The following is a 57,671-nucleotide window of genomic DNA, read 5'->3' on the forward strand; positions in this document are numbered from 1 at the left end:
GCCAATCCAGATAAGTCTTGTATTCAGGAGTCTGGAAATCCCGGACCGGAGTGCCGTTGTCCACCTTCCAGGTGAACGGAATGCCAAGTGCAAACTGGATCGGCATGACTCCGGCAAAAGGTCCCGGGGCATTGATACCATCTACCCCAAAGATCGAGAACGGAATTGTTTTTCCGCCGCCTGCCGGATCTTTTTCCTTGAACACTTTCATTGCATTTGTCAGCTCATCTAAAGTTTTCGGAACTTCAAGGTTGTATTTGTCCAGCCAGTCCTTGCGGATCAGCATGCTGGCTTCGCCTCCGCCATATAGGCCACGGGGACGCGGAACGCCGTATACCTTGCCGTCTACTCTTACATTCTTCCAGACCGCTTCATCAATCAGATTGATATTCTCGGTCTTTTCCAGATAAGGCGTCAAATCATGGAAGGCCCCCATCTTGACCAGATTGCTGAATTTGTCATCCTTCCCGCCGTCCATTAACAGCAGGTCGTAAGAATCTCCGGCAGATACTGCAACGGACAGTTTATCCGCGTACGCTTCGGAAGGAACAAAGGTGATATCCAGATCGACATTTCCGCGTTTTTCCAGATTCTCAAGCGCTTTATTATTTTCCGTGACCGGCGGATTGCCGAACAGAATCGTCATCGCCTTGATCTTCGCCGCCTTGGTGCTGCCCGCAGTCTGTGCTGTTCCTGCCGGCTGCCCCGAAGCCTCTCCCCCGTTATTCTCTGCCGCATTGTTATTGCCGCCGCAGCCGGCCAGCGCGGAAGCCATTAATACCGTAGATGCCAGAACAGGTACAAGCTTGTGTTTGAATTTCATTGTCATCCCCCGTTTTGTTTGATGTAATCCAGTGAGTCCCTGCTTACAATTTGGATTATAGAGAATCCGCTTACATGTGAACATGCCGATTTCGAGCCAAAGTGTATCCGTTTTTCAGATTTGCGCAAATCAGGGTATCCTTCACCGCAGCCTAGTACTATAATTTATTTAGACATCTCAAGAGACGGAAGTGAAGACATGTTATCTCCTTTTTTTTCATTTTTGACGCGAAGCTTCTATATCAAAATGATTCTGGTCATGCTTGCCATCTCCATCATTCCGCTGATTGTATTGTCGTATATTTCTGTAAGCGTCTCCAGCAGGACGGTTGAGGAGCAGGTGAACCGGCTGAATGCCCAGCTCGTAAATCAAGTTGTGGACCGGATTGAGCTGACCATGTCCAGATTCCGTGAGCTCAGCGAACAGTATTCGCGGATGTCCTCGATTCAAGGAGCACTGGTTTCGCCTTCCGATCAATATTTTGAAGAGGTTGTCCGCAAAAAAGATCTGATCTCCGTACTCAGCACCGCTTCGGCGATTATCGGCAATGTTGAAGGTCTGCAGGTGTATTCCGCTGTGACCGGCGAGATCCTGTCTTCCACCGAAGCCCCTTCGCCGATGGCAGCATCACCTTACAAACCTCTGATTGAGCATTATCTGGAGTCCGGTAAGCCGGGGCTTTTCTTGGATAAGCATTCATTGCCTGAGCTCGATATATTGAATAGTTCGACTTATTATATCTCCCGTATCCCGTTTTACCAATACGAGGATTTGCAAGGCATTTTGCTGATTTCGATGAAAAATGACGAATATCTGCGCCAGATCCAGAATATCCAGCTAGGCTCCACAGGCTCTATCGCTCTGGTAACCGATGACGGCAAATCCATCGCTACTACAAGCAAGCTGGGTGGAAATGCAGAGGAAGAACGTATCCACAGCATATTAAGCCATTGGAAGAATCTCCAGCAGCCAGGTCAGTTCCGCATGGACTCTTCAATTATTTCCGTCAAGCAGACGTCAACCTATGATAAATGGGTTGTCATTTCAGAGATTCCATCCAAGCAGCTCGGGGAGAGTACAGTGATTATCCGCAGAACCGTGATGTATTTCCTGATCCTGCTCGTTGGGCTTGGCGCACTTTCTGTTGTCGGCTTCGGTTATCATCTGTACCGCCCCTTGCAAGCCGTACGGCGACAGGTCGACGCCATCAAGAAAGGACGTTTCGATGCGCGGGTTACGCATTTTGCCAACAATGAAATCGGGGATCTCGGCCGGATGCTGAATACGATGGCTGTCCGCATTCAAGATCTGCTGGCAGATCTGCATGAATCGGAGGATTTGAAGCGCAGACTGGAAATCAGGGCGCTGCAGTCTCAGATTAACCCCCACTTCATGTATAACACGCTGAACACCATCCGGATGTTCGCGATCATGAAGGACTATGACGGGATAAATTCGCTGATGGGCCGTTTGGTCGCACTGCTCCGCTATTCGATGGAGAATTACGAGCAGACCGTTATGCTGCAGCAGGAGCTTGACTATCTTGAGGATTACGTAGGTCTGCTCAATATGCGTTATAAATGCCGGATCTTACTTGCGCTGGAGATTGAAGAACCGCTGCAGCGGCTGCAGATTCCTAAGCTGAGCCTGCAGCCGCTGATCGAAAACTCTGTCTTTCACGGTATTCTTCCCGCCAAGGTAAGCGAAGGCCATATTACTATTAAAGTCTTCTCTATTCCCGAATCGTCCGCAATCATGATCGAGATCAGGGATGATGGCATCGGTATGGAGGCTCAGGAGCTGGAGAAGCTGAAGCTTCATCTTCCCCGTGAAGAAATCAGCGACAATATCGGGCTGCAGAATGTCTGGATGAGAATGCGGCTGATGTTCGGCCGGGACACCCAGATTATGCTTGCCAGCAAACCCGGGGAAGGCCTGGCGATCACTTTCATACTTGAACAGGACTCGGTAAGAGTAAAGGGGGAACAGCATGAGTAACTACAAGGTCATCCTTGTTGAAGATGAATACCCGGCCAGAACGGTCTTCCGGCATATGATCGAGCAGCGCAGCGACCTGTTTACTTTTAGCGGGGAGGCAGAAGACGGCCAGGAAGGCCTGGAACTATTTCTGCAAAATAAACCCCAGCTGATAGTTACAGACATCACGATGCCGGGGATGAACGGACTCGATATGCTGCGGGAAATCGAGAGCAGCGGCCTGCCCCGGCCGCAGATTGTTATTCTGACCTGCCATCAGGATTTCCATTATGCCCAGCAGGCCATTCATCTGAAGGCGGATTCCTACCTGATAAAGGATGATTGTCTCTCCGACCCGGAGCTGCTGACCCGCACTCTGGAGGAGCTGACCCGCAAGGCTGTTTCGCTTGAAGAGACACGGGAAAAACAAATGCTGCTGGAGCAGAGGGTCCGCTCAAGTGAAATTGAGATTGAGCAGGGTTTGTTTCTGGAGATGCTCCGCAATCCCGCCAACGAATCGAGCTGGCTGCAGAGCCTTGAGCAGGCCGGTATTCCGGTTGGCCGGGGCCGATTTAGAGCCTTGGTGCTGGAGCTGGACAGAAGCTCCCTGCGTTTCTCCATGGACCAGCTTGAAGAACTTAAGCTCTGGCAGTTCGCCGGCGTCAACGTTCTGAAAGAGCTGCTGGACAACCAAGGCGTGGGCAAGGTAGTCACGCTGGACCAAGGGCGTTTCTTTGCAATCTATACGGACGAGCGCCGGCTGGAAGCATCCGGGCTGATGGAGCAGATCCTGGAGAGCTTTGCCTCTAATTTGAAGATAGGAGCCATAGCACTGGAATATGTCTTCGAAGCAGGGACAGGCAGTGATGCCGGCACGCTCAAAAAGCTGGCTTCCACTGCTTATCCCTTCTTCTACCAAGCCAATCAGACCTTAACCGGTGAAGAGTGGCAGCAATCCCTGAAATTCCAGCGCATTCCGGAGCCTAACAGCCGCTTCTGGATCAAGGTGCTGAAGACTGCCCTGCTGGAGTCCCACTTGAGTTCATCCGCGCTGGACCAGCAGCGCAGCGCCTTTTACCACCAGGCTGCAGAGCAACACTGGGAACCCGAGCAGATTAAATCCCTGTACCTGAGAGTATTTTTGGAGCTCAGTCAATTTATTGTCGACGCGGAGGGGGCAGCCGACCTGAAAGCTTCCTGCCGGAAGAAGCTGGAGGAATGCCAAACCTTCCATTCTGTTCATGACGCCATCTGCAGTTCCTTCCGCAAGCTGCAGCAGCTGCAGGGTGAGGGCACGAAGCTCGATGCCTCGATGTCGAGAATTATCCGGCGGATGCACGAGGATTTGGCTTATCCCTATAAGCTTGAAGAGCTGGCCGCCTCGATCAATTACAGCGTTCCTTATTTCAGCAGTATGTTCAAGAAAACCGTAGGCGAGAGTTTTATCCAGTATTTGACCCGATTGCGGATAGAAAGGGCCAAGCTGCTGCTCTTGACCTCCGATCAGAAAACCTTCGAAATCGCCGAAGCAATCGGGTTCGAGAACTACCGCTCCTTCAACCGCATCTTCAAAAAAGAAACCGGGTTCTCTCCCTCGGATTTCCGCAGGATCGGTGCGTCTGCCGAAGCCAGCGTCTAGAATCCGCTGGCTCCTAACGTCAAAAGGCGCCTTCAGCATTAAACTGAAGTCGCCTTTGATAAGTGGTGAAGCTATTCATTAGTCGCAGCACTCAAACCACTTTTTGCAGAATCAGAGGTTGCTTGCTCTATGCAGCCTGACCTACCTGTGATTCCCGACCGTTTTGCCGGCTGGATGGTTGACCTTGTTTCTGCGCATCAGGTTGTAGGCCAGATAGATTCCATAGATCAGGTATAAGATATTCAAGATGGAAACCAGCAGAACTTCCCGGTCCAGATTCTCATAGCTGACCAGCGCAAGTGCATCATAGGCAAAATGAAACACGATCAATGGAATAATGTGGTTTGTAGTTTCAATAAGCAGTGCAAATATGAAACCGAGCAGCAGCGCATTAATAACCTGCAAAAGAATATGTATTATATTACTTCCGTTTAATGCATTAGCCATATGTAGGACGCCAAAAAAGACGGAGGAGAACACGATGTAAAACACCGGCCCCTTGAATTTCAGTTTATCCCTGATGATCCCCCGGAAAACGGATTCTTCCGTAAAGCCCACCAGCATGGTGAAAATTACAATAACCAGAATGTCGACCGCAGAAATCTCAAAGTTGATGCCGCTCATAATAGGTTGTACAAGTGCGATAATAAGCAGCGGTACATAATAGAGAGCTTCTTTTGCCCTGGACACGCCAGTGCTTCTGAAGCCGAATTGGGCTAATGAGCGCTCTCCTTTTGTCATATACAGCGTTACAATAACAGCCATGACCAAAAATGCTACGGCTTGGGCAATCTTCAGCCCCGTATCGTCCAGTTCCATGATGGTTCCGGCTGCGGATGCAACTGAGATCAATACAATCAGCAGAACCCCCAGCATGAGTGAAAATAAAATCGGATGCCCTTTTGCAGTGTTTTTTACCATTACTCGTCTCCTCTGTTATACAATCTAGTGTTCATCGCCATACAAGGGCAATAATGGATTTATTGTAATCCTTTTCTGTGACTTGCGCCATATTTATCTACATAATTCCTCTATGATTCCTTTTTTTAAGCTTTAACTGTTCTCCCCAGTGGTCCATCATCCCAGACCTGCACTTCAATATATCTCTCCGGCCCATATGTGCCATCTCTGTTCCATTCCTGAGGCAAGCCATATTTCTGAATGAGCGCTAAGATTTCTTGGTAGGTGTAAACCTGCCTGCGATATTCCTTGCCGTCATTCACCCGCGGGCTAAAGGTGGGAAACAAATCGCCATAGGAGAATGAGAGGGTGTCCAGTTTAAACTGTGAAATAGGTATTTGTACAAAAGCACTTTCCTTATACCAGTCACTAAGCCAGTCGCATGGGCCAACTACCATATAATGCGGGGCTTTTCTTACAGGCTTCCCGCCTTTTGAGATGAACAGTTCTCTGGCTAATCCCTCTAACTCCCGTCTGCGCACTAAATACCCCTGATCTCGGCGGGAGGCCATCACATCGTTTTGTTTGCGGATTGATTCCAGAACTTCGTCTGCCTGCGCTTCGCTCAAATCGGATAAATTGGCAAATGGACCTCTGGACTGCTCATAATAATGATATAAATAGTCAGCGGAGCTCTCCATACTTACACCTTGCCTTTCTATAATGAATAGGATCAGAAGGAGGCTCCCGGCTTCATTTCATACAGTTGAAAGGTATCCTCATGAATTTCAATGGCGATCACTGTATCTTCTTTCTCAAAAAACTGCACATGTCCCATTCGGCGGTCTTCCAGTTCTGCCCATCCCGCATCATCTAATTTCTGAAAATAACTTTCGGGCGGGTATAGTCCCTGCTCTCCCCCGATATTATCCAACTCGTAGCTGACGCCTATTTTTATATTGGGGTTGGCGGAGTTTGTCGTTATTTCCCCTTGTTTTGCAGCCTCTGGAATTGGAAAGTCATCATGGATAGCGGACTCCGCATACCCTGTTTCTACATGCTTTGAGGTGGTGCAACCGTTCGCAAAGAGCAGTGAAGACAGTAAAATGACCGCAAAAAAGCATTTGTTCAAATCTGCCACTCCTTAATGTTCATTCATTCGATAGTTGTATATTTGATCTTCTCTGCCCAGCTTAAACTGCAAAGTATTGCCTTCACGTTTGATTAACTTCAATTCGTCTCCGTAATAAGGCACGTCGTTCGTTTCCGCATATTGCTGCTGTTCCTGATTCAACAGCTCCTTGTACAGCCTTCAAAGGTGGCATTGACTCAGAAAGGTCCCAAGCCCTTTGGCGGTATAGACAGCATGAGCCGCATCCCAGCTTACTGTCTGCCCTTCCAGTGCCTGCACCACAAAGCGGGCAGGAAGATATAATTGCTCTTTATACCGGAACGGCGCTCCTCCTAATTGAACTGTTTTCCCATCAAGCACAGCAGTCTTGCTGCCAACCGTGACAACCACTGTTTTTTCCCATCCAACGTATTTGGCCCGTAGATCTGCCTTATCCCAGGCAACCTGCAGACCCGCCTCTTCCAGCAGACTTGCCGGGACAAACGTAGTGCCGCTCTTAACCAGTGCCGGAACAGTACCCTTGCCGCCATTCGCCACGTAATAAATGAACGAAGCATGGGTAGCCGCTGACGATATTGCCGGGAACAGAAACAGCAAAAGCAGTATTGGAGTAAACATCCATATCTTTCTCATTACCTATCCATACCCTTTCTTCACTTTACTTTATTTTCAAATTCACAGATAATTATAAGACTCATGGTTTTCCAAAAAGTTGCAGCTGCGGATGAGGAGGCAGGATATTTATGTTGGAGGGATGCGGCCGTTTGCTGCTTAACTTCTATTTGGTTTGCTATAAAGTCATCCTTAATATACTGAGCCTCGTCCGGACGCCGCTGTTTACCGTTCTCTTCGACAACCACATATTCTGCGGTTTCATCTCTCTAAAAACAATATTGCACTTTGAAATGATCCTGCTGCTCTCCAATCATCTCGTACAGGGTTATGATCTGGTATGTATAGCAAGTGAACGAATTCTTATCCGGTTCCATACCTTCAAGGAGCCTGGCCTCATCCTGCTTACTAATAGATAACGCCCGCCGTTATTTCTATTAAAGGAGGATTATTTGCTATGGGTAACAATCTGTATAGCCGCATAGAGGCGAAGTTCCAGGAGCGTAAGCTCAAGCCTTATTATGAAAAAATTAAACTCATCCGCCAGCTTCCAATGAAGAACTGGAGCGACATCCAAATCAGGCGTTGTGCCAGGGAAATGAAGCTGAAAGCCCAAAGTGGTGCACCGCTTGAGGATTTAATGATCCAAGGGGCAGCACTTGTAGCTGAAGCCGTGTGGCGATTCTTGCAGATCCGTCTCTTTGACGTACAGCTCGCAGCAGGACTGGCTCTGTGTGATGGTTATCTGGTGGAAATGCAAACCGGGGAAGGGAAAACGCTGGCTGCCATCCTCCCCGCTTACTTACAGGCGCTGCAGAGAAAAGGCGCTCATATCTTTACCTTTAACGATTATCTGGCTCGGCGGGATGCCGAATGGATGGGCCCCGTCTACAGGGGGCTGGGTCTCTCCGTCGGTTATGTTGCAGAGGGGCAGCATGTCGAGGAAAGAAAAGCAGCATATGCTGCCGATATCACTTATTTGTCTTCGAAGCAGGCTTGCTTTGATTACTTGAAGGATTCGCTGGTATATACTCCGGCCCACAAAGTGCAGCGCCCCCTTCACTGCGTACTGGTTGACGAGGCGGATTCCATACTCATTGATGAAGCCCGGATTCCGCTTGTCATCGCAGGAGAAACGGACAAGAAACGTGCAGGTAACCGTGAAATGCCGTTGATCGTGAAGCAGCTCATTCAGGGGCCGGATTATGATACGGACGAGCATGGGCGGAATGTACACCTGACGGAAGCCGGAGCGCTTAAGGTTGAGGTCATGCTGAAATGCGGAAATTTATATGAGTCCCGCAACTCGGATACGCTCGCAGAGCTTCACTGTGCGCTGCATGCAGAAGCTTTATTAAAGAAAGATGTCGATTATATTGTAAGAGACGGCGCCGTGCTGCTTATTGATGAATTCACCGGGCGAATTGCCGAGAACCGGCATTGGCCAGACGGTCTGCAGACAGCAGTGGAAGCCAAAGAAGGGCTGAGCATTCAGTCCGGCGGCAAAATTCTTGGAACCATGACGCTGCAGCATTTTTTAAGCCTCTATGCCCGGCTCTGCGGGATGACAGCAACGGCGTTATCCTCCGCGGATGAGTTTAGAGCCTATTATGCCCTGGATGTGATGGTGATTCCACCGCATCATCCCTGCAGAAGAATTGATTATCCTCATGTAATATTCACGCACCGTGAAGCCCAGCGGCAGGCTATTCTTAGTGAAATTTCTGCCATTCATAAGACGAAGCAGCCCATCCTGATTGGTACAGCCAGTGTGCAGGCATCCTGTCAAATGGCAGCCGACTTGCAGAATGCTGGCATTCCATGTAACCTCCTGAACGCGCAAAATGATCAATGGGAAGCGGAGCTGATCGCCAGAGCAGGCCGGCTGAATATGGTCACCGTTTCAACTCATATGGCAGGCCGGGGTGTCGATATTATTCTGGGCGGAGGCGATGCAGAAGAATACTGGGCAGTAAAAAAACTAGGCGGATTGTATGTCATCGGTACAAATCTGCATGAAAGTGTACGTGTAGACCAACAATTGCGTGGCCGTGCAGGCCGGCAGGGAGATCCCGGCTCCTCCCGCTATATGATCAGCCTGGAAGATGATTTGCTCGTAAGGTTCGGCTTAAGAGAGTCGCTTCCAAAGGAATATCAGGACCTGCAACAGGATTCTCCGCTTAAGGGTTCCAGAATCTGCAACCTGATCAACCATATTCAGCTAGTCATGGATGGCCAGCATATTGAAATCAGAAAAACCTTAAATAAATATGCAGATTTGATCGAACAGCAGCGGCGTATTCTTTTCAAGAAACGGGAGGCCCTGCTTGGTGAGTTTTTGAGACCAACCCTCTTAATGACAAGAGTACCTGCAATTTACGAACAATTATGCCGCAGGTTCGGGAAAAAAAGGGTTGAGGACACCGAAAGATTCATCACACTGGTTCAAATTGATAACGGCTGGGCTAATTACCTGGCTTACGTTTCTTCTGTGAGGGAAGGCATTCATTTGGAAAGCCTAAGCCACAAAAATCCGCTGCATGAGTATCACCGGCTGATCATAAATGCCTATGCAACACTGGAAGAGAGGATCGAAACCGCTGTGGTGGAACTTTTTCTGACAACGGACTTTAGCTCACTGAAGATGGATTTCCAATTGGAAGCTTTGAGAGTCCCCTCAGCGACATGGACGTATATGATCAACGACAGCTTTTTTCAGAACAGAATCAATCTTTTATAAAAGGAACAAGCACTTTGATTGCGGGTCCGGTTTCCCCCATCGTCCGTCACGGTCTTTGAACTCCTTATTGACTGATGATTAATTTCATTTGTTCAACAACTCCGTCCACATCGTGGCTGCTTGTATCTATTTTAGTAGTCCCCATGTTCCGGTATAAGCTTAAACGTTCGATACTGCTGAGAATTTGCTCTTCCGGTCTATGGGCTTGCTCCATCCGCTGCCTTAGTGCAGTCTCCGAAGAGATCAAGGTAATCGTTTGTAGATCAAATTCCAGATCATCTAGCCGTTTCAGAAGACCTTGCAAGATCTCTACGCGATGAAGTACCCAACTGAAAATGACATATTCAAATGTAGAGTTCGTCAAGAAGCTTCTTAGCTGATATGTAATGTTATTCTCCACCATGGCTCTGTTTTCATCGTTTACGATCCAGGGATTCATCATCCAGCACCAATCGCCGTCCAGCCATACGGAATGATTTAGCACCCCGTTCAGACTTTTGCATACGGCGGATTTCCCGACACCCATTGGGCCGTTGACAACAATTAACTTTTTCATGACATCCTCCTGCAAAAGGTATTTACACATAGTTCCAATGAACTATTCTTTTTTATAAATTTCAGTAGGAAATGATCCCTTTGCATGATATAATCTCTTAGTCCATCATCGAGAATTTATCCCCATTGAAAGTATGGGTTTGCAGGAGGATCACTATCATCATGAACAATCAGATTAAAATAGTCAAAGTATCTGCAGAGATTGAAAAGGATGAATTTGATATTAAGGTGAGTCCTTGGCGATTGCTGCTTGAGACCAACCGTTATTACGAGATCAAACCTGAGCTTGGACCTGTAAAGAGAATCTATAAAGAGAAGCTTAATACCATTACCGATGAAACAAAGTCTTATGCCGATGGTTTTCTCTCCTGCTCCGCTTTTTGCATTGAAGACAGGGTTAACGAGATGCAGTTGGAAATCCTGCACAAACTGCAGTTGAAAATCAATGCCTTCAGAGATGAATTGCAGTTAAACCAAAAAGCAATCGAACAACAAAAATTCTTACCTATAATAGAGGGTTCAACGGAATAAATGAGAAGTGGATTTCCTCACAAAGTTAAAGAGCCGCAGGTGCGCAGTAGTCGCATCTTCGGCTCTTTGTCGTATTGTTCTATACCAGCTCTGCGTTTTTCAGGGCATGCTCCCAGCTTGGAAAATAATACAATGCGCTCCGCATCAGCTCCGGATCCTGCTGTTTTACCTGCTTTTTGTTGATTGTTCCGTTGGATTGAAGCTGCTTGATCCGGTTGATAACTTCATCAGATCCCAGTGTAATAACCACATCGCCACTCCTTTTCCTTAAGTCTTCTTCCATATTTTTCTCCATCCTGTAAAGTTCTATACAGATCTCTATTGAAAAAGAGTGCTCCATCAGCCATTCTCCCGGCTGATAAAGCACTCTTACATCATAAATTAATGGCTTACGAGGTAGGAAGCATCCAAGATGATAGCCACCCGTCCGTTCCCCAGAATGGTCGCTCCGGATAGATGGTTCAAGGTCCCGAGCATGGTGCCGAGCGTTTTGATGACCACTTCCTGATTGCCCAAGATTTCATCCACCGCAAAGGCAGAAATTTTGTCGACTGACCTGACAATGACAATCGAGATCGTTTTGGAACTGCGCTCAACACGCGGATAATGCAGCTTGTCCCGCAGCCAGGAGAACGGCACAATCCGTCCATGGTTAATTATCGCCTGCTCCCCTTGGATCGTCTGAATCTCTTCCGGGTGAATACGAACAATTTCAGCAATGTTGTACATGGGGAGAATCAATACCCGGCCTGACACCTTGACCAGCAACCCCTTGATGATCGCCAAGGTGAGCGGAAGCCTGATTGTGAATGTCGTCCCTTGACCCGGCTCTGTATCAATATCAATGATTCCGTTCAACCTTCCAATTTGGCTGCGGACAATATCCATTCCCACCCCACGTCCGGATACATCACTCACCTCGGATGCCGTCGAGAAGCCAGGCTCGAAAATGAGATGAAGCGCTTGAAGCGGCGTCAAATGTGCAGCCTGATCCTCTGTAATGATGCCTTTGCGAAGCGCGGAAGCCTTGATATTCCCGGCATCAATGCCCTGACCGTCGTCTGCCAGGGAAATCACTACATTATTCTCTTCATGGAAGGAGGACAAGGTAATGCGCCCCTTCGCCGGTTTGCCTTTTGACGCACGCACTTCGTGGCTTTCGATTCCGTGGTCTGCACTGTTGCGGATTAAGTGGATCAAGGGATCGCTCAATTCCTCGATAATCATCCGGTCCAGCTCAGTTTCGCCGCCCTGTACCACCAGCTCTATATCCTTTCCGAGCTTTTGCGCCAGGTCTCTGACCATACGCGGGAACCGGCTGAACAGCTGGTCTATAGGCAGCATGCGTGTCTTCATCACGCCTTCCTGCAATTCCTTAATGACACTGCCCATATGATCGGATACGCCACTGATGCTCTGCAGCGCTTTAGCAGGGTCATTGCGGATGCCGGCCGTCTTCAGATCCGCTAGTGAGGTCTGGTCTATCAGCAATTCACCGACCAGATTCATCAGATGATCGAGCCGTTCCACACTGACCCGGACCGTCGGCTGATTACCTTTGACCCGTTCTTCTGCCGGAGGCCCGGACTGTGGCATATTTGCCGGCACTTCTTTAGTTATTATCTCTCCGCCAGCAGCTTCTCCCGATTCGAATGGAGTAATCGCCAGAGTTTGCACATCTGAATCCCCCTCCAGCTGTGACTGGATCAGCTGCGGCTCTTTCGATGTTGCAACCACTACAGCGAATCTGCCGTAACGGCTGTCTTCATCTTTATTTACAACTTCACCTGGTGAAAGTGAAGCAGCAATAACCGATCCGCAGACATCTTCGATCCGCTGCAACAGGATGAAATGGCGTGCTGCCTTCATCTGGCAATCCTCTTTCAGCGAAACGCCGATCATCAGTATCTGTTCCCCGGCGGCAGTGGCTTCCTCTACTTTAAGACTCTCAGCGGCACTTAACACAGGCGGGCGGACCGGCTCTTGCTCTGCAGGTTTGTTAATCAGCGCTTTAATCTCCGAAACCACAGAACTGCAGTCATCATAAGCTTCCCCGCTGATATATTGGCTGCGCAGCTTCTTCATGGCATCCAGTGCGCTAAAGAGTGTATCAATCAGAATTGCGGTGATTTCCGGTTTTTTCTCACGTACCCATTCCAGCGCATACTCCACTTCATGGGTCAAATCACTCATTTCCCGGAAGGCCATCGTTGAAGAAGAGCCCTTGATCGTATGGGCGGCCCGGAACAGAACTTGGATCAGCTCGGACGAAGGAGATTGCTCAAGGGTCAACAGGGACTGGTCCATCCGCTCCAACTGGTCGTTCAGCTCTTCTATGAAAATATCTCGGTAGGCAGACAGCTCCATCATTATTTATATTCTCCTTTCTATCCGCCCAATATTTCCTCGAGCTTCAAGATTCCAATAAGCTGGTCTCCCTGTTGTCCAATGCCATGAAAAACACCTTCTCTACTTCGGCTATGCCCTCCAGTAGGCGGATGAATTTCTCCGTAGGTAGTCACTTTGTTCACTTTATCTACGATCAAGCCTACGAATTCATCCCGGCAACGGACTACGATAATCCGGGTTTCTCTTGTATAGGGCTCATCCGACATACCAAGCAGATTGCGCAGGCTCATGACACAGACTACTTTGCCCCGGAGGTTCACCACGCCCTTAACTTCATTCCTGGTGAACGGTATATCCGTGATGCTCAGCATCTTAATGATTTCATGAATCTCTTCGATACGGATCGCACAGGTCTCGGCACCCACGGCGAGTTCAATATATTGTTCCTTCTGCAGCGTGGACATATTGTCACCTTCAGTCTGTAAAATTAGTGGGTTTTGAATGCGGCAGCAGAAATGGCCAATTCTTCAGAGAGCTGAGCCAAAGACTGGCAGGTAGCTGCAGTCTCTTCAGAAGCAGCGGCGGACTCCTCACTAGAAGCCGAGATTGCTTCTACCGAACTCATAACCTCTGCAGCCTGTGCAGACTCTTCTTCGCAAGCCGCAGCAATTTCATTCACTTTAAGCGCGGAGTTATTCACCATCGCGATAATTTGCTCAAAAGCCTGGCTGGTCATCGAAGATTGCTCCACACTTTCGGACACGGCCCGGACACTTTGCTTCGTATTTTCCTGCATCGCTTTAATAATCTTCGTAATTTCCTTGGTCGCCTCGCTGCTTCGTTCCGCCAGCTTACGGACCTCATCGGCTACAACGGCAAAGCCGCGGCCCTGTTCTCCGGCACGGGCTGCTTCAATGGCTGCGTTCAACGCAAGCAGGTTCGTTTGCTCGGCGATATCGTCAATGACCTCAATAATATCGCCAATCTTACTGGAGTCATCTTCCAGCTGAGTCATCTTATGATTCACAGCCTGCATTCCCTGAAGGGATGTCTCAACCACATGTCCGCCTTCACGGGCAGTTCTGACCGTATCATTAGAGAGCTCTGCTGCTTCTTCTGCACTAACAGCCACAGAGTTAATGGCAAGCGACAGTTCTCTGAAGAGTTCAGTGATGTTGGCTGCCGCAGCCGACTGGCTGGTGCTGGTGCTGGAAATTTCCTGTGTGCTTGCTGAAATCTCCTCGGAGGAAGCGGCAACACTTTGCGAATTCATCACGATACTATTGATTAATTCCTTTAAGCTAGTCACCATCCGGTTGAGTGCAGATGCTAATTGACCCACTTCATCCTTGGAGGAAACCTCCGCTTGTTGCGTCAGATCTCCGTCAGCCACCGCGGAAGCGAGACTAAGCATCTGCCGTAAAGGTCTAGAAATTGAGCGTGCAATGAAAGTACCAATAATGATGCTGATAATGACCGCAGCGACTACCACGGCTATAGTAACAACCAGTGAGGTGTTATAGGTTTGTTCCGAACGATGGTTGGTGGCTTCTGCCAAGCTTGCATTGAAAGTAACCAGCTCCGTCAATGTTACTGCAACCTTTTCTGACTGCAGGCTCAGAACTGTTTTATTAAATTCGTTAAATGCTGTCATACCCTCATTCTCTGCGATGGACATGCCCTGCTCATAAAGCTTTAGATAGGATGGGTATTCGATATCGAACGTCCGCAGCAGTTCCTGCTCCTTCGTGGTATTGGCTACCGTACGGAAAGTATCGATTTTTTGTTCGATACTCTCACGGGCTGCAGCAATTTCGGTCTTGATCTTAGCCTTAGCTTCAGCTCCGCTCTCTGTACTCATATTCCGCAAATATAAACGTAAATTCATATAATTGATTTGTGCTGCAGATAGATCCCTTACGGAAATCAAATTGTTGTTGTACATTTCATTTGTGTTTTTATTCATCCCCCGCAGCGTCGATATCGAATAGATACCGAATCCCGCCAAAATCACAGCGACTAGCAGAAAAGCTGAGATGATTTTCTTTGCTGTTTTCATGTTACTGAACCACTTCATGAGTACTCCCCCTGGATACGATCTTTGTGTGTGCCCGGTATTTAGCTGTGCAATTACGCAATCTCCCAGCACGCCTCCCGGACAGCATAGATATATTTCGACAAATTTCGTCGATTTCTGAATAGTTTATTTTTGCATTGCCAAAAAAAAATCCCTTCAATTACGAAATATACGGAATCGTTATTTGCGCAAACATTATTACAATATACATATCCAACCAGATATACACTATAATCACCTTTAACTTCAGCGGAAATGAGGGAGCTCTCATGGGAAATAAAGTACCCGTCAAAGAAAAGATTTTTTTCTCCGGGGGATTGCTGGGCCAGAATATTCTATACAGCTTTATGTCGATGTACATTTTGTTCTTTTACACCGATTTATTGGGCATACCTGCTACCACAGCCAGTCTAATTCTGGTGGTAGCCAGCATAGTCGATGCCTGTCTTGATCCGGTAATGGGGATGATTACAGACAAGACCCGCACAAGATGGGGGAAATTCAGACCCTATCTGCTGTTCGCCCCGTTCCTTATCGCGGCTGCTACGATTCTATGTTTCTGGGATTTCGGAGGTTCCCCCACACTGACGTTAGTAATCGCCTCCATCTCCTATCTGTTATGGGGTATGTTGTATACCGTATGTGATACGCCGCTTTGGGCATTATCCTCTGTAATCTCCAAAAACCCGGATGAACGGACGCTGGTAGTTACCTTAGGGAAAATTGGCGGTACCCTCGGAGCCGTAGCCGTTACCATTGGTGGCATCCAGCTGCTGCTTGCTTTCGGCGGCGAGAGAAACACGAATGCTTACCTTTATTCCGCAATCCTCGTAGCTGCTGTTGCGGCGGTCTCTATTTTTCTCACTGGATTAACCTCCAAAGAAAGAGTAGCCCCTTCGCCCGACAAGATTTCCTTCAAGACAAATCTGCAGACGATTTACAAAAATAAGCCTTTGCTGGCCCTGCTCGCCTCACTGCTGATTATCAATTTGATTAACGGCATCAGGCAGAGCATTCAATTGTATTATGTGATTTATGTCTGGGGGGATGCGGTGTATGTCACTCAGGTGGGGATCAGTCTTGTTGTAGGGATGCTGCTGGGAATGATAGCCACTCCGAAATTGCTGAGGTTGTTTTCCAAGAAAAAGATGTTTATCGCCTCTTGCCTTCTGGGCAGCTTATCCTGTGTTATTCCCTATCTGTTTGGGGACGAGAATAGGATGTTTGCACTTGTCTTCTTCGGGATCAGCTTCTTTTTTTCAGGGATGACCATTATTGTGAGCACATCCATGCTGCTGGATACGATTGACTATTCCGAATGGAAGCTGGGCTTCCGGGGGGAGGGTATTGTTTTTTCAACGAATACATTCATCACTAAATTTAGCGGAGCTGTCTCCAGAATCATCATCGGTACAAGCCTTGGCTTCATGAACTATGTTGAGAACCAGCCGGTAACCCCGGGTCTCCAGCATGGGCTCAGCTTTGTGATGTTCATCCTGCCGGCGCTTTGTTTTGTCGCTGCCATTATCCCTATCCTGTTCTATAATATTAGCGACAAGCAAAGAGATCGTATATTGTCCGATTTGGAATTTTCCCGAGCTTTATAATCGTCTGAATCTCATACAATATGAATAAGGAGTGAATGGATATGGATTCATCTGCATTGCATACCCTTATGGCCCCTCCCGAACTCACGGGATGCCGCAAAATATTATGTATTCAACCCCATCCGGACGACAATGAAGTCGGAATGGGCGGCATTATTGCCAGCTTCGCGGAAAAAGGCTGTGAAATCCACTACCTGACCGTAACGAATGGTGACCTCGGGGCAGAAGATGAGCAGCTGTCGCATGAAGAGATTGCCAAGATCCGGCGAGTTGAGCTGGAGGCAGCGGGGAGAATGCTGGGCGCTACGGAGTTTCATCAGCTGCAGCATGGAGATGGCACACTGGATCATGTGCCTTCATTAGCCGGGGAAATCGCCGAAATCATTCGAACCGTACAACCCGACGCCCTCTTCTGCCCCGATCCGTGGCTGGCCTATGAAGCGCATCACGATCATATCGTTGTTGGTAAGGCAACGGCACAGGCCTTTCTCCTAGCAGGACTTGCCCGTTATCCCAAAGGCACTTCAACCAAACCGTGGCAGCCGCAGGCCATCGGGTTTTATTTCTCGTCAGAGCCGAACACGGTCATTGACATCACCGGAACTTTCGAGCAGAAATTTGCTGCAATGGCCCGGCACCGCAGCCAGTTCAGTGATGAAATTCTGGCCCTATACCGGCTCTACTTTGCAGAGAAAGGCCGGCAGTTGGCCCGGGATAAAGATTTCGAAATGGGGGAAGGGCTGAAGGTGTTGTCTCCGCTGCACATGCATTGCTTCGTGGATGCGAAACGGATCTGAGGTCAGGAGGGTTCAGCGCGATAAATGTAAAAAGACACCAACGAAGCGTTGGTGTCTTTTTACATTCGGGCTCAGGACTATCACATGCCCCTTCGTCTCCAGCCAAACACTTGCACATGTACAATGGCTTTGGTCACCCAATGCGTCAGTACATACAATACAATAAACAGAAGCACGAACGGCCTGAACAAAATCCAAATGATGAACCAGGCCAGAATAATCTGCCAACGCTTCATTCTGCGCACCAGCCGGGTAGGCCATAAAAAAATCCGTAGCAGCTTGTGCTGCTGCTGGAGTGCCTCCAGAAATTCGCTCTGAATCTGCTTATCGTCAGGGCTTAGGCGTACCGCATTTTTCATGTATGTTTCTTTAAGCTTGTAATCCCCGCGGTCGCCCGCCGCCCATCCCAAATATAACATCACATATGGCATTTCGGCTCCATATTGAACCGCTTGACGGTCAAGCTCGGCTGACTCTTTCATATTGCCCAGCAGTGCCTCTGTATAGCTTAATGTAGCCAAATACAGCGGACTCTCCGGTCTTAGTTCCAATGCAAGCCGCAAAAGCTCCCTCGACTCTTTGTATTTCTGCTTCTTGTTTAGAAGATTAGCCTTCAGAAAAAAGTAATGAGCTTCATAAGGATCAATCCGCATCGCTTCCTGCAGATTCTCATTCAGCGCTTTCTCGTTGTCCGTTTCGTAGTAGACACTGACGCGCACATACCAGGCCAACGTCTGCTCCGGTTCCCGGATCAGTGCCTCGTTCGCCCAATACAGCGCCTTTTCATAATTATCCATGAGATTATAAATATGGGCAATCAGTGCAAAAACATCCGGATCCTCCGGCTCTTCCCGCAGTGCCTGCTCTGCTTCTGTCAGAGCTTCCTTGTAACGTTTCCACTCGATGAGCTGATGTACCGCTTGAAGGGTATTTTGCATAAATTGATTCTCCACTGTCAGCGCCTCCGTCACTCATCCCGCTATTTAATTCCGTGTTTCTTGGCATAGTCCAATACGATCTGGTAGTCCCGGTTGACATCGCTGAAGGTCGCATAATTCTTCGCGGTTGAGAACCATTCCAGTGTCGTAGCCTTCCGGGACTTCGCTGCTTTCTTCAGGTCATCATTTGTAATCGGCTGGATCTCTCCAGTCTCAAAGGTGCGCTCCATCGCAGATTCTATGGCATCGCTCACCACCTGCTCCAGATCGGCACCCGAGAAGAACTTTGTATCTGCTGCAATCTTGGGCAGATTCAAGGCTAGAGCAGGTTTTCCGGCCATCTTCAGGCCCAGAATAGTCTCACGTTCGGACTCCTCCGGCGGCGGGACAAACACCAGGTGGTTGAAGCGGCCCGGACGCCGCAGTGCGGAATCGAGATACCAGGGTGTATTGGTGGCACCGATGACAAACACATTCTCATTCTCGGCTTGCAGACCATCCAGCTCCAGCAGCAGCTGATTCACCAGCATCCGGTCATGATGCTGGCGCATCTGATGGCGGCTGCCGCCCATCGCGTCCAATTCGTCGATGAAGATGACGCACGGTTTGTTCTCTCTGGCTTTCTCAAAAATATTATGCAGGTTGTTCTCACTTTGGCCCACATACATCGCCAGGATGGCTTGCAGCTCGATATGCATAAAATTCGCTTCAATCTCACCGGCTACCGCCCGTGCCAGAAAGGTTTTGCCGCAGCCTGGAGGCCCGAACAGAAGCAGGCTGCCGCCCGCTTCTTTGCCGTAAGCTTTGAACAGCTCCGGCTGCTTCAGCGGCAGAATAAAGTTCATCCTGATCTTCTTCTTCACTTCTTCCAGACCGCCTACATCGGCGAAGGTTTCCTTAGGTTTCTCTGACTCGATAAGCGTTTGATCCTCTTTACTGAATTGAATGAGTTTCAGCCGCTTGCGCCTTTGTTCCAATAGCTCATCATGATCATCGGACATTCATCTCTCACCCCTATGGTTAATGAGATCAGTTTACCATATTTTAATAGGATTTGTTGTTACACCAGATGTGTTCTCCAGTGCTCCCAAGCGGTCAAATAGTCCTTCAAGTCCTGCGGATGGACTCTGGCACAGATGCCAATCCGGCAATACAGCTGGAAAACTACCTCTTCTATCAATCTGGAATGTCCTATTGCCTTCTGCTTGAGCTGGTCAAACGCCTTAAACAAGGTGACCCTATTCAAGTCATCCGGTGAGGAACAGAAAGCATAAGTGAAGTCATAGATGAGTGGTCCAACCATCGGCGAAGGGTCTATGACGCCCACCAGGCTGTGATCCTGAAATACAAAATTATGAACACCTGTATCGCCATGCAAAAGATACTTGTCCTCCGCGCCGGAGATTCTGCCGGACAAGGATTGTACTTTATCATAATCCTCCGCAGGCAATATATCCCCCACATTGGAGCGTGCCTCTTCTAAACTGATTCTATTGAACTCAGCCCATGAATCCCGCGGCATTTCCAGGCGTCCCCATTGTGGCGCAGATGAGGTTTCATAATGGTTCAGAAGACCGGTTACGATGCCTGTCAGCCAATCTATCTTGGCACCGCGGTTATAATGAGTTGTACCGGCAGTATAGGTATACAGAATGTAGTTCCCATGCGGATCGGTATACAGCAGTTTAGGCAGCAGTGAACTCCCGGGATACGCTGCCAGCAGCAGTTCGGCGCAGGAATTGCTCTGCGGCGTGTCTACCTTCAGCACATATTTCTTTTCCTTATTGACGGTCAGAATGTATACGAGACCTTCGGTCGTTCCTTTCATTTCCTCGTTGACTTGACTGTTCTGTTCAATCACTCCCAGGTCCTGAAGTGTATCAACTATCGCCTGGATATCAGGTCGCAATGTCATTCTAATCCGCCTCCAATTTTATACCTATTCTCTATTATAGGGACGGGTGATCCACAAGAGATAGGTATAGTTTGGATCTATTCAGACTTTGCACTTATTGGGCTTCTTATTGTAATTCCAGAGCGAATCTCAGCAGACGGCTGAGCGCTGCGGGCAGTACCGTAACATGGCCCTCTTGCGGGAATTTGACGAGGCTGACCTGCAAGCCTTCTGCAGCAAGCGGGGCGAGCAGAACCGGCAGCTTCTCGGCATCCTCAACCATATGATCCAGCTCTTCTGCGCCAATGGTGATCAGCAGTTTCCGCTGTAGTTTCAGCCCAGGGTACATGGCGGAGAACCGCTCCTGCTCAACCAGCAGGGAATAACCGCCCCACCAGACCGAAGGGCTGCCGGCAGCGTAATGGGTGAACAGTTGCGGCCGTGTGAACAGGGCATGCAGGACGAGCAGGCCGCCCAGCGAATGTCCGAACAGTGACTGGCGCAGGCTATCCACAGGAAACAGCCCGGAGATCAACGGCATGATCTCATTCTGCAGCAAATCGAGGAAGCTGTCCGCGCCTCCATGTTCAGGCCAATCACTGCCGTCTGGCCGCTTCGGCAGTGATTCTAACTCCGCAGGCATCGTGAAATCATAGCAACGGCGGGTCATGTCAAAGGGTTCGCTGGAGGGATAACCGATGGCTACAATCACAACAGGATCATAGCCATGCGGTTTGCGTGTCTGCAAGCGCGCGGACTCTGCCAGCGTATGAAATACGGCATTCCCGTCGAGTGCGTAGATGACCGGGTAGCCCTCCGGCGGCGCTTCCCCGGAAGGATGGGAGATAAGGATCCGGTACTCCAGATTCCGCTCACCTGCGTAGAGAACATGCTCTTCGCAACCACGGTGCGGATAACTCCGTTCAAGTTCTTTACTCATTACACTTCCTCCTAATGATAACCATTCTCATTATTGGAGATTATAAAGGATACACACCCGGGTATCCATGGACTCTATCCTGCTTCGGGCTTGGACAATGTGCTGAAAACATCAATAACCGCTCTTCCAGCATCCGGTCAATCGCTACGGCCGGATATTCAAAATGCGTTCAACAAAAAGAGACACTACAATGTGTCTCTTTAGGAAATGCTTGTCTAATACGCCTGCCCTTACAGGATTACACAGCCAGCCGGTAATATGGCAGAGTAACTGTCGGCCTAAAGCCCAGCTTTTGCGCCAAATAATATGAACCTTGATTTTCCAAACGACAAGCCCATACCGGCTCCAGATTATGCTCCAGACAATAATCGATCAGTGCTGAGCATACAGCAAGTGCGCAGCCTTTTCCGCGGTGATTCTCCGCCGTTTCGATTCCGATCTCCAGCTGGCCCGCAGTGCGGCAAGACGCAAAAGAGGTAGCGGCAGCTTCTCCGCCTGAAACTAAAGTGTAGCCCATCCCTTGGGCAGCAAAATGCTCCTCATCCCGCCAAAAAAAACGGGGAACGACCGCTCCGCTCTGAGCCAGGAACTGTTCTCTGGTCGTACGCATGATAATGCCGTCAGGTCGCGGAAGCAGCGCCTTAGCATCCAAGTAGGCTTCTCGGTTGAAGCAGAAGTTCACTCTTGTATTCCGCTCAATGGCCCTGGAATTATTCTCCAGGGATGACATACCGCTATTTATCAGAGAGCTGTTATGAATAGATAAAATAGAATCAAGGATAGGAGTCCACTCTCCTGCCGGATCACTTTGCAGCCACTCCGCACTCTGTCTCATTCCTGCTAGATTAGTCATATAATCATGAAGTCCCCGTGTAAACGCCTCGTTGCCGGCCTCTCCAAACAATAAAGACATACCATATGAATGCACCACATAGAAGGCACGGGGATTGTGCACAGCATCTACATAAACGCTGCCGGGAACAAGCTGCTCAAGCACTGCCCGTGCAAACATTGTGTTAATATTCACATGATCGAGCAGCGGCAAACCCTTGAAATAATCCTTGTTTTCAAGTTGTAACATGTTATCCTCTCCCTTCTGTAAGTAGTCGATTGAAAAGCCAGCGGAAATTCCATTCATATACATGGGACATCATCCAATGATCATAAGGTGCCGGTATCCCCTTCTCCAGCCAGCGATCTGCGGATTCTCCACTCTGGGCAGCGTTTTCCGCGTAAGCCTGGATATCAGTAAGGTAACTTATCATCTCTGCAAGGCTTTCCCTGCCGGTGACCCCGCCATGCCCGGGAATAACCAGATTGACATCAATCTCGCGATCAATCCGTTCCAGGATCTCAATCCAGGCAACCGGAAAGCCGCTCAACATCGCCGGGTGGGAGTGGCTTAAGATAAGATCACCGGCAATCAGCACCTTGGCGTCTTCGATATACACCATCGCATCGCTTTCCGTATGCCCGCCGCCATAGGTGAGCAGAGTAATCGAACGGGCCGAGCCGTGAATGATCAGTTGCTGCGAGAAAGTAACGGATGCTGTCACTCTATGGATCATAGGCGTTGCCGCCAGCAGCGCAGTCTTGTCGGCAATTTCATAACCGAGTGCGCCGCGGAGCCGGGGATCTGCCGCAGCCTTTTTCCCTTGTTCCAGCATTTCAATTTGATTTTGCAGACCGCTCTGCCAAATATTCAGTTCTGGAGCCCCGCCTTGAATCAGCACCTCCCGGGTGAGTGCTGTGGAGATAATGATGCTGCCGGCAAATACCTGATTGCCATAATGATGATCTCCATGATAATGCGTATTGACTATGTATTTCACTGGCTTACCCGTAAGCTGCTCTGCCGCAGAACGCAGGAACTCGGCTGCCTGCGGAAGACTGAAGGTGTCTACAACTACTGTTACATCGCCCAGATCTATGATCGACGCGTTCCCCAAAGCTCCACTTCCGGGAATAACAATAGCGGCCCAGACACCTTCCGCCACCTGCTGCAATGTAATATAAGGGTTCGTATGCTTGACCTCCTCTATATCTACCTATAATGGTGCGAATCTCTCATGCCTTTCTTCAGTGAGCGATCACAGATTTATCAGACATTATACTATATTATGGGAAGCTTGGAGTAATCATTTATTAGCACAAAAAGCAGCGGAGTGCCTCTTAGCACTCCGCCGCTTTTTTAACCAGTGAGTTCTGTCTTGAACTATGCTCTTTGCTTGCGTGTCATTACATCAAAGATTACAGCTGCGGCCAGCACGCCGCCACGGATCATGTACTGATAGGAAATACCAACGCCTAGCAGGTTCATGCCGCTGGAAAGTGAAGCCATAACGACCGCACCGATAATGGAACCGGTAACCTTACCTACCCCGCCGGCAGCGGATACACCGCCAACATAAGCAGCCGCAATAGCATCCAGTTCAAACAGCGTTCCTGCTGTGGTAGTCGCCGACTGCAGGCGGGAAGTGAACAGAATCCCCGACAGTGCAGACAAGAGTCCCATGGAGCAGAATACAATGTACGTAATTTTCTTAACGCTGATCCCGCTTAGATTTGCGGCTTCCGGGTTGCTTCCGACTGCGTAGATATGACGCCCGATTACAGTGGAGGTCGTCAGAATGTGATAGATGACAACGACGATCATTACGATGACTACTGTCCACGAGAAGCCGTTGTAACCTGCGAGAATCCAAGTGATGTAAGCAATGATCGCGGACACGAAGACCAGCTTAACGGTAAACATGCCGTTTGACAATACTTCGAAGTTGTATTTGAGCTTATTGTTCCGTTTGGAGAATTCAAAGTAAATGAACAGGACGATAATGAGTGCGCCGATAATCAGCGACAGCAGATTCAAATTGCCAACCTTGGCGATAGCCGGGATAAAGCCATTGCCAATTGCATTGAAATGCTCATCCTTCACGATAATGGTTCCTGTCTTCTCCGTTACGCGGAGCAGCGCACCTCTGAAAATCAGCATCGCTGCCAGAGAAGCCACAAAAGAAGGAATGCCCATCTGTGCAACCAGGAAACCGTTAAAGAGACCAACAATAATCCCCATGATCAAAATAAGCGGAATGGTGAAATAGACCGGAACTCCTGCCTGCGTTAAGAAGATGGCGGCAATTGCCCCCAGGAACCCGGCTGCAAAACCGACGGATAAATCGATATGCCGGATCACAATGACCAGTGTCATTCCGACAGCCAGAACAGCAATGTAGCCAGTGGCATCAATCAAGTTGCTTATATTCCGAGAAGACATAAACAGTCCATCCGTCATGATCGAAAAAGTCAGCATAATGACGAATAAAGCAATGTACATCCCATAATCCCGGATATTAACCTTGATCAATGATTTCGCTTCGTTAAATAATTTCACGGGTCTTCCTCCTATTGCGTAGCAAGTTTCATTATTTTTTCTTGATCTGCGTCCTTGGCGGACAGCTCGCCTTTGATTTTGCCCTCGGCCATGACATACACGCGGTCACTCATTCCAAGCACTTCAGGCAGCTCCGAGGAAATCATGATGATGCTCATACCCTCGCTGATCAGCTTGTTCATAATCGTATAAATTTCGAATTTCGCTCCGACGTCAATACCGCGTGTAGGTTCGTCCAGAATGAGCAGGGTCGGTCCTACAAACAGCCATTTGCCAAGGGAAACTTTCTGCTGATTGCCGCCGCTTAAATTACCGACCAGCTGTTCAACAGACGGGGCTTTGATATTCATTGATTTTTTATATTCGTTCGAAATCTTCACCTCTTCATTGGTATTGATCATCCCCTGCGAAGAAATGGCCTCAAGATTGGAGACTGAAATATTTTGCTTGATATCCTGAATCAAAAATAAGCCGTCGCCTTTCCGGTCTTCCGTCACATAGGCGATTCCCGCATTGATTGCGTCTTTGGTGTTCTTAAATATTTTTTTGGCGCCGTTCATATATAAGTCGCCATGTATTTTATAGGATTTCGGATTGCCGAAGATGCTTTGTGCCAATTCCGTCCGGCCTGAGCCCATCAGCCCGGCGATACCGACGATCTCGCCCTTTTTCACGTGGATGTTCACATCCTTGACCACATCCCGGCCCAGCTTGGGGTCAAATGCCGTCCAGTTCTTGACCTCCAGCACATCATTTCCGAAATGCTCAGTATTCCGTTTAGGATAGATATCATCGATGTCACGGCCGACCATGTTCTTGATAATTACACTTTCCGATATTTCATTCTTGGCAGCATCAAGCGTGCATATCGTCCGTCCATCGCGTAGCACGGTGACATGATCGGCTATAGCAATAACTTCCTTCAATTTATGGGAGATCATGATGCTGGTAATTCCTTGTTTCTTCAGTTCTCTCAACAGTTCCAGCAAGTTCTCACTGTCATCTTCATTAAGTGCGGCTGTTGGTTCATCGAGAATAAGCAGCTTCACATCCTTACTGAGCGCCTTGGCGATTTCGACCAGCTGCTGCTTGCCGACACCCAAATCCTTAATCAGTACTTCAGGATTGACGTTAAGATTCACTTTCTTCAGCATTTCCTTCGCTTTGACAATCGTCTGATTCCAATCAACGATTGCGCCTTTCTTCACTTCGTTCCCGGCAAAAATATTCTCATATACGGTCAGATCCGGAAACAGGGCTAACTCCTGATAAATAATTGCGATCCCGGTTCTGACGCTGTCGCTAATTCTGCCAAAGCTCTGCACGTTGCCTTCATAGACAATATCCCCTGAATATGTTCCATGCGGATACACCCCGCTAAGCACCTTCATGAGTGTGGACTTGCCGGCACCGTTCTCGCCGACCAGACAGTGAATCTCGCCTTTGCTAACTTTGAAATTGACATTCGAGAGTGCCTTTAAGCCGGTGAATTCCTTGGAAATATTATTCATTTCTAAAATATATGGATTCATAATTAGCTTGTGCTCCTTCACAAAACAAGTCTTAGAATAGAGGAATAGTGATAGATGTATCTATCACTATTCCGTCTAAACTATGTTCAGGTGCGTTTACAGTCCCGTGAACTCGCTTGCTTCGTAATATTTTGAATCAATGAGTGCTGCTTTGACATTGTCCTTGTCAACGACTTGAACATCGGTTTGCTTCGCTTGTACTTCAATCTTGCCGTTATCGTAGGAGCCGGTTGTTTCAGGCGTTTTGCCGTCGAGAATGGAAACCCCCATGTTGATTGCATCTTTAACGAGGTTGCGCACATCCTTGAACACAGTCATTGATTGTTTGCCGTCAATGACGTATTGGATAGAAGCCTTCTCAGCATCCTGGCCGGAAATGATGAAGCTGGTCACTGCGGAATCCGAAGCGAATACGTCAGCAATGGAACGGGCTGTGCCGTCATTTGGAGCAAGGATGGCCACATCACCCTTTTGATCAGCGCTTGCAGCGGTCAAGTGAGTTTGCGCTTTGTTCTTGGCTTCGTTGGCATCCCAGTTTGTTGTCACCTGGCTGATGATTTTGCTGCGTTCCTCACGGGTCAGCTCTGCTTTATCCTTCAGAGCAACAGCTTCACTGGAGTTGGCGATGGTGAATGTGCCGTCAGCAATCTTCGGCTGAAGCACAGACCAAGCGCCTTCAAAGAACAAAAATGCGTTGTTATCCGAAGCTGCACCCGCGTACAAATACAATGGCTGGCCTTTGCCTTTGGCATGATCCACCAGGTATTGGGCTTGTGCTTTACCTACTGCGATACTGTCAAAAGTTACATAGTAGTTAACGGCATCCGTGTTGTTAATCAGGCGGTCATAGGCAATAACCTTGATGCCTGCTTTTTGAGCGGCCTCAGCTGCTGCAGCGGCGGCATCACCGTCTTGCGGACAAATGATCAGGACTTTAATGTCTTTTGCAATCAAGGCTTCTACGTTTTCTTTTTCTTTAGCAGAAGAACCTTGGCTGAACAAAATCTCTGAAGTATATTTTGTGTCTTTTAATGCATCCTTAAATCTTTGCTCATCCTGCACCCATCTTGGCTCATCTTTAGTCGGCAGCACGATGCCTACATCCACCTTACCGCCTGCACCGTTACCGCAAGCGGATACCAGCACTGCAAGCATCATGGCTACAAGCAATAGTGGTATCGCTCTCAAAGACTTTTTCATTCTAAAAAACCCCTCCCTGTATTTGGCTGGTGCTGTTGTTTACAACATGATGTTATCATTGGTGGTATCCTCCCGGAATAGAAAATTCTCCTTTGTTTCTTGAATATCCTCACATCACGGTCCAGCACATTATTTTCATCATAAAATACTGCACATGGCTATTTATTATAGGAAAGGTTTGATACAATTCTATTGACTTGTTAATGGCATAACATTAGCTTTCTCACATAATAGATTGACCTGAAAGGAAACGAAGAGATGATTATTCCAATCCCTGAAGTGAATTTTGACACTTCCCCTTACTATAATCCCGTGCTTAAAAATGTGGTCATTCTGGCTACCGGCGGCACCATTGCCGGAAGTGGGGAAGCCCACAAAACATTGAATTACGAACCCGGCGCCCTGCCGATACAAGACCTGCTGGACAGTGTCCCCCATCTGGAGCGGATCGCAAATTGCGCCGGAGTACAGGTCAGCAACCTTTGCAGTGCCGACATTACCAGCGACCATTGGCTGACGTTGGCTACATTGATCAACACCCTTGCCCTCCGCGAGGATATTCACGGATTCGTCATTACCCACGGAACCGATACCCTTGATGAAACCTCTTATTTCCTGAACCTGGTCATCAAAACCGACAAGCCGGTGATTATTACCGGATCAATGCGGCCTGCAACTGCGATCAGCGCAGATGGCCCTCTGAACCTGTTCCAGTCGGTGGCGTTGGCAGCGAATCCGGACGCTTCCGGTCAAGGGGTTATGGTTGTTTTTGCAGAGGGGATCTACAGCGGCAGAGATGTGCAGAAGGTGAATACCTTTAAAGCCAACGCCTTTGACGAGCGGGATTTCGGCTGCCTGGGCTACATGCGCGACAGTCAGGCTTTCTTCTATACAAGATCCCTTAAAAGACATACCACTGCAGCACAGTTCGACGTATCGGCTCTGAGTGGATTGCCTGAAGTGTCAGTCGCTTATTTCCACGTCGATGCCGATCCGGGCATACTCGATTACCTGGCTACGATCTCCAAAGGAATTGTAATTGCGGGAGCGGGCGGAGGAATATACAGCAAACCGTGGATTGATAAAGTCGGGAAACTTAAGAACAACAACATTCCAGTCGTCCGCTGCTCGCGGATCTCCAGTGGAATTACGCTGAAGGACTCTTACATTGACCTTTCCGCCAATTCGATTCCCTGCAACAGCCTAGTGCCGCAGAAAGCGAGAATTCTGCTGTCGCTGGCACTGACGCAAACTGTACAGTACGATGAAATTGCCACAATGTTCAATGAGTACTGAGAGTTAAACAACAAACCGCCCGTGGATTGTCCACGGGCGGTTTGTTGTAGGACTTATTCTTCAATTTCAACGATAATGTTAACGATAGATGCATCGTGGTTTTTAATGCGAAGTGGAGCTGTGAAGGCAGAAATTAGCTTTTTGCCAACCAACGGCGCTGGATTAATGTCTTCATAAATGAGCATAGTCTTCTCTTTATACTTTTCATGATCTAAGAAGGCATGGTGGACAAAATAACCGTTTCTTTTGGCTTCACTCATATTTTCAATGCTCAAGGTATCAATAGCCACCGCTTTGCAGTTTGGCAGCTTCGTCCGGATGTATTCAGCGGCTTCAGTAGAGACGGCGGGGAAATTATTGGCGTATTTCCCGAAATCAGTATCCCGGTATTTCCAGTGACTCGTGTTGAAAATCAGAAGATCCGCTTCATTCAATTCTTCATATTCCTTTAGTTTTTCGACGGTGATAAAGCCGTTCGGGCCAAGCGGGCAATCAATTAGTAGCGGCTTCCGGTAGATGAAGTCTTCTATCGGAATAGCATCTATTCCCTTACCGTTATTCATGTGATGCCACGGGGCATCGACATGGGTACCGGCATGAAGATAAATACTTAACACACTTCCGTTCCAGTCATCCCCTTTGTCTAAGCGCTCTCTAGGCTCTAATTTCACTTCTGGCAATCCTGGAAAAACAGGCATTCCTTCATAAATTGGATAACCGATTTCGACGTATTTTGGCATATTAGCTGCTCCTGTAGTTTAGTTATGACTGATTGGATTTCAGAAATTGCTCCAGTACACTGTCAATCATCCCGTGGTCTTCTCCGCCAGACAGGCCGGAGACGGAAATCGTTCCGATCGGACCGACGCCCCGGATCAGCAAAGGGAGACATCCGCCTTCGGCGGCATACTCCAGCGGTTTTCGGCTTATATTTCTTTCATATCAAGCTTGGTGAGCGGGAGTCCCAGAAAAGCGGCATAACGTCCGGCAGCCTGTTCCAACTGTTCTTTAAGGACGCCGTCCAAGGATCTAAAGGGGTATACTATCAGCTCGGCACCTTTTTTCTTGAGGGTACGTTTCCATATCCCGATGACCTGTCCATCCCATACAATCGTCGGCATAAATACACCGTTGTTGCCGGGAACAATTAGCGGAGCGGTCTCCGGCTCAAGGACCGCACTGCGGTCCTTGTAGCCCAGAATATACTCATCGAAGCCCGGAAGCAGATAGACACCGGAAGATTTACCGGTCTCTGTTCCTTCAACCGGTGTATTCGGCATCCAGTACTCACCGGATTCTATAACTTCGCTTATAAGCTCGTTGCTCACCGCGTCCAGTCCTGCTCTGGCATCCGTAAGCGTCATGCCTGTCCACCAGGCAAAATCATGTACGGTTGCAGGCCCGTGGGTCGTAAAATACCGCAGGGCAAGCTCAGCGAGTGACTCATCGAAGGACAGCTCCCTGGACCCGGTCACCCATTCATCCAGCAGGACAAAGGTTTGCTGCTTGCCGTGCAGAGGCCCAAAACAAATTAATGCGTTATACGCGCAGTGCCACAGGATATGGTAGCCCCGTTGGCTGGCAGTGCTGATCCCCTCATCCTCCAGCAGCCGAAGCAGATCAGGGCGCGTAACACACCGCCCTCCTTTTAAGGCATGATAGATGATCCTTCTGGAGCGCTCCAAAGTCTTATCGTCCAGCTCCAATTGTTCCAGCCTGCGTTTTGCCGCCCGCAGCAGCCGTGGAGCGCATAGCTGAAGCATCCACTTCACATCTTGAGGTGGTACACAATGAATGGTCCCGCGAAGTGACCAGGTCAGAAGAATTTCCCGTTCCGTGACGGCCCGCTCCACATCGGCCAATCCCGCCGATGCTGTGCGCAAGCCGATAGCCCAGACCGCCTGCATATAGTCCTGTGCCTGCAGCGCACCTAGTGCCCTTACGACCTGTTCCGGCTGGTGGAACGCGGGACTGCTGATGTGCTGGTTCAAGAGCCGAAGGCCGGCAATCCGCTTGTTAGTCACTTCTATTCTCCTTTGCTAAAACCTTTTGAAACCCTTTCTCTCCCCTAGTATATTGAACGGGCCGGTTAATTGTCTATCCGAAATACTACGGCCCAGGCAGGAAATTGGAAGTTGTCCAGCGAAGTTAATACCAAAAAGTGACTTTAAAGCGAGGCGGTTACACTGCAGCAGTTTATGATTGGACAATATGGAGGGTTTGATTACGAGAAATACCATAAAGACTTTAGAAACGGATTCTATGGAATAGAGGCTTGTTCATTCACCACCGCAGAAGATATGCAGCATTTAATCGAAGAATCCCGCAGCAAAGGATTTCAGGTTGGCGTACATTTTCCGTTTCGGGCTGACACCACCAGGCTACGCGATCCCCTATTCCTCTCCACAGACGGGCAGGTGCGTGAGGATGCCTATCAGCATGTCCGGGAAGAGCTGGATGTTCTGACAGCCCTTCAGCCGGAATATATTCTATTTCATTATCCGAAACCTGTGATTCTGGATGAACGTGTGAATTGGACAGGATGGCGGTTTGGAGATTCCCGGGAGTTTATCTATGAATCTGAAATCACGCTGGAAGAGCTGATAATGCGCAGCGAGCAACTCTTTGAATGGCTGAATGCACAGAGCCTTCAGTATCAATTTGTCCCCGTATTGGAATTTGATACATTAAACAGATATATTTACGACCACGATTTTTTCGAGCAATTATTGATCCGGTACCCCCGGATTAAGCTCTGCCTGGATACTGCGAGGTTATTTCTGCAGGACCAGCTCGACCCGTATTTTGACGCCAGAGCCATCCTGAGAAAGTTTACCCGCTATGCAGGTCTGATCCACCTCTCCAATGTTCAGGTGAATGACAGCGTGCACAACAGCCACTATCCGGTTCTTCCGGAATTAAGCCCGCAAGACGGCTGGGCACCAATCGAGGATTATTTGCGGATTATCCGTGAGGAGAACAGTGACGTAAAAATCATGTTCGAGCACCGCTCCGACCTTATTTCAGAGGAACAATTGAAACGCTGTTATTTATGGGTTGACGGAATCCTGAACGGAGCAGCGCAGCCGGACAGCGGGAACATTTCATTCTGATGGTCAACTCTCCATGCGCAATATTACCTGAATTGACATAAATTTTAAGGTTTTCATTGTATTTGTTCATTGCAGCTTGTAATAGAGACCCGAAAGAATATTTTTCTATGGACAAGGCCATGATACAATATGGAAGTATGCGCTTGGCTTAATTTAACATTTGAGGAGTGAAGCATGTGTCTGTTGATGTGTATTTGAATTTCAATGGGAACTGCCGTGAAGCTGTAGAATATTATGCTGCGGTGTTTGGTACAGAGGCTCCACAGATCATGACCTTTGGAGATTCGCCGCCAAACCCCGAGTATCCGCTTCCTGAAGAAGCCAAATCCTTGGTCATGCACTCCAGATTAAACATTGACGGCAGCAATGTAATGTTCTCTGATGTGTTTCCGGGCATGCCTTTTACGGTGGGGAACAATATCAGCCTTGCTCTGGTATCCCCCGATGAAGAGCAGCTCAAATCCTGGTTCCATCAGTTGAAAGAAGGCGGAACGGTAGTCATGGAGCTGCAGGAGACCTTCTGGAGCAAATGTTACGGCAGCCTGAAAGATAAATTCGGCATTGAATGGCAGATCAGCCACGAGAATGGCGAAGCAGGTAAGTAAGAATAATGCATCTTGATATATAAAACAGAGAATATAGAATCCCGCTCGTTTTCCGCAGGGTTCTCTATTCTTTTTTTGTGGGCAAGAAATCTCATTTCTTGAAATAAAAAACAAGCTGAGACGGTTGTTACAGGTTCGAGAGAAGTTAAAAATCTTTTTATTAATGCGTTTACATACTAAACTATGGTTTAATTAAACTACCGCTACGCATTTATTCCACTGTAAAGGAGTCGAACCTATGGAAATATCCTCTTTTTTGCTGCCCAAAGATCAGGTCGCATTTATTGCTTCCTCCATATCCATGCTGGAAGCTATGGAGCAGCTGGAACAGCATTATTATTCTGCGATACCCATCATTGACGATGAAGGCAAATATGTTGGAACCTTATCAGAGGGCGACTTGCTATGGAAGCTGAAGAACACAGCGGACCTCGGCTTTGAGAATATGCGCGAGGTTACCGTAAGCGAGATCCAGAGACATGTGCATAATGAAAGCGTGGAAATTCACGCCCAGATGGAGGATATGCTTACACTCGCCGCAGACCAGAACTTTGTGCCTGTCGTCGATGGCGCCGGAGTCTTCCTCGGTATTATCCGCCGCAAGGATATCATTGAATATTACACCCGGAATATAACTGATTAATTCGCGAATACAACCAAGGCCTCCCCCGCAGAAAGCGGTGGGAGGCCTTGGTTGTATTTTTACTTATAATATCTCAAACACATTGGTAAGTCTTGTTAGTTCAAAGATCTTCAACACATTTGAATTCAAGGATTGCAGTCTGATCGTGCCGCCATTCTCCACGCATTTCTTATAAGAGCTGACAATCACCCCAAGCCCGGTGCTGTCGATGAACCGGCAGCCGCCGAAGTCAAGCAGAAAGCTTGAATACCCAGTGCTGATATAACTGCGGATATCTTCTCTAAACTTGCTTGCTTCTTCTACGGAAAACATCTCCGGCATTACAATAATAATCTCGCTCATGTCATTTCCCCCTAATTATAAATTTCTCAACGAGGAATTCCAGCTCATTGGCCATGGCGCTGACCTCCTGGGCGGAAGAGACGAAATTGTTGACTGTCGCCGCTTGTTCCTCGGTTGCACTGGATACACTTTCGCTGTTCATTGCCGCCAATTCAGAGATCGTGCCCATTGAGTCAATGAGCTTGATGATCTGATCGGAGGTGGCAACCTCGTCTTTGGTAATCTCCAGGATTTCCCGCACACTATCGTTAATCATCTCCACCGATTCAATGATATGGATAAATGCATGATCCGTTTCATTAACGATTCTCACTCCGCCCTCCACGGCTTCCGAGGCGCCCCGCATCGAGTTCACAGCTTGCGCAATCCGGGAGACCATATCATGTACCAGCGATGAGATTTCGTTTGCCTGCCTGTGCGTTTCATCCGACAGCTTCCGCACCTCTCCGGCCACCACGTTGAAGCCGCGCCCGTGTTCTCCCGCTTTTGCAGCTTCGATGGCGGCATTCAGCGCCAATAAATTGGTCTGCTTGGCGATGGCATTAATGGTTCCGATAATAGTGGAAACTTTGCCGGACAGCTCGCTCACAGTCTGCAGCTGCTCTTCTGTCTCCTTGGTACTGCTGTTGATCGTATCCATCGCCTCAACCGTATTAATGACCTTGATTCTGCCATCCTGTGCAGCCCGGTTGGTGCTGTCCGCATTCAGGGAGGTCGCTGCCGCCTTGCTCTGAGCCAGCTGCACCAGACTGGAAAGCTGCACCAGAACCTGCGAGGCATTCACTACGGAATGGTTGTTATTCTCCGCACCGGCGGCAATTTCCTGAGTGCTGGAGCTGATTTCTTCAATCGACGCGCTGATTTCCTCAGAAGAAGCCGCCATTTCTTCCGACATGGAGGTTAGAACCTCCGAACCCGCCCTTACTTTCTCTATAATGGCTTCCTGCTTGTCAATCATTGCATTAAAGGAATCGCTTAGCGACTGCAGCTCATCCCCTGATGTAATGGCCGTATGTACTGTTAAATCACCGTCACCAGCCTGAGCCATGGCCTTCTCCAGCTTCTTGATAGGACTGATGATATTCCGGGTGGTGAAGAAATACCCTGCAAGAAGAGCTACCAGAATGAAGGCAATAACAACGATCAGTGTCGTATTTCGGATTTCTGTTGCAGACGCCATGTATTCCCTGTAATTCGCAGTGGTCGCCACAACCCAGTTTCCTACAGGCTGAAAGGACACATATTTATAGACGCCTTCATAGGTATAAAAGCCATGGGAGGCTTTGCCGCTTTTCATAATCTGTACAAGCGCATTTAATTCCTTATTGCTGTTGCTGTCCAGATTTTCTGTGAGAATCTTGCCTTTATCAGGATGATAAACCACAAGGCCTGTACGGTCGATCATATACCCGTATCCGCTCTCGCCAATTTTCACTTCGGCTACGGGCGCGGAAATGCTGTCAAAGACGATTGTCCCGATCAATACACCCTTAATAACATTATTCTGACGCAGCGGATGGGCAATCGCGACGATATGCTGATTGGTTTCCCTGGAGGTGAGGACACCGCTTATCGCCTCTTTCCCCTCAAGCGCCTGCTGAAAATACTCCCGGTCCTGCACATCCAGCTCCGGAGCTTCTGAACTGCTGGTAAGCAGCGCCTTGCCGTTCACATCAGCAACGATCAGCGATTCAAGCAGCTTGGCGTTGTCTTGCTGGATACCGGAAAGATAACTGAAAGACGCCTTTCTTTCTCCCTCCGAGGCTGGACTTGCAGCGAAATCGGCCAATGTGCTGTTTTGGCTGGCGATTTCGAGATAATTGCCTACCGCTTCAAGCTCGCTCTCAACAGACTTGGCGGCTGAACTTGTTGTTGTTCTTAATTCCTCTTCAATTGTCGTTTGCAGTGCATTTGCCGCCAGTTTGTAAGAGATGATACCGGAAACAAACAACGGCACGCTAATGATGAGGAACAAAAAAATGCTGATTCTAACCTTTAAACTTAACTTCACCGAATTCTCCCCTTTTCTATTCTCAGAAAACAGTCCTCAGAAGAAAGCCTGTCAATTAGGACATACATTCTTGCTGATGTACATCGTATTTCGGATCATCTCCACACTATCCGAGAAGCAGCGGATTAAGTACAGCCCTCTTCCTCCGTCATCCAGCAGCTCGTCACTACTGATATCCTGCGGAATAACGAGATCCCGGCCGCCTTCTCCGGAGTCTTCGACCTGAAGCTTAAGCAGCTCATCTCTAAGCAAATACCGGATATAGATCGGCTTCGTGCAATCGCTGAGATTTCCGTGATAATACGCATTCGTAATAGCCTCAACCAGAATCAGACGGATATCAAAAGCATAGGCTTCCAAATCAAGCTCTTCGATAATTCCGTCAATAATTCCCTGTGTATGCTCCAGTCCGTGAAGCAGCACTTCCTTATGTACAGCGTTCATAATTCACCCCTTGTCTCACTGGATATTCAGGCTCAGCCAGGTGCAGTCGTCCTGCAGACAAACGCCCGCAACCTTATCGTGCAAATATTCGTAATCACGGCCTAACTCCGCTTCTTCAAACAAAAGCTCCATACCGTCACTATAGAAGCAGAAACGGTCACCCGATCCAAATGCAACAGCCTGCTGCTCAAATTCACTGTCGCTAAACATGCCCAGCGGAGCTCCTTTGACTGTTATTTGCTGGCCGGGCTGCGCTTTCGGCACATAGATGAATTCATTGATCCCGGCCCCTGCTGCCTTAAGCACTCTGGCGGCGAAATCGAGATGAAAGCAGCAGCCGGCAATATAATCCTCTCCCAGATATTGTCCCGCTTTCAGATTCAAATCCTTCAGAACCTGAACCGGCTCTATTGAAGTGAGCAGACTGTCCAGGAACAGTACACGCAGCGCGGAGATGCTTAATGCGGCCGAAATGCCTTTGCCGGTGACGTCACCGATGATTCCGATGACCTGTTCATCATCAATTTTGTGAAAGATGAAGAAGTCGCCGCTGAGTGTTGTAGCAGGAACGTAGATCTTGTCCAGCACTGCCCTATTCTCCAGAGGAAAAGCAACAGCATGGCGGTGCTCTTGAAGCTTGACCGCCCGTTCAAGTTCCTTCTTGTTCTCCGTAATATCCCTTAATACCAATTGCAGAGCTACTTCTTCTTCATATACAATCGGTACGCCCGAGATCTCCAGATCAAAAATATGTTTGTCATGCCGGATAAAACGCTGCTCGATCCGAAACCGGTCCTTCATGGAACCTTTGGTTTTTAGTTTTTTATACTCCGTGCTGCTAAGCGGCTCCTCGTAAAAAAAATCATCGATGCCCCTACCAATCAGTTCCTTCTTTTTCCTGCCGAACATCTTCTCGGTCTGCTGATTTGCAAACAGAATCGTTCCCCCGCTGTAAACCAGAATGGCTTCAGGACAGAGATCAACCAGATCCCTGTAACGTTCTTCGCTTTCCCGGAGTCTTTGTTCGGAGCGGACCCGCTCGCTGATGTCATGAATAACGGTGTAGACACATGTCTTTCCTAACATCGTCATGATCCCCGTATGAATCTCCACCACTATGATCTGGCCTCCGGCTAACTGATGTCTATCCATAAATACCTGGTTTCCCAGATATTCTCCGCCGGGCATCGCCTTATCCACAAAGTCCCGATCCCCCGCCTCACCCTCTGCATTCAAGTCCGAGATATGAAGTTTTCTGAAATCACGGAGGCGGTAGCCATAGAATTCGCAGGCTGCCCTGTTCGCATCAACGATGCTTCCGTCATCCGGATCAACCATTAAGGTTATTAAATGGTTATTCTCATAAATACAGCCATAGTGCTCCATACACTGCTCAGGGCTGGGTGCGCCATGCTGATTCTTGCAATGTTTGTCTGTTGCCATTTCTGATCCTCTATTCCCCTTTAGCCTTGAGTTACCATTATATTCATTCCCTCCCCATAAAACCGTGAATTCCGACACATTAAGACAAATAACCAAAAAAAATAAACCCGGTCAGCGCCATGACATACATGAGCGGCTGACCGGATTTACCGGCAGTATTTCCAACCAAACTACGATTCAAATACTTAAGATTACAGCTCCGTCAAAATAATTGTTCCCTGCGGAGTTATCGCCAGGGTGTGCTCATATTGCGCCGACAAGCCGCCGTCAATCGTCCGGGCTGTCCACCCGTCCGCATCTACCTTTGTCCGGTAGCTTCCGGTATTTAGCATCGGCTCAATGGTGAACACCATGCCTTCCTTAAGACGCGGCCCTTTGCCTGCAGGTCCGTAGTGAGGCACCTCCGGGGCTTCATGCATTTCAGAGCCGATGCCGTGCCCGATAAAATCACGGACGACTGAGAAACCGTTCGACTCGGCATATACCTGAATGGCATGGGCGACATCGCCAATCCGGTTGCCTGCAACTGCCTGCTCTATGCCCTTGAACAGTGACTCCTTGGTCGTTTCCAGCAGCTTCGCTGCCTGATCGCTGATGTTGCCTATCCCGTAGGACCAGGCAGAGTCGGCCAACCAGCCGTTAAGGTTCACGACCATATCAATCGTTACAATGTCACCGTCTTTAAGCGGCTCATGTTTGGGAAAGCCATGGCAGATTACATCGTTCACGGATGCGCAGGTTGCGTAAGGATATCCATGATACCCTTTTTGCTCAGGTGTTGCCCCTTGGGAAAGAATGAACTTCTCGGCAAACTGGTCAATTTCCCAGGTCGTAATTCCGGGTTTCAGCATTCCGGCAATTTGCCGGTGGCATTCAGCAAGAATCTTGCCTGCTGCACGCATTTTTTCGATCTCTTCCATCGATTTCATGATGATCATCACATTCGCCTCTTCTGTACAGAACGCATTACTCACTATAATGGCTCTTGGATATGTTATGGGTACTCTTTATATTATGTAAGAAAACCGCCGAAAATCCAAATTCATTCTTCGATTATGAGATTAACCGCGAATCGCGGGTAGAAATTCTCTAGTACAATCCTCATTTCCCCCACAAAACAAAAGGAACCCATCCTCCGTATTGCATTGGAGAACAGGTTCCTTTGTTAATCAGTCATGGAAATTAAGCCCCGAGGTGACGGCCTTCACATAGCCGCTGCGGATGACAAAATCTCCGAAGTGTTCGCCCGCCGCGCGTTCTTTGGCAAAGCGATGAAGAATAGGCTCCAGCGTTTCAAGAATTTCATTCTCGTCGATATTTTCCTTGTACAGTTTGTTCAGCCTGTCTCCGGTAAAGCCTGCACCCAGATACATATTATATCTGCCCGGAGCTTTGCCGATAAAGGCGATTTCCCCCAGTGCCGGTCTGGCACAGCCATTCGGGCAGCCGGTCATGCGGATGACAATCTCTTCGTTGCGGAGGCCCGCTTCATCAATGATCAGCTCCAGCTTATCGAGCAGGAGGGGAAGATACCGTTCCGCTTCGGCCATGGCAAGACCACAGGTTGGCAAAGCTACACAGGACATAGCGCTGCGCCGCAGAGCGGTATGCTGCGCTCCGTCGGTCAAACCGTATTGCCAGGCAAGTTCGTCCACCTTACGTTTCTTTGCACTGCTTACATTGCCAATAATCAGATTCTGATTCGGCGTCAGACGGAAATCCCCGGTGTGTATCTTAGCGATCTCCCGCAGTCCGGTCATCAGCGGATACCCTTCCTGGTCCTGAATCCGCCCGCTTTGGATATACAACGTCAAATTCCATTTACCGTTGATGCCCTTCACCCAGCCGTAACGGTCGCCGTTATGGTCGAAATGGAACGCACGGGCAGCCTCCAGCTGCCAGCCCAGCCGGTGATGCAGCTCGCCCGTAAACCAATCCAGACCATGGCGGTCGATGGTATATTTGAAACGGGCATTCTTGCGGACGGAGCGGTTGCCATAGTCACGCTGAATCGTGACCGTCTTCTCCGCCACTTCAATCATCTGCTCCGGCCGGCAGAAGCCGATCACCCGCCCAAGCTGGGGATAGGTGTTCGTATCGCCGTGCGTCATGCCCATCCCGCCGCCAACCGAAACATTAAATCCTACAAGCTTGCCTTCCTCCAATACCGCGATGAAGCCAAGATCCTGGGAGAAGACATCGACGTCATTGGAGGGCGGCACTGCCAGACCGATTTTGAATTTGCGCGGCAGATAGACCGGTCCGTAGATCGGTTCCACTTCTACGCCTGCCTTGCTGTCCACAACCTTCTCGCCGTCCAGCCAGATTTCATGGTATGCCGGAGTACGCGGGGATAGATGATCGCTGATCTTCCGGGCCCATTCGTACACTTCAGCATGTGTTTCGGACTGATACGGATTCGGGGCGCTCATCACGTTGCGGTTGACATCTCCGCAGGCAGCGAGTGTGGTCATCAGCGTATCGTTAATGGTCTTGATCGTCTTTTTCAGGTTCCATTTCAGTACACCGTGCATTTGAAACGCTTGTCGTGTCGTCAAACGGAGTGTGCCGTTGCCGTATTTATGGGCAAGCTCATCCATGACCAGCCACTGTGCTGCAGTAGCGACTCCGCCCGGAGCCACCACACGCAGCATGAACTGATAGGCCGGCTCCAGCTTGGAACGCTCACGCTCACTGCGCAAATCCCGGTCATCCTGCATGTAGCTGCCGTGAAATTTGAGCAGCCGGTTGTCATCCTCTGGCAGTCCTCCGGTTACCGGGTTGCGCAGTGTCTCCACAAGTGCGCCCCGCAGGTAGTTACTCTCGATCTTTATATGTTCAACATCACTAGGCGGGCCGCCAATCGGCTTCACCGCTGATTCATTATTCGCCATAGCTGAACCTCTCCTCCCTTAATACACATCGCGCTGATAACGCTGTTCCTGCTGCATGTGCTCCAGGTAAGCTGCTGCCTCTTCCGGGCTTAAGCCGCTCTCCCGCTGGATCACAGTGACCAGTGCGGAATGAACATCATGGGCCATATGCTTCTCGTCACCGCATACATACACATGCGCACCTTCCTGCAGCCAGGCATACAGCTCACGGCTCTGTTCCAAAATGCGGTGCTGTACATATACTTTCTCTTCCGTATCCCGGGAGAACGCAACATCCAGCTTGTTCAGCACACCGTCCTTAAGCATTCTCTGCCAATCCGTCTGATAGAGGAAATCGGTCACGAAATGCCTGTCGCCGTAGAACAGCCAAGTTCTGCCGCTTGCGCCCTGCTCTTCCCGCTCTTCCAGGAAGGATCGGAACGGGGCTACCCCCGTACCCGGCCCGATCATAATCACGGGAACCTCGGAGTTGGCCGGAAGTTTGAAATTCGGGTTGTTCTGAATATAGATCGGGAGGGTATCGCCCGGCTGTACCCGTTCAGCGCAATGGACCGAGCAGACGCCGTAACGGTCACGGCCATGTGACTCGTACCGCACCGCGCGAACCGTGAAATGAACCTCATCGGGGTTCGCGTTATAACTGCTAGCGATCGAATACAGTCTTGCGGGCAGCTTGCGCAGAATGGTTACAAAGCTGCGCGCAGGCACTTCCCATGGTGCGAAATCCTGAACCAGATCCAGCAGATCACGTCCCTGGATATATGACTTCAGCTCCTGCTGATGATCCGGAGCAAGCAGCGCATGAAGCCCTGCCGATGCGCTCAATTGTGCCGCCTGTTCCAGCAGCGGCTTCGTCAGGACTGTAATTTCATAATGACGCAGCAGCGCTTCACGCAGAGTGCCTTCCTCCCCCTTCTTATTAAGGGGAACAGATTCATCGCTATTCCAGCCCATAGCGGCAATAATATCCGCCACCAGCTGAGGATGATTCTCCGGGTACACTCCCAGCGAGTCACCCGGCTCGAAGCTCAGATTGGAGCCGGCAAGCGACAGCTCCAGATGGCGGGTCTCGCGGTCAGAGCCGCGTCCGTTCAGATTAAGATTTTCCAGCACTTCAGCATGGAAAGGATGGTTGCGTGAGTAGACTGAATCCGGCGACTCCGCATGTTCAGCTGCCTGTACCGCTTCCTCAGCAATTGCCATTGCATTCTGCGGACCGCTAAGTGAGCTGATAACCTGCTGGAACCATTCAGCTACCGGTTCATCGTAATCGAGATCACAGTCGACGCGCGGGCTCAGACGCCGTCCGCCCAGCTCTGCGAGACGCTGATCGAAATCCTTGCCGGTCTGGCAAAAGAACTCATAGGAGGTGTCGCCGAGCGCCAGTACGGAATAACGCAGATGATCCAGTTGGGGCGCTCTCTTGCTATAGATAAATTCATGGAAGGCCCGGGCATTATCCGGCGGTTCGCCTTCGCCGTGCGTGCTGACCAGCAGCAGCAGATTCTCAACCTTCTTCAGACCATTCGGCTTGAAGCCGTTCATTGCCGACACAGTAACCTGGAAGCCCTGCTCCTCCAGCTTGCGGGACAGGCTGGACGCCAGACGCTGGCAGTTGCCGGTCTGAGAACCGAACAGCACCGTCACTTCGCGGGAGATTTGCGGCTGTGCCGCCGGGGAGACGACTGCCGCAATCCCCTCTGCTTGCAGCGGCGTACCAGTGGAAACCGCTGCCGCATTTCCCTGCAAAGACAACGCGGACAAATATCCGCCGAGCCAGATCTGCTGCGTCTCTGTCAACGTCGGCAGAAGGCGGTTCAGAAGCTCAACCTGGTTCTCGTTAAATGGACTGTTCGTAACTTGTAGTTGCACCAATATCGACCTCTCCTTAACATGAAATCTAGTTCCCTCTTAACCTCATGTGATCAGGCTATCATAATTAGATGAAACGATCAACGAACTCTCCTTATCATAAAATTTGGGTTTATTAGTAATATTGTCTATAAAACGCATAAAAGCTGCTTAAATCAGAGTAAATGACCCCGATTTAAGCAGCTTCATTACAATTAATGATAACTTGCATTAGATAAAATGATACTTAATATTCAGCTTTTGATTACTGATTCGCGATCTTACGGACATGGTTCTGCATTTGGAGAGGCGTTGTTCTCCCTTTGCGGCGCAGCAGAAGCATGAGCGGAAAACCAAACAGCACGATGATGGCAGCAACGACAAATACATCATTTACTCCCATTGTAAATGAGAGTAGGGTGATCGAATCGGAACTCGCTGCACCGGACGCTACGAGCTCTTTGGAGTGAATCCCGGATCTGCTCGACAAGAGCGAGGTAAATACGGCGATGGCCAATGAGCTTAATACATTGCGCACCCAGTTGTTGATCGAAGTTGCATGACCTGACCATTCCACCGGAATCTCCTCCATGGATGCCGTGCTGCTTGGGACATTGGCCAGACCGATCCCCAGATTACGCACAACCATCGCCCACAAAATAAAGTTGTGCGAAACATCCACATGCAGCCTGCTCAGCATAAACAAACCGGCAAAGATAAAAGCAATTCCTGCGGAAATCAGCTTCACCGGACCGAACTTGGGATACAGCTTGCCCACAACCGGGCTTAACAATGCCAGCAGGATGGATGAGGGCAGCAGAATCAGTCCTGTTTTGAGCGTCGTGGCGCCTTGCACAGTCTGCAGGAAAAGCGGTGTTAAGTAAGTGCCGGCATACATCGCCACCGTTACCAGACTATAGATGCACAGCATAGCCGTGAACCGCAGGTTCTGAAATACGCGCAGATTCAGCAGCGGCACTTCCGTCCGCAATTCACGCAGGACAAACAAGAGGAGAAGAACGATCCCGGCAGCGATTAACAATAGAGTTCTCCAGGAACCCCAACCCCAGCTGCTGCCTTGGCTAAAAGCAGTCAGAAGCGCGAGGCTGCCCGTCACCACCGTAATCAGGCCGGGAACATCGAATGACTTCGGTACATTCATCCGGTAGTAAGGGATTAACAGTTGGGTTAATATAATAGCGACAAGTCCCACCGGGATATTAATCAGGAACAGCCAGTGCCAGCTGGCATACTGCAGCAGCCAGCCGCTGAAGGTCGGCCCGATGGCCGGCGCAACCATTGCGGACAGCGACCACAGGCTGACGGCGAAGGGCCGGCGCTCAATCGGAATGACCTGAAAGATAATCGTCATCGTGCAGGCCATAATCAGTCCGCTGCATGAGCCTTGAAGCATCCGGAAAATGATCAACATCAACGGGTTACCCGATACGGCGCATAACAGGGAGAAAAGTGTAAAGCCCGATAAAGCGAACAAGTAAAGTCTCTTATAACTGAATCTGCCGCCAAGATAACCGGCCAAAGGTGCCGTTACACCTGTTGCCAGCATAAAGCCGGTAACCATCCATTGCATCGTGTGCAAGCCGGTATGGAAATGATTCATTAGTAGGGGAACAGCAATGTTAATCGTTGTGGTGCTTAAGACAGAGACAAAGTTCCCGAAGAATATGGCAATCATAATCGGCCAAAAAGGAACTTTGCCTCGTTGTTCATGGTTCTCTTCCATGGCAGTTCCCCCATTATTTATATGTCTACTTTTACATAGGTGAGTTAACTTAAATAATGTTATAATCGAATCTACAATATGTCAATGATGACATAGCAGTAATACTCCTGATGAAAACGGATTAATTTAGATTGGAGGAACTCATAGTAATGAATACTCTGTCTTACGGGCTCCTTGCCCTGCTGACTGCCAACTCGCTGTCCGGATACGAGTTAACGCAAAGCATTAAGCCGCTATGGCGTGCGGGCCATAGTCAAATTTATCCTCTGCTGGTAAGTATGGAGCAGAAGGGATACATCTCCTACGAGCGCATCGAGCAGTCAGATAAGCCGGATAAAAAAATATATACGATCACAGAAAAAGGACTTGAACAATTGCGGGAGTGGGTTGAGACGCCGGCTGATCCTCCCGTGTTGCGGGACGAACTGCATTTCAAGCTGTACAGCCTGTGGCTCGCAAGACCAGAGGAGGCTAAGGCGTTACTGGTAAGGCGCGCGGAATTCTGCAGGAGTGAGCTGGACCGGTATAACCTCATGATTAAAGCCAATGAAGCCCTGTGCCAGGAGCGCGGAGAAACCCGCGAGCTTAAGGCAACGACGTTCGGGCGGTATTTGCTGCTGCGCAAGCGGGTTATGGATATGGAATCTTCTGTAGCCTTTTGCGAATGGGCCATCGGGGAACTTGAATCAAACGCCGGTCCGCTGGAATAAAGGTTCGATGTATTGCAGCAAACGATCAGTAAATCCCAAAGAAATAGGGTTGTCCATAGTCATAATAATGACTAATTGGACAACCCTATACTTAAAACCGGGGGTAAGAACAGTCACGCCTGTCCGGTGCCGCTGCCTTTCACCCGTCTTCTCTTGGCCGTGCTGCTCTTCACCTGATCAATAATCAGATGGATCACGATCAGGATGCCGCCGGCATTGATTGCCAGATCGGCCAGATTCATGATGCCGCCGCCTTCCCCGAATACAAGAAAATCCGTAACCTGATGGAAAATTACGCGGTCTATTGCATTGCCGATAGCACCCCCCACCAAAAATCCGCTGGCGGCTTCAAGCAAGGGTCCTCGCAGCACTCCTTTGCGACGGTAATAAAAAATCGCGACTACAAATACTGCCGCAACAATCGAGAAATACTTCCCAAAACCCTGAAAAGAACTGAAGGCCGCACCACTGTTCTCATAATAAGTAAATTGCACGTAAGGGTTCCAGAACGGAATGGTCTCCCCCAGCTGCATGTTTAACCGCACCATCCATTTTGCAGCCTGGTCCGCCAGTACCACCAATATTGAAATCAGGTAAAAAAGCATCTCTGTGCTCCTTTCACGTCTGCTAGACTCACTCCATTAACGGTTCATAAGGATAGCTTATCACAGAGCACCACACGGATTCACCTTTCAGAGAAATGTTACATTCGAAAGCCTAATGGTTAAACACTCTTAGATTATAAATCGTTTAGTTGAGGGTGGGTACCAAATGGAATACGGAGCGATATTTATCAAGCTGATCGCGGGTTTTATCGGGTTATGGGCAATGACAAGATTGCTGGGAAAGAAGGAAATCTCCGCCTTGACGCCTTTTGACTTTATCTCTGCGGTGATTCTGGGCGATTTGGTCGGGGACACCATATATACACCAGAAAATTCCGTGCTGATGCTGATCTTTACACTGGCTGTTTGGACCGTATTATCCTTGACGTTCGAGAAGGTTACCCAGCGAATCCGCGCGCTCCGCAAACCGCTTGAGGGCGAACCGGAATTTCTGATCCGTGACGGAGAGATCGATCTGGTCAAGCTGCGCAAGAACAACCTTGACTTCGACCAGCTGCGGATGATGCTGCGGGCTAAGGATACTTTCTCTGTCAGTGAGGTCGCTTATGCCATCTATGAGACGAATGGTTCTTTGAGCATTATGAAAAAGCCGCAATTCGAGGCAGCCACCCGCGAAGACCTGGCTGTTTCCATACAGGAAACCACGCTGCCCCAGAGTATTATTGAGGACGGGATCATTCAGCGGCGTACGCTAAGGGAACTTGGCCATGACGAGGCCTGGTTGGACGGCGAGCTGCGCAAACTGGGATATTCGGGCCCGCAGGCTGTAGCTTATGCTGAAATCACTGAAGAAGGCGAGTTTGCTGTGGTCTCCTCGGTTTCCCACTAAAGAGACCAAAAAAAAGGATATGCCCGGTGTTCGGACATATCCCCACTCTATCAGAATCTTGCTGAATGGTTTACCAGGCGTAGGCCTCCGGAGCCGGACGTCCCGGTCCCGGGAATATTTCATCCAGCTTCTTCAGCGTGACTTCATCCAGAATGATCTCAGTCACACGCAGCGAATCCTCGAACTGTTCGATAGTTCTCGGTCCGATGATGGGCGCAGTCACGGCTGGATTCGCCAGCACCCACGCCAAAGCTACCTGGTCCTCATGCTCGCCAAGCTCCTTGCAGAGGGCAGAGAACTGCTCCAGCTGGCTGCGGTGCTGCTCCAGCTTGGCGGAGCGGGCGCTGCGCACACCGGTCTTGGCCAGCGCGTTGCGGCCGAGCAGACCGCCCGCAAGCGGACTCCACGGGATGACGCCAAGTCCCAGTTCCTGCGATGCCGGCAGCACCTCAAGCTCCGGCGTCCGTTCGAGCAGATTGTACAGATGCTGCTCGGAGACCAGGCCCAGGAAGTGGCGCGCTTTCGCCTGCGCCTGAGCATGTGCGATATGCCAGCCGGCAAAGTTGCTGGAACCGATATAATCCGCCTTGCCCTGGGAGACCAGGATTTCAAAAGCACCCCATAACTCATCCCAGGAAACATTACGGTCAATATGATGCATTTGGTACAGCTCAATATGATCGGTCTGCAGACGTTTCAGCGAGCCCTCGAAATGTCGTCTGATCTTATAAGCGGATAACCCCGAACCTGAATTGGGACCGTCCTGCTCATCAAGCATGTCATTGTAAACCTTGGTCGCCAGCACCACCTTCTCGCGCCGTCCGCCCCCCTGCTGAAACCAGCGTCCGATAATCTCTTCGGTCCAGCCGCGCCGTTCCTGGCCGCCATAGACATTCGCAGTATCAAAAAAGTTAATGCCGGCATCCAATGCGGCATCCATGATCCTGAAGGCGTCCTTCTCCCCGGTCTCCGGGCCAAAATTCATCGTGCCGAGACATAATTGGCTGACCTTTAAACCCGATTTTCCCAAATAACTGTACTTCATTGCAATTCCTCCCTTTCATCCCTGTATGGTTGTCCGCATTCCCTCCCACTATAAGCCTTAGAGTCCACTTTAAGGCAAGCTTTTTTTCAAGAAAAAAAACAGGCCTTTTGTGCATGGCCTGTTCTTGCTGCTCCAAAATAATTCTCCTATTCCCCATCATGACCGCTGTCCGGAAACAGCACTTCTCCAGTTCCCTGTTCAATCGCTATGATTTCCTGCAGGGTAACCGACAGATCACCAGGGGGATAAGGTTTGGTCAAATACTTCTGAACATTGTTCATCAGACTTTTATCTGTTTTGTCCAGCGCCGAGGAAATAACTATCGGAACGTTCGCTGTCCGCTCATCATCCTTCAGCATGCGGATCAGGTCCCAGCCATCCAGCTCATCCCCCAGCATCAGATCCACGACAATCGCTACAAAAGGTGTTTTCAGTGCCTGATCAAACGCCTGCTGTGGATGATAATGATGTGTCACCCGGAAGCCTTTGCCCTTCAGTTCCTCCGACAGCAGCAGGGAAAGACTGTAATCATCCTCTACAATCATTACGTTTGGCTTCGCTTCCTTCTCCGAATTCCATTTATAAGGCTCATCTTCATGCCGGCTGCCGCTATGATTCAGAACCGGAAGACTGAACCATACAGTGGTGCCTTCGCCTTCCACCGAATCAATGCCGATCGCACCCTTCTGCTTCTCAATGATTTCCTTGCAGATGGCCAGGCCTAGACCTGTTCCGCCGATCCGTTTGGATGCGCTGTTGTCTACGCGTCTGAATTTCTGGAACAAATGGCCGATCTGATTCTTAGGAATCCCCAGCCCGTGATCCTGGATCTCCACAACAATCCGCTCGGGTTCATTATGCAGCAGCACCTTGATCTCATTGCTGTTCGGTGAGAACTTGATCGCATTGCTAAGCAGGTTGGTCAGTACCTGGACAATCTTGTCCTTGTCCACTTCCACCTCTGCATTCCGCGCTGCATCCTCCAGCAGAATATGGTGGGTGCCACTCAGTTTGTACTGGTCAATGACGCCAAGGACAAGCGAGCTCAGATTGACAGGCTCGGCATTGTACTGCTGGGTGCCTGACTCCATCCGCTGCAGATCCAGAAAATCATTGATCAGATCGGTCAGCCGGTGCGCCTCCCTATGAATGGTCTCCAGATATTTCAGCTGCTTCTCCGGCTTCATTGTTCTGGATAACAGCAGCTCTGTGAAGCCGAGCACACTGGATAACGGTGTCCGCAGCTCATGGCTGACCGTGCTGACCAGTTCGGATTTCATCAGATCCAGCTCATATTCCCGGGTAATGTTCCGGTGCACAAACAACGTACCGAAGCGGATCTCACGGCGGAATACCGGAATAGCATATACCTCCACATGTTTCATCGCTTCCGTGCCAATGGAATATTTGATCGTGCTAGAGTCAAAAAATGTTTCGGACATCGCCGTTTGGTAGAACAGCCGCAGATCATCCTGCTCATTGGCCCTGTGGATGAAATGTTCTGTCCAGCGTTCCTTAAGGACTACTTCCCCTTCAGTCCATTCATCGTACCCGAACAGCTGGCCAAGGGCTTTATTCATCTGCAGCATCGTTCCGTCCATTTGGACAAACTGAATTCCTTCATTGACGTTATTGACAATGTCCCTGTTCAGCATCCGGCCATCTTCTATTTCTTCATACATGAACAGCCGCTCAATGGCCAGCGCCACCCGGTTCATCATGCCTTGAATCTCGTCGGTTTCTTCTTCGCCAAAGGAATGTCCGATCCGGGTACCGCAGAATACAGCCAGCACCTCATCATCAGCATTGATAACCGTTGTGTAGTAATCATAGGAATATATGCCTTCTGGAGAAATACCCTGCTCCCGTAAGGATGCCGGACGTTTTGTAATATAGGATTTCTCCGTTTGCATGCGGAACAGCATATCATTATTATCACTATCAAGATAACGTTCCACATTCTCAAGAGGTACGCCTTTAACGACAGCAATTTTGTCTTTGACCATCAGGAAAAAGCTCGAGTCGAACGCATATTGCTCATTCATAAACCGGATAAACTTTTCGGCGAACTCCTGCTTGTCCAGAGTATAGGTAATGTCATGGTTAAGCTGATTGCTCCGCTCCAGCAGAATCTTGGTTTGTTCCGTCTTTTTCAGGGTATCCGCCAGCTCCTGCTGCACACTTTTCATGGAAGAAATATTGTTGGCGATGAGAATGTACTGGTAGACATGGCCTTCATCATTCAGATAAGGCATCGCCGTCAAATGCAGCCAGATCACCGAACCGTCCTTGGCCCGAATCTGAATCTCGTCGCTCCATACCCCGCCCGTGGTCAGCTTGCGGAGAATTTGCTGCGCCTGATCACCTGAAATATTATAGAGCTCGAACAGCCTGAAGGTGTAACCGATGATCTCCGGGTTCTTATACCCCGTATACTCGCTCAGATTCTCATTAGCATAGGTGAATATGCCTTTGTTCGAAAGAATAGCGACTGCGGAGGACTGATCCAGCGCCTTCATCATGCTCTCGATCTCGCTTAAAGACCGTTCCAGCTTAAACTGCTGATCCTGAAGCTCATCCTGCTGCGCATGCAGTTCTTCGTTCTGCATCGTCAGCTCTTCTTCTTTGTCCTGTATGCTTCTCGCCATATTCAGGAATGCTTCATAGAGCCGGCCGATTTCATCCTGCCGCTGAAGCTTGCTTAGCAATACAGACCGGCCTTCCGCAAGCGAAATCGTTGCCTCTTCCAGCTTCACGATCGGATCAATGAGAACCTTTAGAATCCTCCAGATCATCAGGGTGAATAGAAGCAGCAGGAAGCTGCTTAATACGAACGCCGCAATGGTAAACCTATTAGCTTGCTTAATGGAATCGGCAGCCATTTCGTTCAATTGTGCATCTGAACGCGCTTTGTATTGCTTCGTGTATGAAAGGAATTTATTTACCGCCTGGGTGTTGCCATCCTGTGCCAGCGCCCGCAGCGCAACATAATTATCTTGCTCAACCAGAGCGATCGCCTTAGGCAGCGTAACCTTTTGATAATTTTGACTGTATGCCGTCAATTGGTCCTTGAACTGCAATTCTTCCGGGGACAGCTTCAGCAGGGAATACGTATTAAGGACTTCCCCCAGCTTCTGCAGCGCTTCATAGGCGAGCTTCAGCTCATTATCATTTTTCAGCGCCGTGTAGCCTCTCACCCGAAAAAAAACATCATTCAGTGTTGTTGCCAGTTCATTGATCGTCTCCGCCTTGTTCTGCAGCACTTCACGGTCATGGCTCAACTTGTTCTGCTGAGAAGATATATAGAAGAACAAGAGCAGGCCAGTCAGTACGATGAGAACAAATAAGCCTGAAATAATGCGGAAATATTTATCTTTGATGCTCAAATTAACGAATTTTTTTCTTTTCACCAAGGATACCCTCCACGATCTGCAGGAGCTCTGTCGGACTAAACGGCTTAGGCATGAAATAACGCGCGCCCGCCTCCCTGGCTCTGCTCCGGTCCATTTCCTGCGCCTTGGCGGTCAGCATCATTATCGGCGTGGAGTTCTTCATGTCCTCGTCCAATTCAGACAAAACTTCAATACCGGTCATTTCCGGCATCATATAGTCCAATATCACCAGATCGTAGAGATCATCTGATAGCTTGGCAAGTGCCTCAACCCCATTTTCAGCGGTACGAATCTCCACATCTTCGAGGTCCTCCAGCGTATCTTCAATCAGCATGCGCAGAACATCTTCATCATCTACTACAAGTACTTTTTGCATCTTTCTCTCTCACCTTTCAATGTACCCTAAACCATTATCAGCGTTTCAGCGCTAAATGTTTCAGAACAAAAATCTGTGGGCCAGCCGTTCAATTCTAATGAGCAGCTCCGGCAAGTGAAACGGCTTAATGACATAATCGTCGGCGCCCATTTGCAGGGCATGTATAATATCCCGCTGGTCGTTCCGCCCGGTCAGCATGATCACGAGAATATTCACTTCCGGATAACTGCCGCGGATCCGCTCAAGCACCTCCAGCCCATCCAGCTCCGGCATAATACCATCAAGCAGGATGATAAATTTCTCCTCGGGAGCATACCAATCCGACTGGAGAAACTGCGGGCCGTTAGAATAGCTGCTTACTTTCACTTTGGCAATGCTCTCCGGCTCCCAAGCTTGGAACTGATGGGTCACTATTCTGCGGATCAGCGGATCATCGTCGACGATGATGACATTCAGAACCGACTCCAGCTTACCTGCCGGCAAATGCTCGTCATACAAAGTGGTCTGGTTTCTGCCGGCATGTTTGCTGGCATACAGCGCCTGATCTGCTTCATCAATAAGTTTATCGGCATTGAGGTGAGATTCCGTTACCTCTGTGATCCCGGCGGAAAAGGAAACATTAAATCGTTCATTTTTGGCCCAAAACTCTTTCAAAGAGAACTGCTGCTGAATCCGCTCGATGACAAGCATGGCCGATGCGGCATCGGTATTGGGCATGAACAGGGCAAACTCTTCACCGCCATAGCGGCAGAATGTATCCTCCACCCGGATTGATTTCTGTACCAGCCCGGAAAAAGTCTGAAGCACCTCATCTCCGACCAGATGGCCGTAGCTGTCATTCACATGTTTAAAGTAATCCAGGTCCATAAGCGCAAGCGAAAATGTCCGCGCGGTCCGCTTGAAATCGGAGATCAGCTGCTTCATCGTTTGATTAAAATATTTGCGGTTAAAAGCCCCGGTCAGCTCATCCACGATTATGGATTTTTGCCATTCAAGCTTCAGCTCAAAGCGGTTCTTAATGAGTACCAGGAACAAATCAATATCTACAGGCTTCGGAATATAATCCATCACCCCCAGCGAATAGGCATACATCTGGACATCCTTGGAATGTTCACCGCTGACGATAATAATCGGAATACGCTCTTTCTTCGCCTTGCCGATGATTTGTTTCAGGACATCAATCCCGCTCTGATCGGGCAGCAGGATATCCAGCAGGATCATGTCCGGCTTACTTTCATAAAAAATTTTGAGTCCCCGTTCGGCGGATAATGCAATACTCACAAAATAGGACTGCTTCTCCAGCGATTCCCTTAAAAAGGCTACAAGCTCTACATCATCATCAATGAGCAGAATTTCGTATTGCTTCTTGCCGTCAGGCAACATTGCCGCTTGCAAACCCGGGACAGGTATTGCTGAGTTCATCAATTGCTCATCAAAAAGCCCCAGCAAAGGATACAAATAATCCCCCCACTCGGCCTCTGTCCAATTTTTATAAGATTCATCCGAGAAATAAAGCAATGTGCTGCCGGCATACTCCTCCACCAGGTGAAGGCCTACCGTTCCGGCCGTGCCCTTTAAATTATGCAAAAAGCGGTAGATTTCCTTTTCCTCGACGTCTGGCTGTTCCGACCACTTTTGCAGGGTTTGCCTGGTACGCTGCTCAACCAGCTCTTTGTATTTTCTAGTTGTCATGGTTACTCCTTCAGACGATCATGTCAATCTATTAGTTGATCATATATTTTTAACACTGTCAACTGTATTCTAATGAAATTAGGGCATAAGATCAAATTTATGATCAGACTGACAAAAAACCTTTGGTTGATGACTACAACATCATTTGCAATAATAAATGCAACGGTTCATTCCGTTAATGCGGCGGATGAACAGAGAATAGATAAATAGGAGGCTTTTTCATTGAAGGGGATTATAACAGTACTGGGAAAAGACAAAGTAGGGATTATCGCCAAAGTCTGTACCTACCTTGCAGGCCACAATCTGAACATTCTCGACATTTCGCAGACTATTGTGCAGGACTATTTCAACATGATGATGATTGTTGATATTTCCGCGCCAAGCAAGTCCTTTGAAGAGATTGTGGAGGACCTGCAGCAGGTGGGCGAAGAAATCGGCGTTGAAATCAAGCTCCAGCACGAGGACATTTTCAATATTATGCACCGCATTTAGCTAGCAGCGAAAGGAAGAGATAGGGATGATTTCACTTGTGGAAGTGCAGGAAACGAATAAAATGATCCGCGAAATGAATCTGGATGTCCGCACCATTACGATGGGAATCAGCCTGATGGACTGTGCCCATACGGATTTGCGGGTGTTTAACCAGAATGTGTATGACAAAATCACCCGGTCCGCTGAGAAGCTGGTGAAGACCGGGGAAGATCTGGAGCGGCAATTCGGCGTACCGATTGTCAATAAACGGATCTCCGTCACCCCAATCTCCATTGCAGCCGGTTCCGTGCATACGGATACTTATGTTCCGGTTGCCGAGATTCTGGACAAGGCGGCCAAAGAGGTGGGCGTCAACTTTATCGGCGGCTTCTCGGCGCTTGTGCAGAAAGGCTGCACCAAAGGCGACCGGATTCTGATCGACAGTATCCCAGAAGCGCTGGCTGTGACGGAAAGAGTCTGTTCCTCTGTGAATGTAGGCTCCTCGCGCAGCGGGATCAATATGGATGCCGTGAAGCTAATGGGCGACATCATCCTCCAGACGGCGGAACGCACCAAGGACCGTGATTCCATCGGCTGCGCCAAGTTGGTTGTCTTCTGCAACGCCGTTGAGGACAACCCCTTCATGGCCGGAGCCTTTCACGGCGTGGGCGAGCGGGAATGCGTGATCAACGTTGGGGTCAGCGGCCCTGGTGTCATCAAGCGCGCACTGGAAGAAGTAAAGGGCCAGGACTTTGAAACGCTGTGCGAGACGATCAAACGAACCGCCTTCAAGGTGACCCGTGTAGGACAGCTTGTTGCACAGGAAGCCTCCAAACGGCTGGATGTGCCGTTCGGCATCATTGATCTGTCGCTGGCACCCACCCCTTTGGTCGGTGACTCCATCGCCGAGATTTTCCAGGTTATGGGTCTCGAGGAAGCCGGAGCACCCGGCACCACGGCAGCGCTTGCCATCCTGAACGATAATGTCAAAAAAGGCGGCGTCATGGCCTCCTCTTATGTCGGCGGACTTAGCGGCGCGTTCATCCCGGTCAGTGAAGACCATGGAATGATCCAGGCTGTTCAGCGCGGTGCGTTGACGCTGGAGAAGCTCGAAGCGATGACCTGTGTCTGCTCCGTCGGCCTCGACATGATTGCCATTCCGGGCAGCACCAGCAAAGAAACCCTCTCCGGCATTATCGCTGATGAAGCCGCAATCGGCATGGTCAATAACAAGACAACCGCCGTCCGCCTGATCCCGGTTATCGGCAAGGAAGTCGGCGAGATGGTCGAATTTGGCGGTCTGCTCGGCTACGCCCCGGTGATGGCCGTGAATCCTTTTAACTGCGCCGGGTTCGTGAACCGGGGCGGACGTATTCCCGCTCCAATTCACAGCTTTAAGAACTAATATTCCAAGTGGAAACGGCATCCGCCGTCCTCAAAAGGACGGTATCCGTTTCATCGAGAAATAGAAGGATAATTTATAGCGTGAAGCAGATAAATTCTTATATTTGCACAAAAGCGCCGCCTCACCTCATAAGGTGGGCGGCGCTCTTTTTGTAAACCAACCGGGTGATAGAACAGTTCACGGCTTAGAAGACATGACCCAGCTTTTCCGGTCCTACAACCAGATAGAAGCTCTGAATCTGCTCCCCTTCCAGCACCAGACATAGCACGGCTTTAACCTCGCCATCCTGCCTGAATACCAGTTGGTCTTCGCCGTTGACGGTTTCTACAGACGGCTCCAATTCCCGCAGCCGGTTCAGCACCCGGCGCGAGGTCAGCAGCGCCAGCACTCCCTTGCGGCCAACCATCGGCCTAAGGATCGTATGGACATCCTGGCCGCCGCCGTCGGCAATAAGCACGGGATGATCGGACAGCAGTTCCAGCATCGCACTGACATCATAAGCGGTAAAAGCCTCGGTAAAGCGCCGCAGCAGGCCAGACCTCGCCATTCCTGTCCCGGACCCGGCCATGGCTGCAGAAGGCTCGGCCTGAAGCGTGCGCTTGGCCCGGCTAAAGATTTGCCGGCAATTGGCTTCCGCTTTGCCCAGCATTTCTGCGATATCCCCATAATCGTACTGGAAGGCTTCACGCAGTACAAATACCGCCCGTTCAGTGGGCGACAGCCGCTCAAGCAGCACCAGAAACGCATACGACAGCGTATCCTTACGTTCCGCTGCGGCTTCAGGTCCGTCATAAGGCTCGCTTACCGGCTCAGGCAGCCACTCGCCGATGTAGGTCTCTCTACGGCTGCGCGCCGAGTTCAGCATATTCAGGCAGCGGTTGGTAATGCCTTTTGCCACATAGGCCTTCATATTGTGAATGCCGGTCCGATCACGCCGCTGCAGCTCGGCGAAGCAATCCTGCACCGCATCCTCCGCATCAACCGCTGTTCCGAGCATCCGGTAAGCTATGGAGAAGGCGTAAGCCTTGTAACTGAGAAACAGCTCCTCCATCCCCGGTGCTTGAGATGCAGTTAACTTTGTGCCGGTCTCGTTGCTTTGTGGTTTCAACGGCACTTCCCCTCCTACTCCTGATGTTATCCTCAGCGACTTAGAGGACAGCTCCCGGATACATTCCTGTAGAAATCGCTAACCGGTTCCAGCAATTGATCGTATTGATCGCCATAATCCAATCAACAAATTCTTCTTCGCTGAAATGCTCCCGGACCTTCTCATATACATCATGGGGCACGCCGGCTTCACTGATATGTGTGACAGCTTCGGCAAGCTCAAGCAAAGCTCTCTCTTTATCCGTAAAGATCGGTGCCTCGCGCCATACCGTGACCAGCAGCAGTTTGTCCTGATAATCCCCCAGCTTCAGCAAATCCTTGGCGTGCATATCCAGACAGAAGGCGCAGCCGTTCAGCTGAGATACCCGTATTTTGACCAGTTCAGTCAGGAGCTTATCGCTGCCCCGGCCTGCGGTATGCTGCTCCAGCGACATCATTGTCCGGAAAGCGGGCGCGTTCACTTCTCTGTAATTGAATCTCAAACTCATCATAATCTCCTCCTCAATGTGTTTACAATACTGTAGACAACCGGGCGGATTATTTTGTGACAGCAATCTCTATTTTTTGTGAAAAAAGGTGTGAAAGCGCCTATGGCTTGTCTTAGCCGGTCTACTTAAGCTGCCGCTCTCTTGTCTCTTCTTGCCGTGATCAGCCGCCAGCCGGTAAGCAATGCCGAAACCAGACAAATTGCCGAGGAAGTCATGAATACAACATGCATCCCCGAAAGGAAAATATCCGGACGGCCCGGAACCAAATCGGTTACCCGATGCCCTGCCTTGCTGCTCATCACATTAAACAGGATGGAGGTGGCGATGGTGATGCCGACAACCATGCCCACATTGCGGACCAGCGAGTTGACACTGCCTGCGGAACCGAGCTGTGTCCGCGGCACTTTGGACATGATAAGTGAATTGTTGGGCGATTGGAACAAGCCGCTGCCGACACCGAGCATCGCGATCCACAATCCGACCAATAGCACAGAGCTTCCGTCATGCAGCCGGGCCAGCCCAAACTGGGCGATAACCATCACGATTAATCCGGCAAAGGTCAGGAACTCGGAACCGATCTTATCGGACAAGGCTCCGCTGACCGGTGAAACCACCACCATGCAGATCGGAAACAGCATAAGCAAAAATCCGGCGTAAAAAGGCGACAGATTCAGCATGTTCTGCGCATAGAACGGGGCAATGATGTTGAAGCAAAAGTTGGCCACGAACACGAGAAACGCGCACAAAATGCTGAGTGAGAATAAGGGGTTCTTGAACAGCGACAGCTGCAGCAGCGGCTCCGCGCGGCGCAATTCCACGGTAATAAAAGCAATAAATGCAGCAACTGCGATGAGCAGCGCCGTGAGGATGCGGGCATCCCCATACCCAAGCTGCTGCCCGAGCAGCAATCCGGCAAACAGCGTTAGGATAAACACCGCGAACAGCATGCTTCCGGGAATGTCGATTTTCGATTTTACCCGTACCAGATCCTTAGGCAGAACCTTCCATCCAAGCACGACGGCAATCAAGCCAATCGGAAGGTTTACCCAGAAAATATATTCCCAGCCCAGTGTTGAAACAATAATCCCGCCCAGACTCGGTCCGGCGATACTGCCCAGCGATACGAAGGTGCCGATAAGCCCCAGCGCTTTGCCCCGCTCTGTAGCCGGGAAAATATCCGTCACAATCCCCTGGCTGTTCGCCATAGTCATGGAGGCCCCGATCGCCTGAATCACGCGCGATATTATAAGGAACGGCAGACTTGTGCTCAGACCGCAGAGCATTGAGCCAATGATAAAGACGATCGTGCCGATTTTGAAAATCCGGATCTTGCCAAGCATATCTCCAAGCTTCCCGAAAAGCAGGATGACTGCGCAAATAGCCATCAGATACCCTGTCGTTACCCATTCAACCTGAGCCACCGGCAGGTTCAGCTGCTTCACCAGCACGGGCAAGGCAATATTGACAATACTTCCATCGAGCGTTGACATAAAGGTAAAAAGATTTAAGA

Annotated in this window: 54 protein-coding genes (2 of these 54 cut by a window edge); 15 read left to right on the top strand and 39 right to left on the bottom strand. The window is 49.5% G+C overall.

The genetic code is table 11. The annotated features are described in order from the left end of the window. Positions 1-823, bottom strand: partial view of an extracellular solute-binding protein gene (locus AC3WT9_RS30600; RefSeq protein WP_341094275.1) — the 5' portion only. The gene continues 755 nt to the left of window position 1, outside the view; the window shows 823 of its 1,578 coding nt (coding positions 1-823); its start codon is at positions 821-823; its stop codon lies off the left edge, out of view. A gap of 198 nt (positions 824-1,021) precedes the next feature. Here AC3WT9_RS30600 and AC3WT9_RS30605 point away from each other — a divergent pair, with 198 nt between their 5' ends. Beyond that, the gene (locus AC3WT9_RS30605; RefSeq protein ID WP_492408590.1) at positions 1,022-2,821 is read left to right on the top strand and encodes a cache domain-containing sensor histidine kinase; all 1,800 of its coding nucleotides are present in this window, start codon (positions 1,022-1,024) and stop codon (positions 2,819-2,821) included. Beyond that, on the top strand, positions 2,814-4,439 hold the full coding sequence (locus AC3WT9_RS30610) for a response regulator transcription factor (protein ID WP_341379076.1): 1,626 nt from the start codon (positions 2,814-2,816) through the stop codon (positions 4,437-4,439). The genes AC3WT9_RS30605 and AC3WT9_RS30610 overlap by 8 nt, the downstream gene beginning before the upstream one ends. 141 nt (positions 4,440-4,580) lie before the next feature. Here AC3WT9_RS30610 and AC3WT9_RS30615 read toward each other — a convergent pair whose 3' ends face one another. The 5 genes from AC3WT9_RS30615 to AC3WT9_RS30635 all read right to left on the bottom strand — a co-directional run bounded on the left by AC3WT9_RS30615 (position 4,581) and on the right by AC3WT9_RS30635 (position 7,104). Continuing rightward, positions 4,581-5,360 carry a CPBP family intramembrane glutamic endopeptidase gene (locus AC3WT9_RS30615; RefSeq protein WP_341094278.1) on the bottom strand — a complete coding sequence of 260 codons (780 nt, stop codon included), beginning with the start codon at positions 5,358-5,360 and terminating at the stop codon, positions 4,581-4,583. 125 nt (positions 5,361-5,485) lie between these two features. After that, positions 5,486-6,040, bottom strand: coding sequence for a hypothetical protein (locus AC3WT9_RS30620; protein ID WP_341094279.1), 555 nt, complete (start codon positions 6,038-6,040; stop codon positions 5,486-5,488). A 32-nt stretch (positions 6,041-6,072) separates the two neighbouring features. Next, the gene (locus AC3WT9_RS30625) at positions 6,073-6,471 is read right to left on the bottom strand and encodes a hypothetical protein (protein ID WP_341094280.1); all 399 of its coding nucleotides are present in this window, start codon (positions 6,469-6,471) and stop codon (positions 6,073-6,075) included. 12 nt (positions 6,472-6,483) lie between these two features. Then, complete coding sequence (locus AC3WT9_RS30630; protein WP_341094281.1) at positions 6,484-6,633, bottom strand: hypothetical protein; 150 nt, start codon at positions 6,631-6,633, stop codon at positions 6,484-6,486. 18 nt (positions 6,634-6,651) lie between these two features. Continuing rightward, positions 6,652-7,104: a copper amine oxidase N-terminal domain-containing protein gene (locus tag AC3WT9_RS30635; RefSeq protein ID WP_492408594.1), complete on the bottom strand. Its 453-nt coding sequence runs from the start codon at positions 7,102-7,104 to the stop codon at positions 6,652-6,654. A 110-nt stretch (positions 7,105-7,214) separates the two neighbouring features. On the opposite strand from AC3WT9_RS30635, the gene AC3WT9_RS30640 reads away from it, so the two are divergent. Both AC3WT9_RS30640 and secA2 read left to right on the top strand, forming a co-directional pair. Continuing rightward, positions 7,215-7,502, top strand: coding sequence for a hypothetical protein (locus tag AC3WT9_RS30640; RefSeq protein ID WP_492408596.1), 288 nt, complete (start codon positions 7,215-7,217; stop codon positions 7,500-7,502). Between the two features lie 38 nt (positions 7,503-7,540). Next, positions 7,541-9,823, top strand: coding sequence for an accessory Sec system translocase SecA2 (secA2, locus tag AC3WT9_RS30645; protein ID WP_341379079.1), 2,283 nt, complete (start codon positions 7,541-7,543; stop codon positions 9,821-9,823). 64 nt (positions 9,824-9,887) lie between these two features. Here secA2 and AC3WT9_RS30650 read toward each other — a convergent pair whose 3' ends face one another. Further along, positions 9,888-10,379, bottom strand: a complete 492-nt coding sequence (locus AC3WT9_RS30650) for an AAA family ATPase (protein WP_341094287.1) — start codon at positions 10,377-10,379, stop codon at positions 9,888-9,890. A 161-nt stretch (positions 10,380-10,540) separates the two neighbouring features. On the opposite strand from AC3WT9_RS30650, the gene AC3WT9_RS30655 reads away from it, so the two are divergent. Further along, on the top strand, positions 10,541-10,909 hold the full coding sequence (locus AC3WT9_RS30655) for a hypothetical protein (RefSeq protein WP_341094288.1): 369 nt from the start codon (positions 10,541-10,543) through the stop codon (positions 10,907-10,909). 79 nt (positions 10,910-10,988) lie between these two features. On the opposite strand, the gene AC3WT9_RS30660 is transcribed toward AC3WT9_RS30655, so the two are convergent. The 4 genes from AC3WT9_RS30660 to AC3WT9_RS30675 all read right to left on the bottom strand — a co-directional run bounded on the left by AC3WT9_RS30660 (position 10,989) and on the right by AC3WT9_RS30675 (position 15,335). Next, positions 10,989-11,192: a hypothetical protein gene (locus AC3WT9_RS30660; protein ID WP_341094290.1), complete on the bottom strand. Its 204-nt coding sequence runs from the start codon at positions 11,190-11,192 to the stop codon at positions 10,989-10,991. 98 nt (positions 11,193-11,290) lie between these two features. Further along, positions 11,291-13,279, bottom strand: coding sequence for a chemotaxis protein CheW (locus tag AC3WT9_RS30665; RefSeq protein WP_341094292.1), 1,989 nt, complete (start codon positions 13,277-13,279; stop codon positions 11,291-11,293). A 17-nt stretch (positions 13,280-13,296) separates the two neighbouring features. After that, complete coding sequence (locus AC3WT9_RS30670; RefSeq protein ID WP_341094294.1) at positions 13,297-13,722, bottom strand: chemotaxis protein CheW; 426 nt, start codon at positions 13,720-13,722, stop codon at positions 13,297-13,299. Between the two features lie 23 nt (positions 13,723-13,745). Beyond that, on the bottom strand, positions 13,746-15,335 hold the full coding sequence (locus tag AC3WT9_RS30675) for a methyl-accepting chemotaxis protein (protein WP_341094296.1): 1,590 nt from the start codon (positions 15,333-15,335) through the stop codon (positions 13,746-13,748). Between the two features lie 269 nt (positions 15,336-15,604). Between AC3WT9_RS30675 and AC3WT9_RS30680 the strand changes: the two genes are divergently transcribed. Together AC3WT9_RS30680 and AC3WT9_RS30685 are read left to right on the top strand one after the other, a co-directional pair. Beyond that, positions 15,605-16,942 carry an MFS transporter gene (locus AC3WT9_RS30680; protein ID WP_341094297.1) on the top strand — a complete coding sequence of 446 codons (1,338 nt, stop codon included), beginning with the start codon at positions 15,605-15,607 and terminating at the stop codon, positions 16,940-16,942. Between the two features lie 41 nt (positions 16,943-16,983). Next, positions 16,984-17,739, top strand: a complete 756-nt coding sequence (locus tag AC3WT9_RS30685; RefSeq protein ID WP_341379080.1) for a PIG-L deacetylase family protein — start codon at positions 16,984-16,986, stop codon at positions 17,737-17,739. Positions 17,740-17,819: 80 nt separating this feature from the next. On the opposite strand, the gene AC3WT9_RS30690 is transcribed toward AC3WT9_RS30685, so the two are convergent. From AC3WT9_RS30690 to AC3WT9_RS30730, 9 genes are all read right to left on the bottom strand, one after another. Next, the gene (locus AC3WT9_RS30690) at positions 17,820-18,692 is read right to left on the bottom strand and encodes a tetratricopeptide repeat protein (RefSeq protein WP_341379081.1); all 873 of its coding nucleotides are present in this window, start codon (positions 18,690-18,692) and stop codon (positions 17,820-17,822) included. A 26-nt stretch (positions 18,693-18,718) separates the two neighbouring features. Beyond that, positions 18,719-19,678 (bottom strand): ATP-binding protein, encoded by a 960-nt coding sequence (locus AC3WT9_RS30695; protein WP_341094300.1) that lies wholly within the window; start codon positions 19,676-19,678, stop codon positions 18,719-18,721. Between the two features lie 59 nt (positions 19,679-19,737). Further along, positions 19,738-20,592 (bottom strand): phosphotransferase, encoded by an 855-nt coding sequence (locus tag AC3WT9_RS30700; RefSeq protein ID WP_341379082.1) that lies wholly within the window; start codon positions 20,590-20,592, stop codon positions 19,738-19,740. A 106-nt stretch (positions 20,593-20,698) separates the two neighbouring features. Further along, positions 20,699-21,511 (bottom strand): alpha/beta hydrolase, encoded by an 813-nt coding sequence (locus AC3WT9_RS30705; protein WP_341094304.1) that lies wholly within the window; start codon positions 21,509-21,511, stop codon positions 20,699-20,701. A gap of 238 nt (positions 21,512-21,749) precedes the next feature. Next, complete coding sequence (locus AC3WT9_RS30710) at positions 21,750-22,592, bottom strand: GNAT family N-acetyltransferase (protein ID WP_341094305.1); 843 nt, start codon at positions 22,590-22,592, stop codon at positions 21,750-21,752. A 1-nt stretch (position 22,593) separates the two neighbouring features. Next, positions 22,594-23,460 carry an MBL fold metallo-hydrolase gene (locus AC3WT9_RS30715; protein ID WP_492408603.1) on the bottom strand — a complete coding sequence of 289 codons (867 nt, stop codon included), beginning with the start codon at positions 23,458-23,460 and terminating at the stop codon, positions 22,594-22,596. A 266-nt stretch (positions 23,461-23,726) separates the two neighbouring features. Then, positions 23,727-24,902: a sugar ABC transporter permease gene (locus AC3WT9_RS30720; protein WP_038594145.1), complete on the bottom strand. Its 1,176-nt coding sequence runs from the start codon at positions 24,900-24,902 to the stop codon at positions 23,727-23,729. Between the two features lie 11 nt (positions 24,903-24,913). After that, entirely contained in the window at positions 24,914-26,434 is a 1,521-nt protein-coding gene (locus tag AC3WT9_RS30725) for an ATP-binding cassette domain-containing protein (RefSeq protein ID WP_341379084.1), read from the bottom strand. A gap of 96 nt (positions 26,435-26,530) precedes the next feature. Further along, on the bottom strand, positions 26,531-27,634 hold the full coding sequence (locus AC3WT9_RS30730) for a sugar ABC transporter substrate-binding protein (RefSeq protein WP_341094308.1): 1,104 nt from the start codon (positions 27,632-27,634) through the stop codon (positions 26,531-26,533). A gap of 258 nt (positions 27,635-27,892) precedes the next feature. On the opposite strand from AC3WT9_RS30730, the gene AC3WT9_RS30735 reads away from it, so the two are divergent. After that, positions 27,893-28,930, top strand: coding sequence for an asparaginase (locus AC3WT9_RS30735; protein WP_341094310.1), 1,038 nt, complete (start codon positions 27,893-27,895; stop codon positions 28,928-28,930). A gap of 53 nt (positions 28,931-28,983) precedes the next feature. On the opposite strand, the gene AC3WT9_RS30740 is transcribed toward AC3WT9_RS30735, so the two are convergent. The 3 genes from AC3WT9_RS30740 to AC3WT9_RS30750 are packed head-to-tail and all read right to left on the bottom strand — an operon-like array spanning position 28,984 to position 30,954. Beyond that, positions 28,984-29,670 carry a cyclase family protein gene (locus tag AC3WT9_RS30740; RefSeq protein ID WP_341094311.1) on the bottom strand — a complete coding sequence of 229 codons (687 nt, stop codon included), beginning with the start codon at positions 29,668-29,670 and terminating at the stop codon, positions 28,984-28,986. Positions 29,671-29,692: 22 nt separating this feature from the next. Next, positions 29,693-29,860: a heme-binding protein gene (locus AC3WT9_RS30745; RefSeq protein ID WP_341097719.1), complete on the bottom strand. Its 168-nt coding sequence runs from the start codon at positions 29,858-29,860 to the stop codon at positions 29,693-29,695. Continuing rightward, positions 29,857-30,954, bottom strand: coding sequence for a winged helix DNA-binding domain-containing protein (locus AC3WT9_RS30750; protein WP_341379086.1), 1,098 nt, complete (start codon positions 30,952-30,954; stop codon positions 29,857-29,859). Before AC3WT9_RS30750 ends, AC3WT9_RS30745 begins: the two co-directional genes overlap by 4 nt. A gap of 174 nt (positions 30,955-31,128) precedes the next feature. On the opposite strand from AC3WT9_RS30750, the gene AC3WT9_RS30755 reads away from it, so the two are divergent. The 3 genes from AC3WT9_RS30755 (at position 31,129) to AC3WT9_RS30765 (ending at position 33,291) form a co-directional block, all read left to right on the top strand. Next, on the top strand, positions 31,129-32,043 hold the full coding sequence (locus tag AC3WT9_RS30755) for a TIM barrel protein (protein ID WP_341094315.1): 915 nt from the start codon (positions 31,129-31,131) through the stop codon (positions 32,041-32,043). Between the two features lie 176 nt (positions 32,044-32,219). After that, entirely contained in the window at positions 32,220-32,648 is a 429-nt protein-coding gene (locus tag AC3WT9_RS30760) for a VOC family protein (protein ID WP_341094317.1), read from the top strand. Positions 32,649-32,886: 238 nt separating this feature from the next. Beyond that, positions 32,887-33,291: a CBS domain-containing protein gene (locus tag AC3WT9_RS30765; protein WP_038594172.1), complete on the top strand. Its 405-nt coding sequence runs from the start codon at positions 32,887-32,889 to the stop codon at positions 33,289-33,291. A 63-nt stretch (positions 33,292-33,354) separates the two neighbouring features. Here the strand turns inward: AC3WT9_RS30765 and AC3WT9_RS30770 are convergent, their stop codons facing one another. From AC3WT9_RS30770 to AC3WT9_RS30805, 8 genes are all read right to left on the bottom strand, one after another. Beyond that, positions 33,355-33,633, bottom strand: a complete 279-nt coding sequence (locus tag AC3WT9_RS30770) for an STAS domain-containing protein (RefSeq protein WP_341094319.1) — start codon at positions 33,631-33,633, stop codon at positions 33,355-33,357. A gap of 1 nt (position 33,634) precedes the next feature. Next, the gene (locus tag AC3WT9_RS30775) at positions 33,635-35,644 is read right to left on the bottom strand and encodes a methyl-accepting chemotaxis protein (protein ID WP_341379087.1); all 2,010 of its coding nucleotides are present in this window, start codon (positions 35,642-35,644) and stop codon (positions 33,635-33,637) included. Between the two features lie 51 nt (positions 35,645-35,695). Further along, the gene (locus AC3WT9_RS30780) at positions 35,696-36,088 is read right to left on the bottom strand and encodes an ATP-binding protein (protein WP_341379088.1); all 393 of its coding nucleotides are present in this window, start codon (positions 36,086-36,088) and stop codon (positions 35,696-35,698) included. Positions 36,089-36,103: 15 nt separating this feature from the next. After that, a complete protein-coding gene (locus AC3WT9_RS30785) occupies positions 36,104-37,531 on the bottom strand; it encodes a SpoIIE family protein phosphatase (protein ID WP_341379089.1) in 1,428 nt (475 codons plus the stop codon). A 191-nt stretch (positions 37,532-37,722) separates the two neighbouring features. Beyond that, entirely contained in the window at positions 37,723-38,469 is a 747-nt protein-coding gene (map, locus tag AC3WT9_RS30790; RefSeq protein WP_038594183.1) for a type I methionyl aminopeptidase, read from the bottom strand. Between the two features lie 231 nt (positions 38,470-38,700). Further along, positions 38,701-40,425 carry an assimilatory sulfite reductase (NADPH) hemoprotein subunit gene (gene cysI, locus AC3WT9_RS30795; RefSeq protein ID WP_341379090.1) on the bottom strand — a complete coding sequence of 575 codons (1,725 nt, stop codon included), beginning with the start codon at positions 40,423-40,425 and terminating at the stop codon, positions 38,701-38,703. Between the two features lie 18 nt (positions 40,426-40,443). Then, positions 40,444-42,297, bottom strand: a complete 1,854-nt coding sequence (locus AC3WT9_RS30800) for an assimilatory sulfite reductase (NADPH) flavoprotein subunit (protein WP_341097720.1) — start codon at positions 42,295-42,297, stop codon at positions 40,444-40,446. 244 nt (positions 42,298-42,541) lie between these two features. Further along, positions 42,542-44,020, bottom strand: coding sequence for an MDR family MFS transporter (locus tag AC3WT9_RS30805; RefSeq protein WP_341379091.1), 1,479 nt, complete (start codon positions 44,018-44,020; stop codon positions 42,542-42,544). 149 nt (positions 44,021-44,169) lie between these two features. On the opposite strand from AC3WT9_RS30805, the gene AC3WT9_RS30810 reads away from it, so the two are divergent. After that, entirely contained in the window at positions 44,170-44,730 is a 561-nt protein-coding gene (locus tag AC3WT9_RS30810) for a PadR family transcriptional regulator (RefSeq protein WP_341094329.1), read from the top strand. A 113-nt stretch (positions 44,731-44,843) separates the two neighbouring features. Here the strand turns inward: AC3WT9_RS30810 and lspA are convergent, their stop codons facing one another. After that, complete coding sequence (gene lspA / locus AC3WT9_RS30815; protein ID WP_341094331.1) at positions 44,844-45,335, bottom strand: signal peptidase II; 492 nt, start codon at positions 45,333-45,335, stop codon at positions 44,844-44,846. Positions 45,336-45,501: 166 nt separating this feature from the next. Between lspA and AC3WT9_RS30820 the strand changes: the two genes are divergently transcribed. After that, on the top strand, positions 45,502-46,185 hold the full coding sequence (locus AC3WT9_RS30820; protein WP_341094332.1) for a DUF421 domain-containing protein: 684 nt from the start codon (positions 45,502-45,504) through the stop codon (positions 46,183-46,185). Between the two features lie 70 nt (positions 46,186-46,255). Here the strand turns inward: AC3WT9_RS30820 and AC3WT9_RS30825 are convergent, their stop codons facing one another. From AC3WT9_RS30825 to AC3WT9_RS30840, 4 genes are all read right to left on the bottom strand, one after another. Further along, on the bottom strand, positions 46,256-47,230 hold the full coding sequence (locus AC3WT9_RS30825) for an aldo/keto reductase (protein ID WP_341379093.1): 975 nt from the start codon (positions 47,228-47,230) through the stop codon (positions 46,256-46,258). Between the two features lie 146 nt (positions 47,231-47,376). Then, entirely contained in the window at positions 47,377-50,640 is a 3,264-nt protein-coding gene (locus tag AC3WT9_RS30830; protein WP_341379094.1) for an ATP-binding protein, read from the bottom strand. Continuing rightward, complete coding sequence (locus AC3WT9_RS30835) at positions 50,618-50,998, bottom strand: response regulator (protein WP_038594201.1); 381 nt, start codon at positions 50,996-50,998, stop codon at positions 50,618-50,620. The genes AC3WT9_RS30830 and AC3WT9_RS30835 overlap by 23 nt, the downstream gene beginning before the upstream one ends. Before the next feature lie 60 nt (positions 50,999-51,058). Further along, on the bottom strand, positions 51,059-52,690 hold the full coding sequence (locus AC3WT9_RS30840; protein ID WP_341094337.1) for a GGDEF domain-containing response regulator: 1,632 nt from the start codon (positions 52,688-52,690) through the stop codon (positions 51,059-51,061). Between the two features lie 222 nt (positions 52,691-52,912). Here AC3WT9_RS30840 and AC3WT9_RS30845 point away from each other — a divergent pair, with 222 nt between their 5' ends. Together AC3WT9_RS30845 and AC3WT9_RS30850 are read left to right on the top strand one after the other, a co-directional pair. After that, entirely contained in the window at positions 52,913-53,182 is a 270-nt protein-coding gene (locus AC3WT9_RS30845; RefSeq protein WP_019910116.1) for an ACT domain-containing protein, read from the top strand. Positions 53,183-53,210: 28 nt separating this feature from the next. Beyond that, positions 53,211-54,566 carry a PFL family protein gene (locus tag AC3WT9_RS30850; RefSeq protein WP_256718062.1) on the top strand — a complete coding sequence of 452 codons (1,356 nt, stop codon included), beginning with the start codon at positions 53,211-53,213 and terminating at the stop codon, positions 54,564-54,566. A gap of 184 nt (positions 54,567-54,750) precedes the next feature. On the opposite strand, the gene AC3WT9_RS30855 is transcribed toward AC3WT9_RS30850, so the two are convergent. From AC3WT9_RS30855 to AC3WT9_RS30865, 3 genes are all read right to left on the bottom strand, one after another. Next, the gene (locus AC3WT9_RS30855; RefSeq protein ID WP_341097721.1) at positions 54,751-55,617 is read right to left on the bottom strand and encodes a sigma-70 family RNA polymerase sigma factor; all 867 of its coding nucleotides are present in this window, start codon (positions 55,615-55,617) and stop codon (positions 54,751-54,753) included. Between the two features lie 97 nt (positions 55,618-55,714). Continuing rightward, positions 55,715-56,161 (bottom strand): carboxymuconolactone decarboxylase family protein, encoded by a 447-nt coding sequence (locus AC3WT9_RS30860; RefSeq protein WP_341380388.1) that lies wholly within the window; start codon positions 56,159-56,161, stop codon positions 55,715-55,717. Positions 56,162-56,286: 125 nt separating this feature from the next. Then, on the bottom strand, positions 56,287-57,671 hold the 3' portion of the coding sequence (locus tag AC3WT9_RS30865) for an MFS transporter (protein ID WP_341094341.1). The gene runs 70 nt beyond the window's last position; 1,385 of the gene's 1,455 nt are visible here — the last part of the coding sequence; its start codon lies off the right edge, out of view; the stop codon is at positions 56,287-56,289.

The sequence above is a fragment of the Paenibacillus sp. EB106-06-01-XG199 genome (genome assembly GCF_058791575.1).

What these genes read in the sequence shown, in the direction of transcription:
- AC3WT9_RS30605 (WP_492408590.1), top strand. Translation starts at nt 1,022, where the DNA reads ATGTTATCTCCTTTTTTTTCATTTTTGACGCGAAGCTTCTATATCAAA.
- AC3WT9_RS30610 (WP_341379076.1), top strand. Translation starts at nt 2,814, where the DNA reads ATGAGTAACTACAAGGTCATCCTTGTTGAAGATGAATACCCGGCCAGA.
- AC3WT9_RS30615 (WP_341094278.1), bottom strand. Translation starts at nt 5,360, where the DNA reads ATGGTAAAAAACACTGCAAAAGGGCATCCGATTTTATTTTCACTCATG.
- AC3WT9_RS30620 (WP_341094279.1), bottom strand. Translation starts at nt 6,040, where the DNA reads ATGGAGAGCTCCGCTGACTATTTATATCATTATTATGAGCAGTCCAGA.
- AC3WT9_RS30635 (WP_492408594.1), bottom strand. Translation starts at nt 7,104, where the DNA reads ATGAGAAAGATATGGATGTTTACTCCAATACTGCTTTTGCTGTTTCTG.
- AC3WT9_RS30640 (WP_492408596.1), top strand. Translation starts at nt 7,215, where the DNA reads ATGTTGGAGGGATGCGGCCGTTTGCTGCTTAACTTCTATTTGGTTTGC.
- secA2 (WP_341379079.1), top strand. Translation starts at nt 7,541, where the DNA reads ATGGGTAACAATCTGTATAGCCGCATAGAGGCGAAGTTCCAGGAGCGT.
- AC3WT9_RS30650 (WP_341094287.1), bottom strand. Translation starts at nt 10,379, where the DNA reads ATGAAAAAGTTAATTGTTGTCAACGGCCCAATGGGTGTCGGGAAATCC.
- AC3WT9_RS30655 (WP_341094288.1), top strand. Translation starts at nt 10,541, where the DNA reads ATGAACAATCAGATTAAAATAGTCAAAGTATCTGCAGAGATTGAAAAG.
- AC3WT9_RS30660 (WP_341094290.1), bottom strand. Translation starts at nt 11,192, where the DNA reads ATGGAAGAAGACTTAAGGAAAAGGAGTGGCGATGTGGTTATTACACTG.
- AC3WT9_RS30665 (WP_341094292.1), bottom strand. Translation starts at nt 13,279, where the DNA reads ATGATGGAGCTGTCTGCCTACCGAGATATTTTCATAGAAGAGCTGAAC.
- AC3WT9_RS30670 (WP_341094294.1), bottom strand. Translation starts at nt 13,722, where the DNA reads ATGTCCACGCTGCAGAAGGAACAATATATTGAACTCGCCGTGGGTGCC.
- AC3WT9_RS30675 (WP_341094296.1), bottom strand. Translation starts at nt 15,335, where the DNA reads ATGAAGTGGTTCAGTAACATGAAAACAGCAAAGAAAATCATCTCAGCT.
- AC3WT9_RS30680 (WP_341094297.1), top strand. Translation starts at nt 15,605, where the DNA reads ATGGGAAATAAAGTACCCGTCAAAGAAAAGATTTTTTTCTCCGGGGGA.
- AC3WT9_RS30685 (WP_341379080.1), top strand. Translation starts at nt 16,984, where the DNA reads ATGGATTCATCTGCATTGCATACCCTTATGGCCCCTCCCGAACTCACG.
- AC3WT9_RS30695 (WP_341094300.1), bottom strand. Translation starts at nt 19,678, where the DNA reads ATGTCCGATGATCATGATGAGCTATTGGAACAAAGGCGCAAGCGGCTG.
- AC3WT9_RS30700 (WP_341379082.1), bottom strand. Translation starts at nt 20,592, where the DNA reads ATGACATTGCGACCTGATATCCAGGCGATAGTTGATACACTTCAGGAC.
- AC3WT9_RS30705 (WP_341094304.1), bottom strand. Translation starts at nt 21,511, where the DNA reads ATGAGTAAAGAACTTGAACGGAGTTATCCGCACCGTGGTTGCGAAGAG.
- AC3WT9_RS30710 (WP_341094305.1), bottom strand. Translation starts at nt 22,592, where the DNA reads ATGTTACAACTTGAAAACAAGGATTATTTCAAGGGTTTGCCGCTGCTC.
- AC3WT9_RS30725 (WP_341379084.1), bottom strand. Translation starts at nt 26,434, where the DNA reads ATGAATCCATATATTTTAGAAATGAATAATATTTCCAAGGAATTCACC.
- AC3WT9_RS30730 (WP_341094308.1), bottom strand. Translation starts at nt 27,634, where the DNA reads ATGAAAAAGTCTTTGAGAGCGATACCACTATTGCTTGTAGCCATGATG.
- AC3WT9_RS30735 (WP_341094310.1), top strand. Translation starts at nt 27,893, where the DNA reads ATGATTATTCCAATCCCTGAAGTGAATTTTGACACTTCCCCTTACTAT.
- AC3WT9_RS30740 (WP_341094311.1), bottom strand. Translation starts at nt 29,670, where the DNA reads ATGCCAAAATACGTCGAAATCGGTTATCCAATTTATGAAGGAATGCCT.
- AC3WT9_RS30755 (WP_341094315.1), top strand. Translation starts at nt 31,129, where the DNA reads ATGATTGGACAATATGGAGGGTTTGATTACGAGAAATACCATAAAGAC.
- AC3WT9_RS30765 (WP_038594172.1), top strand. Translation starts at nt 32,887, where the DNA reads ATGGAAATATCCTCTTTTTTGCTGCCCAAAGATCAGGTCGCATTTATT.
- AC3WT9_RS30770 (WP_341094319.1), bottom strand. Translation starts at nt 33,633, where the DNA reads ATGAGCGAGATTATTATTGTAATGCCGGAGATGTTTTCCGTAGAAGAA.
- AC3WT9_RS30780 (WP_341379088.1), bottom strand. Translation starts at nt 36,088, where the DNA reads ATGAACGCTGTACATAAGGAAGTGCTGCTTCACGGACTGGAGCATACA.
- AC3WT9_RS30785 (WP_341379089.1), bottom strand. Translation starts at nt 37,531, where the DNA reads ATGGCAACAGACAAACATTGCAAGAATCAGCATGGCGCACCCAGCCCT.
- map (WP_038594183.1), bottom strand. Translation starts at nt 38,469, where the DNA reads ATGATCATCATGAAATCGATGGAAGAGATCGAAAAAATGCGTGCAGCA.
- cysI (WP_341379090.1), bottom strand. Translation starts at nt 40,425, where the DNA reads ATGGCGAATAATGAATCAGCGGTGAAGCCGATTGGCGGCCCGCCTAGT.
- AC3WT9_RS30805 (WP_341379091.1), bottom strand. Translation starts at nt 44,020, where the DNA reads ATGGAAGAGAACCATGAACAACGAGGCAAAGTTCCTTTTTGGCCGATT.
- AC3WT9_RS30810 (WP_341094329.1), top strand. Translation starts at nt 44,170, where the DNA reads ATGAATACTCTGTCTTACGGGCTCCTTGCCCTGCTGACTGCCAACTCG.
- lspA (WP_341094331.1), bottom strand. Translation starts at nt 45,335, where the DNA reads ATGCTTTTTTACCTGATTTCAATATTGGTGGTACTGGCGGACCAGGCT.
- AC3WT9_RS30820 (WP_341094332.1), top strand. Translation starts at nt 45,502, where the DNA reads ATGGAATACGGAGCGATATTTATCAAGCTGATCGCGGGTTTTATCGGG.
- AC3WT9_RS30825 (WP_341379093.1), bottom strand. Translation starts at nt 47,230, where the DNA reads ATGAAGTACAGTTATTTGGGAAAATCGGGTTTAAAGGTCAGCCAATTA.
- AC3WT9_RS30835 (WP_038594201.1), bottom strand. Translation starts at nt 50,998, where the DNA reads ATGCAAAAAGTACTTGTAGTAGATGATGAAGATGTTCTGCGCATGCTG.
- AC3WT9_RS30840 (WP_341094337.1), bottom strand. Translation starts at nt 52,690, where the DNA reads ATGACAACTAGAAAATACAAAGAGCTGGTTGAGCAGCGTACCAGGCAA.
- AC3WT9_RS30855 (WP_341097721.1), bottom strand. Translation starts at nt 55,617, where the DNA reads ATGGAGGAGCTGTTTCTCAGTTACAAGGCTTACGCCTTCTCCATAGCT.
- AC3WT9_RS30860 (WP_341380388.1), bottom strand. Translation starts at nt 56,161, where the DNA reads ATGAGTTTGAGATTCAATTACAGAGAAGTGAACGCGCCCGCTTTCCGG.